At 72.6% G+C, this 55319-nt stretch carries 57 protein-coding genes and 1 pseudogene (2 of these 58 only partly in view); 39 read left to right on the top strand and 19 right to left on the bottom strand.

Going from position 1 to position 55319, the window contains the following annotated elements; translation table 11 throughout:
• A protein-coding gene (gene lysS, locus ACGFSH_RS10540; protein WP_393346878.1) for a lysine--tRNA ligase crosses the window boundary here: on the top strand, positions 1-1151 show its 3' portion. Its footprint begins 592 nt before the window's first position; the window shows 1151 of its 1743 coding nt (coding positions 593-1743); its start codon lies off the left edge, out of view; it ends in the stop codon at positions 1149-1151.
• 122 nt (positions 1152-1273) lie between these two features.
• Here the strand turns inward: lysS and ACGFSH_RS10535 are convergent, their stop codons facing one another.
• The 3 genes from ACGFSH_RS10535 to ACGFSH_RS10525 all read right to left on the bottom strand — a co-directional run bounded on the left by ACGFSH_RS10535 (position 1274) and on the right by ACGFSH_RS10525 (position 4662).
• Positions 1274-2620, bottom strand: a complete 1347-nt coding sequence (locus ACGFSH_RS10535) for a DUF2637 domain-containing protein (RefSeq protein ID WP_393346876.1) — start codon at positions 2618-2620, stop codon at positions 1274-1276.
• 76 nt (positions 2621-2696) lie between these two features.
• Entirely contained in the window at positions 2697-3677 is a 981-nt protein-coding gene (locus ACGFSH_RS10530; protein WP_393346875.1) for a DUF3558 domain-containing protein, read from the bottom strand.
• Positions 3678-3795: 118 nt separating this feature from the next.
• Entirely contained in the window at positions 3796-4662 is an 867-nt protein-coding gene (locus ACGFSH_RS10525; protein ID WP_393346873.1) for a DUF3558 domain-containing protein, read from the bottom strand.
• Between the two features lie 204 nt (positions 4663-4866).
• Here ACGFSH_RS10525 and ACGFSH_RS10520 point away from each other — a divergent pair, with 204 nt between their 5' ends.
• Positions 4867-6060, top strand: a complete 1194-nt coding sequence (locus ACGFSH_RS10520) for an RtcB family protein (RefSeq protein WP_393346872.1) — start codon at positions 4867-4869, stop codon at positions 6058-6060.
• 52 nt (positions 6061-6112) lie between these two features.
• Here ACGFSH_RS10520 and ACGFSH_RS10515 read toward each other — a convergent pair whose 3' ends face one another.
• The gene (locus ACGFSH_RS10515; protein ID WP_393346870.1) at positions 6113-7375 is read right to left on the bottom strand and encodes a tyrosine-protein phosphatase; all 1263 of its coding nucleotides are present in this window, start codon (positions 7373-7375) and stop codon (positions 6113-6115) included.
• Between the two features lie 223 nt (positions 7376-7598).
• On the opposite strand from ACGFSH_RS10515, the gene ACGFSH_RS10510 reads away from it, so the two are divergent.
• Together ACGFSH_RS10510 and ACGFSH_RS10505 are read left to right on the top strand one after the other, a co-directional pair.
• Entirely contained in the window at positions 7599-7895 is a 297-nt protein-coding gene (locus tag ACGFSH_RS10510; protein WP_393346868.1) for a hypothetical protein, read from the top strand.
• Positions 7883-8197, top strand: a complete 315-nt coding sequence (locus tag ACGFSH_RS10505; protein WP_393346866.1) for a hypothetical protein — start codon at positions 7883-7885, stop codon at positions 8195-8197. The genes ACGFSH_RS10510 and ACGFSH_RS10505 overlap by 13 nt, the downstream gene beginning before the upstream one ends.
• Positions 8198-8302: 105 nt before the next feature.
• On the opposite strand, the gene ACGFSH_RS10500 is transcribed toward ACGFSH_RS10505, so the two are convergent.
• Entirely contained in the window at positions 8303-9079 is a 777-nt protein-coding gene (locus ACGFSH_RS10500; RefSeq protein WP_393346864.1) for an SDR family NAD(P)-dependent oxidoreductase, read from the bottom strand.
• A 230-nt stretch (positions 9080-9309) separates the two neighbouring features.
• Between ACGFSH_RS10500 and ACGFSH_RS10495 the strand changes: the two genes are divergently transcribed.
• The 9 genes from ACGFSH_RS10495 to ACGFSH_RS10455 all read left to right on the top strand — a co-directional run bounded on the left by ACGFSH_RS10495 (position 9310) and on the right by ACGFSH_RS10455 (position 18997).
• Positions 9310-9786, top strand: coding sequence for a hypothetical protein (locus ACGFSH_RS10495; RefSeq protein ID WP_393346862.1), 477 nt, complete (start codon positions 9310-9312; stop codon positions 9784-9786).
• Positions 9787-9870: 84 nt separating this feature from the next.
• Positions 9871-10344, top strand: coding sequence for a MarR family winged helix-turn-helix transcriptional regulator (locus tag ACGFSH_RS10490; protein WP_393346860.1), 474 nt, complete (start codon positions 9871-9873; stop codon positions 10342-10344).
• Between the two features lie 6 nt (positions 10345-10350).
• Positions 10351-11409: a permease gene (locus tag ACGFSH_RS10485; protein WP_393346858.1), complete on the top strand. Its 1059-nt coding sequence runs from the start codon at positions 10351-10353 to the stop codon at positions 11407-11409.
• On the top strand, positions 11406-12164 hold the full coding sequence (locus ACGFSH_RS10480) for a TIGR03943 family putative permease subunit (protein ID WP_393346856.1): 759 nt from the start codon (positions 11406-11408) through the stop codon (positions 12162-12164). The genes ACGFSH_RS10485 and ACGFSH_RS10480 overlap by 4 nt, the downstream gene beginning before the upstream one ends.
• A gap of 116 nt (positions 12165-12280) precedes the next feature.
• The gene (locus ACGFSH_RS10475; protein WP_393346854.1) at positions 12281-13414 is read left to right on the top strand and encodes an LLM class flavin-dependent oxidoreductase; all 1134 of its coding nucleotides are present in this window, start codon (positions 12281-12283) and stop codon (positions 13412-13414) included.
• Positions 13411-14094: a CE1759 family FMN reductase gene (locus ACGFSH_RS10470; RefSeq protein ID WP_393346852.1), complete on the top strand. Its 684-nt coding sequence runs from the start codon at positions 13411-13413 to the stop codon at positions 14092-14094. The genes ACGFSH_RS10475 and ACGFSH_RS10470 overlap by 4 nt, the downstream gene beginning before the upstream one ends.
• Positions 14095-14215: 121 nt before the next feature.
• Positions 14216-14932, top strand: a complete 717-nt coding sequence (locus tag ACGFSH_RS10465) for a response regulator transcription factor (protein WP_393346850.1) — start codon at positions 14216-14218, stop codon at positions 14930-14932.
• A 19-nt stretch (positions 14933-14951) separates the two neighbouring features.
• Positions 14952-16439 (top strand): ATP-binding protein, encoded by a 1488-nt coding sequence (locus tag ACGFSH_RS10460; RefSeq protein ID WP_393346998.1) that lies wholly within the window; start codon positions 14952-14954, stop codon positions 16437-16439.
• A 113-nt stretch (positions 16440-16552) separates the two neighbouring features.
• A complete protein-coding gene (locus ACGFSH_RS10455) occupies positions 16553-18997 on the top strand; it encodes a SpoIIE family protein phosphatase (protein ID WP_393346848.1) in 2445 nt (814 codons plus the stop codon).
• A 64-nt stretch (positions 18998-19061) separates the two neighbouring features.
• Here the strand turns inward: ACGFSH_RS10455 and ACGFSH_RS10450 are convergent, their stop codons facing one another.
• Both ACGFSH_RS10450 and ACGFSH_RS10445 read right to left on the bottom strand, forming a co-directional pair.
• Complete coding sequence (locus ACGFSH_RS10450) at positions 19062-19925, bottom strand: SAM-dependent methyltransferase (protein WP_393346846.1); 864 nt, start codon at positions 19923-19925, stop codon at positions 19062-19064.
• A gap of 134 nt (positions 19926-20059) precedes the next feature.
• On the bottom strand, positions 20060-20383 hold the full coding sequence (locus tag ACGFSH_RS10445) for an SHOCT domain-containing protein (protein ID WP_393346844.1): 324 nt from the start codon (positions 20381-20383) through the stop codon (positions 20060-20062).
• A gap of 164 nt (positions 20384-20547) precedes the next feature.
• On the opposite strand from ACGFSH_RS10445, the gene ACGFSH_RS10440 reads away from it, so the two are divergent.
• Entirely contained in the window at positions 20548-20973 is a 426-nt protein-coding gene (locus ACGFSH_RS10440; RefSeq protein WP_393346842.1) for a hypothetical protein, read from the top strand.
• A 398-nt stretch (positions 20974-21371) separates the two neighbouring features.
• Positions 21372-21743: a hypothetical protein gene (locus ACGFSH_RS10435; RefSeq protein WP_393346841.1), complete on the top strand. Its 372-nt coding sequence runs from the start codon at positions 21372-21374 to the stop codon at positions 21741-21743.
• Between the two features lie 58 nt (positions 21744-21801).
• Here ACGFSH_RS10435 and ACGFSH_RS10430 read toward each other — a convergent pair whose 3' ends face one another.
• A complete protein-coding gene (locus ACGFSH_RS10430) occupies positions 21802-22227 on the bottom strand; it encodes a DUF6325 family protein (RefSeq protein WP_393346996.1) in 426 nt (141 codons plus the stop codon).
• A gap of 245 nt (positions 22228-22472) precedes the next feature.
• On the opposite strand from ACGFSH_RS10430, the gene ACGFSH_RS10425 reads away from it, so the two are divergent.
• Complete coding sequence (locus ACGFSH_RS10425; RefSeq protein WP_393346839.1) at positions 22473-23807, top strand: hypothetical protein; 1335 nt, start codon at positions 22473-22475, stop codon at positions 23805-23807.
• Positions 23808-23928: 121 nt separating this feature from the next.
• Here ACGFSH_RS10425 and ACGFSH_RS10420 read toward each other — a convergent pair whose 3' ends face one another.
• Positions 23929-24579 carry a GAP family protein gene (locus ACGFSH_RS10420; RefSeq protein ID WP_393346837.1) on the bottom strand — a complete coding sequence of 217 codons (651 nt, stop codon included), beginning with the start codon at positions 24577-24579 and terminating at the stop codon, positions 23929-23931.
• 200 nt (positions 24580-24779) lie between these two features.
• Here ACGFSH_RS10420 and ACGFSH_RS10415 point away from each other — a divergent pair, with 200 nt between their 5' ends.
• The 3 genes from ACGFSH_RS10415 to ACGFSH_RS10405 all read left to right on the top strand — a co-directional run bounded on the left by ACGFSH_RS10415 (position 24780) and on the right by ACGFSH_RS10405 (position 29288).
• Positions 24780-25757 carry a YhjD/YihY/BrkB family envelope integrity protein gene (locus ACGFSH_RS10415; RefSeq protein ID WP_393346835.1) on the top strand — a complete coding sequence of 326 codons (978 nt, stop codon included), beginning with the start codon at positions 24780-24782 and terminating at the stop codon, positions 25755-25757.
• Between the two features lie 177 nt (positions 25758-25934).
• The gene (locus ACGFSH_RS10410; protein WP_393346833.1) at positions 25935-27353 is read left to right on the top strand and encodes a DUF2252 domain-containing protein; all 1419 of its coding nucleotides are present in this window, start codon (positions 25935-25937) and stop codon (positions 27351-27353) included.
• A 30-nt stretch (positions 27354-27383) separates the two neighbouring features.
• Positions 27384-29288: a glycoside hydrolase family 15 protein gene (locus tag ACGFSH_RS10405; RefSeq protein ID WP_393346831.1), complete on the top strand. Its 1905-nt coding sequence runs from the start codon at positions 27384-27386 to the stop codon at positions 29286-29288.
• Here ACGFSH_RS10405 and ACGFSH_RS10400 read toward each other — a convergent pair.
• The 4 genes from ACGFSH_RS10400 to ACGFSH_RS10385 form a co-directional block, all read right to left on the bottom strand.
• Positions 29236-30573, bottom strand: coding sequence for a chloride channel protein (locus ACGFSH_RS10400; RefSeq protein WP_393346829.1), 1338 nt, complete (start codon positions 30571-30573; stop codon positions 29236-29238). The two genes, ACGFSH_RS10405 and ACGFSH_RS10400, sit on opposite strands and share 53 nt — an antisense overlap.
• A 220-nt stretch (positions 30574-30793) precedes the next feature.
• Complete coding sequence (locus tag ACGFSH_RS10395) at positions 30794-31435, bottom strand: DUF305 domain-containing protein (RefSeq protein ID WP_393346827.1); 642 nt, start codon at positions 31433-31435, stop codon at positions 30794-30796.
• Positions 31436-31519: 84 nt separating this feature from the next.
• The gene (locus ACGFSH_RS10390) at positions 31520-31981 is read right to left on the bottom strand and encodes a DUF6153 family protein (RefSeq protein ID WP_393346994.1); all 462 of its coding nucleotides are present in this window, start codon (positions 31979-31981) and stop codon (positions 31520-31522) included.
• Entirely contained in the window at positions 31978-32415 is a 438-nt protein-coding gene (locus tag ACGFSH_RS10385; protein WP_010353923.1) for a hypothetical protein, read from the bottom strand. Before ACGFSH_RS10385 ends, ACGFSH_RS10390 begins: the two co-directional genes overlap by 4 nt.
• A gap of 590 nt (positions 32416-33005) precedes the next feature.
• Here ACGFSH_RS10385 and hemL point away from each other — a divergent pair.
• The 8 genes from hemL (at position 33006) to ACGFSH_RS10345 (ending at position 41188) form a co-directional block, all read left to right on the top strand.
• Positions 33006-34325 carry a glutamate-1-semialdehyde 2,1-aminomutase gene (gene hemL / locus ACGFSH_RS10380; protein ID WP_393346825.1) on the top strand — a complete coding sequence of 440 codons (1320 nt, stop codon included), beginning with the start codon at positions 33006-33008 and terminating at the stop codon, positions 34323-34325.
• Positions 34322-35035 (top strand): histidine phosphatase family protein, encoded by a 714-nt coding sequence (locus tag ACGFSH_RS10375; RefSeq protein ID WP_393346823.1) that lies wholly within the window; start codon positions 34322-34324, stop codon positions 35033-35035. The genes hemL and ACGFSH_RS10375 overlap by 4 nt, the downstream gene beginning before the upstream one ends.
• A 159-nt stretch (positions 35036-35194) precedes the next feature.
• Complete coding sequence (locus tag ACGFSH_RS10370) at positions 35195-36544, top strand: hypothetical protein (protein ID WP_393346821.1); 1350 nt, start codon at positions 35195-35197, stop codon at positions 36542-36544.
• Between the two features lie 66 nt (positions 36545-36610).
• Positions 36611-37243, top strand: a complete 633-nt coding sequence (locus tag ACGFSH_RS10365; protein ID WP_393346818.1) for a TlpA family protein disulfide reductase — start codon at positions 36611-36613, stop codon at positions 37241-37243.
• Between the two features lies 1 nt (position 37244).
• On the top strand, positions 37245-38015 hold the full coding sequence (locus tag ACGFSH_RS10360; protein ID WP_393346816.1) for a cytochrome c biogenesis CcdA family protein: 771 nt from the start codon (positions 37245-37247) through the stop codon (positions 38013-38015).
• Positions 38016-38018: 3 nt separating this feature from the next.
• Complete coding sequence (locus ACGFSH_RS10355; protein ID WP_393346814.1) at positions 38019-39731, top strand: cytochrome c biogenesis protein ResB; 1713 nt, start codon at positions 38019-38021, stop codon at positions 39729-39731.
• Positions 39728-40831: a c-type cytochrome biogenesis protein CcsB gene (ccsB, locus tag ACGFSH_RS10350; protein ID WP_393346812.1), complete on the top strand. Its 1104-nt coding sequence runs from the start codon at positions 39728-39730 to the stop codon at positions 40829-40831. The genes ACGFSH_RS10355 and ccsB overlap by 4 nt, the downstream gene beginning before the upstream one ends.
• Positions 40832-41065: 234 nt before the next feature.
• Positions 41066-41188, top strand: coding sequence for a hypothetical protein (locus ACGFSH_RS10345; RefSeq protein ID WP_393346810.1), 123 nt, complete (start codon positions 41066-41068; stop codon positions 41186-41188).
• Positions 41189-41275: 87 nt separating this feature from the next.
• On the opposite strand, the gene ACGFSH_RS10340 is transcribed toward ACGFSH_RS10345, so the two are convergent.
• Positions 41276-42061, bottom strand: coding sequence for a CDP-alcohol phosphatidyltransferase family protein (locus ACGFSH_RS10340; RefSeq protein ID WP_393346808.1), 786 nt, complete (start codon positions 42059-42061; stop codon positions 41276-41278).
• 157 nt (positions 42062-42218) lie between these two features.
• Here ACGFSH_RS10340 and ACGFSH_RS10335 point away from each other — a divergent pair, with 157 nt between their 5' ends.
• The gene (locus ACGFSH_RS10335; RefSeq protein ID WP_393346806.1) at positions 42219-42677 is read left to right on the top strand and encodes a nucleoside deaminase; all 459 of its coding nucleotides are present in this window, start codon (positions 42219-42221) and stop codon (positions 42675-42677) included.
• A 104-nt stretch (positions 42678-42781) separates the two neighbouring features.
• On the opposite strand, the gene ACGFSH_RS10330 is transcribed toward ACGFSH_RS10335, so the two are convergent.
• Both ACGFSH_RS10330 and ACGFSH_RS10325 read right to left on the bottom strand, forming a co-directional pair.
• On the bottom strand, positions 42782-43522 hold the full coding sequence (locus ACGFSH_RS10330; RefSeq protein WP_393346805.1) for a dienelactone hydrolase family protein: 741 nt from the start codon (positions 43520-43522) through the stop codon (positions 42782-42784).
• Between the two features lie 208 nt (positions 43523-43730).
• Complete coding sequence (locus ACGFSH_RS10325; RefSeq protein WP_393346803.1) at positions 43731-44321, bottom strand: hypothetical protein; 591 nt, start codon at positions 44319-44321, stop codon at positions 43731-43733.
• A 126-nt stretch (positions 44322-44447) separates the two neighbouring features.
• Between ACGFSH_RS10325 and ACGFSH_RS10320 the strand changes: the two genes are divergently transcribed.
• A complete protein-coding gene (locus ACGFSH_RS10320; protein ID WP_393346801.1) occupies positions 44448-45362 on the top strand; it encodes a Scr1 family TA system antitoxin-like transcriptional regulator in 915 nt (304 codons plus the stop codon).
• Positions 45331-45447, top strand: a pseudogene (locus ACGFSH_RS10315) (DUF397 domain-containing protein); the annotation flags it as partial. The gene ACGFSH_RS10320 and the pseudogene ACGFSH_RS10315, both read left to right, overlap by 32 nt.
• Before the next feature lie 10 nt (positions 45448-45457).
• Here the strand turns inward: ACGFSH_RS10315 and ACGFSH_RS10310 are convergent.
• Complete coding sequence (locus tag ACGFSH_RS10310) at positions 45458-46558, bottom strand: nuclear transport factor 2 family protein (protein ID WP_393346799.1); 1101 nt, start codon at positions 46556-46558, stop codon at positions 45458-45460.
• Between the two features lie 155 nt (positions 46559-46713).
• On the opposite strand from ACGFSH_RS10310, the gene sigJ reads away from it, so the two are divergent.
• Positions 46714-47670 (top strand): RNA polymerase sigma factor SigJ, encoded by a 957-nt coding sequence (gene sigJ / locus ACGFSH_RS10305; protein ID WP_393346797.1) that lies wholly within the window; start codon positions 46714-46716, stop codon positions 47668-47670.
• Here the strand turns inward: sigJ and ACGFSH_RS10300 are convergent.
• Entirely contained in the window at positions 47652-48053 is a 402-nt protein-coding gene (locus tag ACGFSH_RS10300) for a PLD nuclease N-terminal domain-containing protein (protein ID WP_393346795.1), read from the bottom strand. The genes sigJ and ACGFSH_RS10300 overlap by 19 nt on opposite strands.
• A gap of 167 nt (positions 48054-48220) precedes the next feature.
• Here ACGFSH_RS10300 and ACGFSH_RS10295 point away from each other — a divergent pair, with 167 nt between their 5' ends.
• The 8 genes from ACGFSH_RS10295 to ACGFSH_RS10260 all read left to right on the top strand — a co-directional run bounded on the left by ACGFSH_RS10295 (position 48221) and on the right by ACGFSH_RS10260 (position 54858).
• Positions 48221-49678, top strand: a complete 1458-nt coding sequence (locus ACGFSH_RS10295; protein ID WP_393346793.1) for a menaquinone biosynthesis decarboxylase — start codon at positions 48221-48223, stop codon at positions 49676-49678.
• Positions 49675-50580 (top strand): menaquinone biosynthesis prenyltransferase MqnP, encoded by a 906-nt coding sequence (gene mqnP / locus ACGFSH_RS10290; RefSeq protein WP_393346791.1) that lies wholly within the window; start codon positions 49675-49677, stop codon positions 50578-50580. The genes ACGFSH_RS10295 and mqnP overlap by 4 nt, the downstream gene beginning before the upstream one ends.
• Before the next feature lie 179 nt (positions 50581-50759).
• The gene (locus ACGFSH_RS10285) at positions 50760-51422 is read left to right on the top strand and encodes a UbiX family flavin prenyltransferase (protein ID WP_393346789.1); all 663 of its coding nucleotides are present in this window, start codon (positions 50760-50762) and stop codon (positions 51420-51422) included.
• Between the two features lie 68 nt (positions 51423-51490).
• On the top strand, positions 51491-51946 hold the full coding sequence (locus ACGFSH_RS10280) for an Lrp/AsnC family transcriptional regulator (protein WP_256914566.1): 456 nt from the start codon (positions 51491-51493) through the stop codon (positions 51944-51946).
• An 80-nt stretch (positions 51947-52026) separates the two neighbouring features.
• Positions 52027-53190, top strand: a complete 1164-nt coding sequence (mqnE, locus tag ACGFSH_RS10275) for an aminofutalosine synthase MqnE (RefSeq protein ID WP_393346787.1) — start codon at positions 52027-52029, stop codon at positions 53188-53190.
• Between the two features lie 14 nt (positions 53191-53204).
• Positions 53205-53729, top strand: coding sequence for a GNAT family N-acetyltransferase (locus ACGFSH_RS10270; protein ID WP_393346785.1), 525 nt, complete (start codon positions 53205-53207; stop codon positions 53727-53729).
• Positions 53730-53836: 107 nt separating this feature from the next.
• The gene (locus ACGFSH_RS10265; protein WP_393346783.1) at positions 53837-54142 is read left to right on the top strand and encodes a DUF4229 domain-containing protein; all 306 of its coding nucleotides are present in this window, start codon (positions 53837-53839) and stop codon (positions 54140-54142) included.
• Positions 54143-54213: 71 nt separating this feature from the next.
• Complete coding sequence (locus tag ACGFSH_RS10260; protein ID WP_393346781.1) at positions 54214-54858, top strand: TetR/AcrR family transcriptional regulator; 645 nt, start codon at positions 54214-54216, stop codon at positions 54856-54858.
• A gap of 36 nt (positions 54859-54894) precedes the next feature.
• Here the strand turns inward: ACGFSH_RS10260 and ACGFSH_RS10255 are convergent, their stop codons facing one another.
• Positions 54895-55319: the 3' portion of a MaoC family dehydratase gene (locus ACGFSH_RS10255; RefSeq protein ID WP_393346779.1), read on the bottom strand. It continues 523 nt past the right edge of the window; 425 of the gene's 948 nt are visible here — the last part of the coding sequence; its start codon lies beyond the right edge, outside the window; its stop codon occupies positions 54895-54897.

Genomic DNA, 55319 nt, shown 5'->3' with positions numbered 1-55319 from the left:
GCTCGGGCGCGGCCGCCGAGGACGACGGCTCCTCCGGCAGCGCCGGCTACTTCCCGTACAAGCCCTACTGCGGCAACTGCGAGAAGGACCTCACCACGGTCACCGCCTACGTCGACGACACCACCGAGCTGTCCTACACCTGCACCGCGTGCGGCTTCGCCGAGACCGTCCGGCTGAACGAGTTCAACCGCGGCAAGCTGGTCTGGAAGGTCGACTGGCCGATGCGCTGGGCGTACGAGGGCGTCGTCTTCGAGCCGTCCGGCGTGGACCACTCGTCCCCCGGCTCCAGCTTCCAGGTCGGCGGGCAGATCGTCGGCATCTTCGGCGGCAAGCAGCCCATCGGGCCGATGTACGCCTTCGTCGGCATCAGCGGCATGGCGAAGATGTCCTCGTCCAAGGGCGGGGTGCCCACCCCCGGCGACGCGCTGAAGATCATGGAGCCGCAGATCCTGCGCTGGCTCTACGCCCGCCGCCGCCCCAACCAGTCCTTCAAGATCGCCTTCGACCAGGAGATCCAGCGGCTCTACGACGAGTGGGACAAGCTGGACGCCAAGGTCGCCGACGGCAGCGCCCTCCCGGCCGACGTCGCCGCGCACTCCCGCGCCGTGGGCACGGCCGGCGGCGACCTCCCGCGCACCCCGCGGCCGCTGCCGTACCGCACCCTCGCCTCCGTCGCCGACATCACCGCCGGGCAGGCCGAACAGGCGCTGCGCATCCTCGGCGAACTCGACCCCGGCAACCCGATCACCACGCTGGACGAGGCCCGGCCCCGGTACGACAAGGCCGAGGCCTGGATCAACAACCACGTCCCCGCCGACCAGCGCACCGTCGTGCGCGAGGAGCCGGACGCCGAACTGCTGAAGTCCCTCGACGAGGCCTCCCAGCAGTCCCTGCGCCTGCTGCTCGACGGACTCGCCGAACACTGGTCGCTCGACGGGCTGACGCACCTCGTCTACGGCGTGCCCAAGGTGCAGGCGGGATTCTCCGCCGACGCCACGCCCAAGGAGCTGCCGCCGGAGATCAAGACCGCCCAGCGGACGTTCTTCGCCCTGCTCTACCACCTGCTCGTCGGCCGCGACACCGGCCCGCGCCTGCCCACGCTGCTGCTCGCCGTGGGACAGGACCGGGTACGGGTTCTGCTCGGGGAGTAGACGGGACGAACGGAAAGGGGCCCCCACACCGACCCGGTGCGGGGGCCCCTTTCACACGCCTGCTTCACACGCCTGCTTCACACGCCTGCTTCACACGCCTGCTGCACGCGCCTGCGTGCCGGTCAGGCGATGTGGTCGTCCTGGAGTTCCGCCGTGTGGCGGTTGGTGAAGCGGTTGACCATCCGGTCGGCCTCACGCTGCGGGAGGATCACACCCCATGTCGCCTCCACGTCGTTCCTCAGCTGACCCGAGGTGGGGTAACTGCCGTCGATCGACTTCTTGAAGACCAGGTAGTAGTCGTCCTCGGTCGGCTCCGGGCTGCCGCCGCCCTCGCCCAGCTCACGGCTGCGCCCCGGCACCACCGGGATGGGGAACGAACCGGTCTCCTCCGGCGACGGCTCCTGCGCCGGGGGCTCCTCCTGGTACTGGTCCGCGTACTGCTCGGCCTGCTGCTGCTCCTCGTACCACTGGGCGTACTGCTCCGAGGGGTCGTAGGTGGGGTCGTAGCCGCCCTGGTACTGGACCTCGTGCGGCGACTGGAACCACGGGTTCTGGTCGTCCTCCGGGGGCTCGGGCTGCTGCTGGGCCTGCGGGACCTGCTGCGCCGGCCGCATCCCCTGCTGCCCCTGCTGCCCCTGGGTCTGAAGCCCGGGCTGCCGTTCCTGCCCGCGCGCCGGAGCCGCCGCCAGCTCCTGGAGCTCCTGCTGGGGCGCCAGGGCCGGGCCCTGCGACTGCGACTGGACCTGTGCCTGCATCGGCATGGGCGGCAGCAGGGCCGGTTCGATGCCCGCCGCCGCCAGCCCCGCCGGGGCCGTCTCCGCCAGCGGGACCCCGTAACGGGCCAGCCGCAGCGGCATCAGCGACTCCACCGGAGCCTTGCGACGCCACGCCCGGCCGAACCGCGAGCGCAGCCTGGCCTGGTAGACGAGACGTTCCTGCTCCAGCTTGATCACCTGGTCGTACGAGCGCAGCTCCCACAGCTTCATCCGGCGCCACAGCAGGAACGTGGGCACCGGCGAGAGCAGCCAGCGCGTGATGCGCACGCCCTCCATGTGCTTGTCCGCCGTGATGTCGGCGATCCGGCCGATCGCGTGCCGGGCCGCCTCGACGGCCACCACGAACAGGATCGGGATCACCGCGTGCATGCCCGTGCCCAGCGGGTCCGGCCAGGCCGCCGCGCCGTTGAAGGCGATCGTCGCGGCCGTCAGCAGCCACGCCGTCTGCCGCAGCAGCGGGAAGGGGATGCGGATCCACGTCAGCAGCAGGTCCAGGGCCAGCAGGACGCAGATGCCCGCGTCGATGCCGATCGGGAACACGTAGGAGAAGTTCCCGAAGCCCTTCTCGATGGCCAGCTCCCGGACGGCCGCGTACGAACCGGCGAAGCCGATGCCGGCGATGATCACGGCGCCGGTCACGACCACGCCGATGAGAACGCGGTGCGTCCGGGTCAGCTGTATTCGCTCGGCCACCCGTACTCCCCTCCCCTTGCGTGTTCTTGCGCGCAACAGGGTGGCACATGTGTGCGGCTCACGCTGTGCCGGACCGTCAGCTCTTCGCGGACGCGGACGCCTTCGGTGCCGCCGCGGCAGCCTTGGACGCCGACGCCGAAGGGGCCGGCGAGGCGGACGCCGACGCCGCGGCGGACGGCTTCGCCTTGCCCGTCGGCGTGGGGGACTTCGAGGGGGCCGTGCCCGAGCCGGATTCCGAACTGCCGCCGTCGCCCGAGCCGTTGGCGGACCGCACCGCGGCCACCGTCTCCTTGGCGGCCTTCTCCGCGCCCTTCGTCAGAGCGTCCGCGGTGGGCGTTTTGTCGCCCGCCAGGCCGGCGCCGTTGTAGTCCAGCGTGATCACGACGTTCTCCACGCGTGCGACGATCGTCTGCTGCCGGAACGCGCCTTCCGCCTTCTTCAGGTCGTAGCGGACCAGCGTCGCCTCGTCGCCCGTGTCCGCGGCCGGGGTCGCCTTCGTGTTCTTCGCGCCGGTCACCGCCTGCGCGTCCTTGACCTGCTTCGCGTAGTACGTCTTCGCCTGCGACTCGCCGTCGCCCGTGGCCGCGTCCGACTCGAACCGCAGCAACGACACGTTCAGCCAGCGGAACTGCGACCCCTTCACCCCGTTGTTGACCAGGCTCGACCAGGAGCAGCTCGCCCGCTCGTCCGTGTCGCTCGACGTGCCCTTCTTGCCGGATGCCTTCGGCACCAGCTCGGTCAGCGTCTTCTTGGACAGCACCGCGCACGGCTCCGGCAGCGTCTTGTAGGCGGCCGCCTGCACGGTCGGCGTCGCGCTCGCCACCGGGTCGGCGCCCGAGCCGCCGGTGGCGGCCGCGTCCTGCGCCTTGTCACCGGAGCCGGAGTCGGAACCGGAGTCCGAGGAGCAGCCCGCGGCGATCAGCATCACCGGGACGGCGACCGCCGCGGCGAGGAGGCGGTTCAGGCCCCCGGCACGCCTCGCTCGCTCGTCACGCTGCTCACGCTGGTCAAACTGGCCGTCTCGCTGGGCTCGTCGCTGCATGGTTCCTTCACTCATGACGCTCGTGGTTCCTGCGGTCGGATCGGGTCCGAGGGGCCACGGTACGCGGTGAAGAAGCTGTGCGGTTCCGCTTCCGAGCCTTCGCGGACCGGGCACGGAAGGCGCCGAAGTGGCCTCAGGCGGACAGGGAGTCGACCAGTTGCGCGGCCAGTTTCCGGGCCTTGTCCTGCATTTCCTCGCTGTCCGGCGTCACGCCGACGGTCGCCGGCTGCTCCTCGTACTCGATGGTCACGATGACGTTGGACGTGCGGAACGCCACAGTCACCGTCCGCTGTTCGGCCGTCGAACCGGAGCCGCCGAGCGCGTCGTCGACGAACGCCTCGTCGCCCAGATCGTCCAGGAGCCGGGGCTGCAGATCGGCCGGCGTCACGGTCGAGGAGGCCGAGGGAGAGGCTGAGGCGGACGGCTTTCCCGCGGCCGCGCGGGAGGACGAGGCCGCCGCGGAGGGGGCGCCCGACGGTGACGACGGCGCACCCGCGCCCGCCGCGGAGGAGGCGGCGCCGCTCGCGGATCCGCTCGGCGACACGGCCGGCGCCGGCAGGTCGGCCGCCGTCACCTTCCTGGCGAACAGCGCCTCGGCCTGCGAGTCGTCGCTCACCGCGTTGTCGTAGGAGACGACCCGCTCGAAGTCGACGAGGAGATGGTCGGTGGCGTCCGCGGACTCCACCTTCCAGCGGCAGCCGACCTTGCGGTCCGTGTCGTACGTCAGCGTCGCCTCGCCCGCGTAGGCCGCCTCGCGCTGCGGCTCGTCGGGGAGCTGCTTGACGCCGGGCAGGAGCGAGTCGAGCGTGGACCGGCTCACCACGCTGCACGCCTCCGGCAGTGTGGTGTAGCGGCCGGGCTGGGCGGCCGCGGACGTCGTGCCGGCCTCGCCCGGATTGGAGTCGTCCGTCGAAGCGCCGTCGTCCGGACCGCCGGTGCAGCCGGCCACCAGCGCGGCGAGGAGCGCCACGACGCCGGGTACGTACGCCTTCCGCTGCACGGTCGGCTCCTCTCGACGGTCACTTCGGGATCTTCGGGCCGGTGTCCGCGCTGGTTATTCGCTTGCCCGGCGGGGGCGGCCCCCGCAGACAATGTGTATCGCACGCGACACCGAGGACGCCGGTCCGTTGTCCTTTTTGGGCTGCCTTGGCGCCGGTTTTGCGGCTTGACACTTCTGTAGGTTTTCCGGGGGAATGAGGGCGTTATGTCGTACGTGGAGATGCCGGGCGCGAAGGTGCCCATCCGCATGTGGGCCGACCCGGGGTCGGTCGAGGAGGGGGCGCTCCAGCAGCTGCGCAACGTCGCGACCCTGCCGTGGATCAAGGGCCTCGCGGTCATGCCGGACGTCCACTACGGCAAGGGCGCGACGGTCGGCTCGGTCATCGCGATGCGGGGCGCGGTGTGCCCCGCGGCGGTGGGGGTCGACATCGGGTGCGGGATGTCGGCGGTCAAGACGTCGCTGACCGCGAACGACCTGCCCGGCGACCTGTCCCGGCTGCGCTCGAAGATCGAGCAGGCGATCCCGGTGGGCCGGGGCATGCACGACAGCCCGGTCGAACCGGGCCGCGTCCATGGCCTGGCCACCGGTGGGTGGGACGACTTCTGGGGGCGGTTCGACGGGATCGCCGAAGCGGTCAGGTTCCGTGGCGAACGCGCCGCGAAGCAGATGGGAACGCTCGGGGGCGGGAACCACTTCGTCGAGGTCTGCACGGACACGGCCGGTTCCGTGTGGCTGATGCTGCATTCCGGCTCCCGCAACATCGGCAAGGAACTCGCCGAGTTCCACATCGGGGTGGCGCAGAAGCTGCCGCACAACCAGGGTCTGGTCGACCGCGACCTCGCCGTCTTCGTCGCGGACACCCCGCAGATGGCGGCCTACCGCAACGACCTGTTCTGGGCGCAGGAGTACGCGCGGTACAACCGCACGCTGATGATGGCGCTCCTGAAGGACGTGGTCCGCAAGGAGTTCAGGAAGGCGAAGCCGGTCTTCGAGCAGGAGATCAGCGCGCACCACAACTATGTGGCCGAGGAGCGCTACGACGGCATGGACCTGCTCGTCACCCGCAAGGGCGCGATCCGGGCGGGCTCCGGCGAGTACGGCATCATCCCGGGCTCGATGGGCACGGGCTCCTACATCGTCAAGGGCCTCGGCAACGAGAAGGCGTTCAACTCGGCCTCGCACGGCGCGGGCCGGCGCATGAGCCGCACCGCCGCCAAGCGTCGTTTCTCGACGAAGGACCTGGAGGACCAGACGCGGGGTGTCGAGTGCCGCAAGGACTCCGGTGTGGTGGACGAGATCCCCGGCGCCTACAAGAACATCGACCAGGTGATGGACCAGCAGCGGGATCTCGTGCAGGTCGTGGCGAAGCTGAAGCAGGTCGTCTGCGTGAAGGGCTGACGGGCCGACGGGCTGACGCGCCGCCGGCGACCGGGGGCGCGTCCGCGCGTGTTCAGCCGAGGCGTTTCTCCAGCAGCGTCACCGCGTACGGGCTGCCCGAGCCGCCGTCCTTCGCGCGTTGTTCGCCGACGACCGTGTAGCCCGCCGCCTCGTAGTAGGCGCGCAGGCGGGGGTTGGAGGAGAGGCAGTCCAGGCGGGCGTAGGGGCGGCCGGCGGCGGCGATGCGGGACTCGGCGTGTGCCAGCATCCCGCGGCCCGTGCCGGGCGGGGCGGTGTGGGGGACCGTCATCAGGCGGTGGATGTAGCCGGCGTCCGGCGGGCGGGGGCCCCAGGCCGCCGGGTCGTCCCACCACAGTTCGAAGGCGCCGACCGGAGCCGTGCCACTGCCCGTGTGCGTCAGCCAGACCTCTCCCTCGCGCATCCGGTCCACGAAGTGGGCCTCGTCCTTCTCGCCGGGCCGCCACTGGTCGATGCCCCGGGCCAGCTGCCACAGGGCGGCCGTGTCGCGCAGCCGGACCAGGAGCGGGGCGTCCTCGGGGGCGGCCCTGCGGTGGACCGGGTCGGGCCAGGCGGTGGGGAGGGGTTCCAGGAGCCGGTCGCGCAGGGCGGCGGACAGGGCCTGCGCGTCGAGGCCCAGGGCGTGCGTCACGTACGCCTCGACGGAGCCGTGGCGGTCGCGCAGGGCCTGGAGGAACAGGCGCATCACCGCCTCGGGCGCGCGGCCGAAGCCCGGCCAGAGGGGGGTGCGGCCGTCGTTGCGGGCCCGCCAGTCTTCCAGCAGGGCCCGGCTCGCCAGTTCCGTCAGGGTGTAGTCCTCGACGATCGTCTCGTCCGGGACGCCGAGGAGGGCGAGGACCAGGGCGGCGAGCTGGCCGGTGCGGTCCTTGCCGGAGGCGCAGTGGAACACCAGGCCGTCCCGCGCCTCGGCCACCAGACGCAGCGCCGCCGCGATCTCCTCGACGCCGTCCTCGGCCACTTCCAGGTAGCGGGCGCTGAGGAAGGGGCCGGGGTCCACGTCGGGTGCCGCTGCGGCCTGGTCGTAGGGACGGTGCTCGATGCTGAGGTTGTGGTAGGCGAAGGAGTCGTGCCGCGGGACGCGGCCCGCGGCCTCCGCCTCCCAGGGATGACGCAGGTCGACGACCGTGCCGATGCCCAGGGCGAGGAAGCGGTCCCAGTCGGGGGTGCCCGGCCGCAGCCGGCCGAGGGAGTCCGAGCGGAACAGCAGACCCGGCCGGACCCGGAGCCCGGTCCCGGCCGGGTATCCGCCCAGGTCGCGGAAGTTGTGCAGGGTCTCGAACGGTATGTGTCTGTCCACGACCAGGACCTTAGAGGACACGGCCGGGACCTCGGAGGAGGGGAGGGGAGAGGAGGGTAGGGGGAGCGTGCGGGGGAGGAGGCGGGGCGCGGGCGGTGGAACCGTGCGGGCCGTCGCGCTGTCTTCAGCTGAGCGGCCGGCCGCGCTCGAACGGCGGTGCGAGGACCGGACGCGGGGACACGGGCAAGGGGACACGAAGACACGGAAGCAACGGGGGTCTGCGATGGATCGTGGGCGTGTGGGGGTCCGGGCGGCTGTCTGGAGCGCGGGGCTGATGCTGCTGGCCGTCGGCGCGCTGGCCGGCTGTTCCGACGAGTACAACGACGAGCGGGGCAAGGGGGACGCCCCCGTGCAGGGCAAGGCGGGGGACGACACGCCCGCAGAGGTGTTCAACATGCCCGACGGGTTCGGGAACCTGGCCACCAAGTGCGTCGGGCACGGGTTCCGGGCGTATGTGACGACCAATGCGACGGGCCCGTCCAACGTGCAGATCGTCGAGGACAAGTCGTGCGGCGGCTGACGGCGGCCGGGGTCGTGCTCGCCCTGGCCGTCCTGCTCTGCGGGTGTTCGCAGGAGTACTACGACGAGCGGGGGAAGGCCGACGCCCCGGTCGCGGGGCGCGAGGGGGACGACACGCCGGCCGAGGTGTACAACTTCCCCGACGGGTTCGGCAACCTCGCCACGAAGTGCGTCGGGCCGGGGAAGCGGGGCTACGCGACGACCCGGAACGTTCACGTGGAGGGCGACGGCGGGGACGGCGAGGTCGTGATCATCCCGGCGAACGCGGCCGTCGTCGACGATCCGGACTGCAAGGGGCCGTAGCCGGCCGTCTCCCGCGGTCAGCAGTCAGCAGTCAGCAGTCAGCAGTCAGAAGTCAGAAGTCTGCGCCGCCGCCGTCCGCCGCCGTATTCCGGCGCCCGCCGTCCCTCAGCGTTCGCGGTGGACCTTGGTGTTCGACGCCTGGGCGCGGGGGCGCAGGACGAGGAGGTCGACGTTGACGTGGCTGGGGCGGGTGACGGCCCAGACGATGGTCTCGGCGACGTCGGAGGCCGTGAGGGGTTCGGCGACGCCTTCGTAGACCTTGGCCGCCCGCTCCTCGTCGCCGCCGAAGCGGGTGAGGGCGAACTCCTCCGTCCTGACCATGCCGGGGGCGATCTCGACGACCCGGACCGGGCGGCCGACGATCTCCAGGCGGAGCGTCTCGGCCAGGACGTGCGCGCCGTGCTTGGCGGCGACATAGCCCGCGCCGCCCTCGTACGTGCCGTGGCCCGCGGTGGAGGAGACGACGACCACCACGCCGTCGCCGCTCGCGTCGAGCTTGGGCAGGAGGGCCTGGGTGACGTTGAGGGTGCCGAGGACGTTCGTCTCGTACATGGTGCGCCAGTCGGCGGGGTCGCCGGTGGCGACGGGGTCGGCGCCGAGCGCGCCGCCCGCGTTGTTCACCAGCACGCCGATCGTCTTGAAGGCCGTCGCGAACTCGTCGACCGCGGCCCGGTCGGTGACGTCCAGCTGGTAGGCGGCCGCCGAGCCGCCGGCCCGCGTGATCTCCTCGGCGAGGGCCTCGACGCGGTCCTTGCGGCGGGCCGTGAGGACGACCCGGTAACCGGCCGCGGCGAGCTGCCGGGCGGTCGCGGCGCCGATCCCGCTGCTCGCACCGGTGACGACGGCGATGCGGGAGGCGGCGGACGGTGCGGCGGTGGCCATGTGCTGCTCCTCGGACGGGGCGGGTCGGTGCCGTCAGGATAGGCGGGCGGGGTGGCGGTCCGGCCGGCGGTCTCGCCCTGTGGGCGCGGAGCCGGACGAGGGGACGGTGCTCGGTGGCGCCCGCGGTCTCCTCGGCGGCTGTCACCTGATGGAGGGCGCTCGGGAGGCGGTGGCCGTGGGATACATCCCCTGCACGGGGGCCTGGCGGTTACTGACCGAGGAGTGATGGCATGCGGGGATCGCGGGGTTTCGCGGTGTGGGGCGGCGTGCTGCTGGCGGCGGGGGCCGTGGCCTCGCCGGCGCAGGCCGCGGGGGAGCCGACCGAGGCCGACCTGGCCTATCACGGGTCGGCCGTCCTGGCGGGCGGCCGGGTCGACGTGCTGCTGACTCCGCGCAACCACGGGCCCGGGGACGTCCCCGACTCGACCGTGCGGCTGCGGTGGTCGGCGCCGTTGGCGGCGGGGGCGCAGCGGCTCGCGGCGGGATGTGCGCGGACGGGGCGGCAGGAGGTGGTGTGCCGGACGGGAGCGCTGGCAGCCGACAGCCCGGGGGAGCGGATCGCGCTGGGGGTGCGGCTGCGGGGACGGCCGGCCGAGGTGACGATGGACGTGGACACGGTGTGGGGCGGCGGGGCGGTGGACCGCAACCGGTCCAACGACCGGCGGCAGGTGCTGGTGCTGGACACCGGGGACGCCTACGCCTTCTGACCTTCGTCTCGTTCTGGCCTTCGTCCCGCCGGTGCGTCGTACGATGCGCGGGCGGCGTCGGCACAGGCGCCATGAAGGGGTGTGATGTCCGGGAACGCGCGGTCGCGGCTGCTGGACGAGCTGTCCGTGGTCTCCCGCCGGTACATGGCCGCCTACGCCCTGTTCAACCAGGCGCTCGCGGACCGTCTCGGGCTGCATCCCACGGACCTGCAGTGCCTGAACCTGCTGGTTCTGGAGCCCGGACCGGTGACGACGGGCCGGGTCGCCGAGCTGACGGGGCTGACCACCGGGTCGGCGACCCGGCTGGTGGACCGGCTGGAGAAGGCGGGCTATGTGGTCCGGGAGCGGGACGCGGGGGACCGGCGGCGGGTGCTGGTGGCGACGGTGCCGGAGCGGACCGCGGAGTTCACGCGGATGTGGGAGCGGCTGGGCGGCGACTGGATGCCGCTCTTCGAGGATCTCGCGGACGCCGAACTCGCCGTGATCGTCCGGCACATGCGGCGGACGGTGGAGTTCGGCGCGGAGCAGGCAGTGCGGTTGCGGAAGGGCCGGGTCTAGGGGCGGATGCGGGACACGGAGATACCGGCGGCACGCCCGTCCGCGGTGGCGGGCGGGCCGGCGGGCGAGCAGGCGGGCGAGCGGATGCGGGGCGCCGGTGGGCCGGGCGGGCTGCCGCGGCACTGGCCGCTGGTGCTGCTGGGCGCGGCGCTGGTGCCGGGCGCGGTGCTGGTGCTCGTCGGGCGGACGCTGGAGGAGCCCGCGGTCCAGGCGTGGCGGACGGTGTGTCTGGCGGTGACCGTGCAGGCGCTGCCGTTCCTGCTGCTGGGCACGGCGCTGTCGGGGGCGATCAACGCGTTCGTGCCGGCGAGTGTCTTCAGCCGGCTGCTGCCGAGGCGGGCGGCGCTGGCGGTGCCGGTGGCGGGGCTGGCCGGGGTGGTGCTGCCGGGGTGCGAGTGCGCGTCGGTGCCGGTGGCGAGCAGTCTGATCGGGCGCGGGGTGACCCCGGCGGCGGCGTTCGCGTTCCTGCTGTCCGCGCCCGCGGTGAACCCGGTGGTGCTGACGGCGACCGCGGTGGCGTTCCCGGGCAGCCCGGAGATGGTGCTGGCCCGGCTCGCGGCCTCGCTGGTGACGGCGGCGGCGATGGGCTGGCTGTGGCTGTGGCTGGGCCGCCAGGAGTGGCTGCGCCCGGCGGTCCGGCACTCCGGGCACCGTCCGGGGCACAGCCGCTGGACGGAGTTCCGGCGCGGCTTCCAGCACGACTTCCTGCACGCCGGGGGCTTTCTGGTGGTGGGGGCGATGGCGGCGGCGACCTTCAACGTGGCGGTGCCGAGGTCGGTGCTGGACACGTTCTCCGGTTCGCCGTGGCTGTCGGTGCTGTTCCTGGCGGCCCTGGCGATCGTGCTGGCCGTGTGCAGCGAGGCGGACGCGTTCGTGGCGGCGTCGCTCAGCGGGTTCTCGCCGGTGGCGCGGCTGGCGTTCATGGTGGTGGGCCCGATGGTCGACCTGAAGCTGATCGCGTTGCAGGCGGGGACGTTCGGGCGGGCCTTCGCGGTGCGCTTCTCGGCGGCCACGGCGGTGGTCGCGGTGGTGTGCAGCGCGGTGGTCGGAGGGGTGTTGCTGTGAGACGGTTCGCGCAGGTGGGGCTGCTGGCGCTGGCGGGGCTGGGACTGCTGCGCACCTCGCTCCTCACGGACGAGTACCTGCGGTTCGTGAAGGAGGGCATGCGGCCGCTGCTGATCGTCTCGGGGGTGCTGCTGATCGGCCTGGCGGCGGCGGAGGCCCGGCCCGGCCGTCGCCACGACGGCGGACACGCCCACGGTGACGATCACGGCGGCCCCGCCCCCGCGGACGCTCACGAGCACGACCACTCGAGGGTGCCGCGGGTGGCGTGGCTGCTGTTCCTGCCCGTCCTCAGCCTGCTGTTCTACGCGCCGCCCGCCCTCGGCTCGTACACCGCGTCGAGGGAGCCCGCCAAGGCCGTCGCCGTGCAGGAGGACGACTTCGATCCGCTGCCGCGGGCCTCGCCGCTGCCGATCACGCTCACCGGGTTCACCCAACGGGTGCAGCAGGACCGCTCGCGGGCGATCAGGGGGCGCACGCTGCGGATGACCGGGTTCGTGACGTCCGCGGACGGGGGCGGCTGGTACCTCACCCGGATCGTCATCAGCTGCTGTGCGGCGGACTCGACCACGCTGAAGGTGCGGGTGTACGGGGTGGCGGCGCCGAAGACCGACACCTGGGTGACCGTGGACGGCACCTGGCATCCGGGCGGGACGCTGGGGACGCCGTCGGCGGTCGTGGCGGTGGACGCGCGCGCGGTGACGACGGTGGCCAAGCCGTCCAACGCGTACATGGACGCCGTCCCGCTCACCGGCTGAGCGGCGTCCCGGCGCGGGTGCGGGATACCGGAACACCGGAACACCGGAATAGGGGTGGCGGGGTGGCTGTTGGACCGTATAGTTTAACGGTCAACAACTTTGGAGGGTGAGCGACCATGCAGTTCGGGATCTTCACGGTGGGCGACGTCACGCCGGACCCGACGACGGGCCGTACGCCGACCGAGCGCGAGCGGATCAAGGCCATGGTCGCCATCGCGCTGAAGGCCGAGGAGGTCGGCCTCGACGTCTTCGCCACCGGCGAGCACCACAACCCGCCGTTCGTGCCCTCGTCCCCGACGACGATGCTCGGCTACATCGCCGCCCGGACGGAGAAGCTGGTCCTCTCCACCTCCACCACCCTGATCACCACCAACGACCCGGTGAAGATCGCGGAGGACTTCGCGATGCTCCAGCACCTGGCCGACGGACGCGTGGACCTCATGATGGGACGCGGCAACACCGGCCCGGTCTACCCCTGGTTCGGGCAGGACATCCGCGAGGGCATCAACCTCGCCATCGAGAACTACGCCCTGCTGCGCAGGCTGTGGCGCGAGGACGTCGTCGACTGGGAGGGCAAGTTCCGCACGCCCCTCCAGGGCTTCACCTCCACGCCCCGACCGCTGGACGACGTGCCGCCGTTCGTCTGGCACGGCTCCATCCGCTCGCCCGAGATCGCCGAGCAGGCCGCCTTCTACGGCGACGGGTTCTTCCACAACAACATCTTCTGGCCCGCCGACCACACCCGGCGGATGGTCGAGCTGTACCGGGCCCGGTACGCGCACTACGGGCACGGCACGCCCGAGCAGGCGGTCGTGGGACTCGGCGGCCAGGTGTTCATGCGGAAGAACTCGCAGGACGCGGTGCGCGAGTTCCGGCCGTACTTCGACAACGCGCCGGTCTACGGTCACGGGCCGTCATTGGAGGACTTCACCGACCAGACCCCGCTGACCGTCGGCACGCCGGAGCAGGTGATCGAGAAGACGCTGAAGTTCCGCGAGTACGCGGGCGACTACCAGCGCCAGCTCTTCCTGCTCGACCACGCGGGGCTGCCGCTGAAGACCGTGCTGGAGCAGCTCGACCTGCTCGGCGAGGAGGTCGTCCCGGTGCTGCGCAAGGAGTTCGCCGCGGGCCGGCCGGCCGGCGTGCCGGACGCGCCCGCCCACCCGTCGCTGCTCGCGCGCAAGGAAGCCCAGGACGCAGCCGACAAGGCCCAGGACAAGGGCCAGGAGCAGAAGGAGGCCGTGGCATGAAGCTCGTCGTCGTCTCGGCGGGGCTGAGCGTCCCGTCGTCGACCCGGCTGCTGGCCGACCGGCTCACCCAGGCGGTGCGGCGGCGGGAGCCCGTCGACGTCCAGGTCGTGGAACTGCGCGACCTCGCGGTCGAGATCGCGCACCACCTCACCAACGGCTTCCCGGCCGGGAAACTCGCCGCCGCGCTGGACGCCGTCGCGGCGGCGGACGGCCTGATCGTCGTGACGCCGGTGTTCTCCGCCTCCTACAGCGGTCTGTTCAAGTCGTTCTTCGACGTGATGGACCAGGAGGCGCTGGCCGGCAAGCCGGTGCTGATCGCCGCGACCGGCGGCAGCGCACGCCACTCGCTCGTGCTGGAGCACGCGCTGCGGCCGCTCTTCTCCTACCTGCGCGCCGTGGTCGTCCCGACCGCCGTGTACGCGGCCTCGGAGGACTGGGGCGCGCAGGGCCTCCCCGAGCGGATCGAGCGGGCGGCGGGGGAGCTGGTCCCGCTGATGACCGCCCTGTCCGGGGCGCCCGCGGCGCCCGCGGCGACGTCCGTCCCGCAGCAGCCGGGGCCGACGGCGTCCGGACCGCGGGAGGAGCCGGGGCGGGCCGTGGCCGGACCGGAGAAGAACGGCGCCGGCGGGTTCACGGTCGTGCCGTTCGCCGAACAGCTGGCGGCGCTGTCCGGGCGGTGACCAGCGGCCGCCGGGCGGGCGCGGACGACCCGCCGGGCGGACGGGTGAGAGCCGAGTAAGAAGGGGGGGTGGGGGACGTCCCCGCCGCCCCGGCCGCCGGGGGCCAGGGCAGACTGGGCGGGTGCCTCCCACCGTTCTGCTCGCCGAAGACGACCGCGCCATCCGCCACGCCCTGGAACGCGCGCTGGCCCTGGAGGGCTACCGGGTCACCGCGGTCGCCGACGGGGTCGAGGCGCTGGCGCAGGCCCACCGCAACCCGCCGGACATCCTCGTCCTCGACGTCATGATGCCCGGGATCGACGGACTCCAGGTCTGCCGGGTGCTGCGCGCCGAGGGCGACCGCACCCCCATCCTGATGCTGACCGCGCTGGTGGAGACCGCCGACCGGATCGCGGGACTGGACGCGGGCGCCGACGACTACGTCGTCAAACCCTTCGACGTCGAGGAGGTCTTCGCGCGGCTGCGGGCGCTGCTGCGCCGCACCGGCGCCGAGACCGCGCCGCCCGCCCTGCCGGAGCCGCCGAGGCCGTCGCCCGAGCGGTACGTCGAGGCGGCCGGACTGCGGATGGACCCGCAGGCGCGGCGGGCGTGGCGCGGCGGGCGGGAGCTGGAGCTGACCCGGACCGAGTTCGAGCTGCTCGAACTGCTGGTGCGCAACGCCGGGATCGTGCTGGACCACTCAACGATCTACGACCGCATCTGGGGCTACGACTTCGGTCCCGGTTCCAAGAACCTCGCCGTCTACGTCGGCTATCTGCGCCGCAAGCTCGACCAGCCGGGAGCCCCGCAGCTGATCCACACCGTGCGCGGGGTGGGTTACGTGCTGCGGGAGGACTAGGGGCGCGGGCGTGAGCGGTCTGCGCCGGGTGCGCCGGGCGCTGTCCCGGCCGCGGCCGAAGCTGGTGTCGCTGCGCACCACGTTCGCGGTGTCCTTCGCGGCCGTGACCGCCGCCGTCACCGTGCTCGTCGGCGTCCTGTCGTACTCGGCGGCCGCCCGGCTGGTGCGGGTCGACCAGGAGTCGGTGTTCGACGAGGTCGTGCAGGACCTGCGGGACGAGGTGCGCGACCACCGGATGGCGCCGCAGGACTTCTCCTCGGCCGCGCCCGGACACGACATCGTGCGGCCGGCCCGCACGGACGTGCAGGTCCTCGGAGCGGACGGTTCGGTCGTGGACGGCGGCAGCCCCGGACTGCCGGTCGTGGCCGCGGACCGCGCGGCCGCGGCCGCGCCGGCGGCCGGCGCGATGACCGTCCACAAGGACGTGGACGTCGGCAGCGACGTCTACCGCATCGCGACGGTCTCGCTGGGCGGCGGCCGCGGCGCGGTGCAGGTGGCGCAGGAGTTCAGCGACACCGAGGACCTGCTGCGGGCGCTCCAGCAGCGCACCCTGATCCTGATGACGGCCGTCGTGACGGCCGCCGGTCTGTTCGGCTGGTGGCTGGCCCGGCGCATCACCCACCGGCTGGTCATCCTCACCACCGCCGCCGAGGACGTCGCCCGCACCCGCCGTCTGGGCGTGCAGGTGCCGGTCACCGGACACGACGAGGTGGGCCGCCTCGGCCGTGCCTTCGACCGCATGCTGGGCCGCCTCGCCCAGTCGGAGGAGGACCAGCGCCGGCTCGTCCAGGACGCGGGCCACGAACTGCGCACCCCGCTGACCTCGCTGCGGACGAACATCTCCCTGCTGCGCCGGATCGACGAGCTGCCGCCGGACACCCGCGACGAACTGGTCGCCGACCTCACCCAGGAGGCCCGCGAGCTGACCGACCTGGTCAACGAGCTGGTCGATCTCGCGGCCGGCCAGTCGGACGCCGAGCCGCCGCGCAGACTGGACCTCGCCGACGTCGCGGAGGAGGTCGCGGGACTGGCCCGGCGCCGCACCGGGCGGCAGGTCCTGATCCGGGCGAGCGGCGACACCACCGTCCACGGGCGGCCGGCGATGCTCCAGCGGGCCGTGTCCAACCTGGTGGAGAACGCGACCAAGTTCGACCGCGACGGGCGTGCGCCGGTCGAGATCGTCGTCACCGGGCCCGCCCGTCCGGGCGTCGTGCGCGTCGAGGTCCGCGACCGGGGGCCCGGCATCGCCGAAGCCGACCTGACCCGCGTCTTCGACCGCTTCTACCGGGCCGCCGACGCCCGCTCCCTGCCGGGCTCCGGGCTCGGCCTGTCGATCGTCCGCGAGGTGGCCCTGGCGCACGGGGGAGCGCCGTTCGCCTTCCGCCGCGCGGGCGGCGGCACGGTGATCGGCTTCACGGCGGGCGGCGGCCTCCCCGACCGCGCGCCGGACGGCGACCGCGCCCACGACCGCCGCGCCCGCGACCACCGCGACCGCCTCCAACCCTGACGCCCGGCTCCGCCCCAAGGGCCCTCCCGTCGGGCGGAGGTCGGGGGCTTGAGGTCGGAAAAGGGTGGGAATAATACGAGATGCGTGCTTACGCGGGAAAGCGAGATGAGTATGTGAGTGACGCATCGGACGCCGTCGGTGAACCGCTCACCGCCCGCGTCACCGTCGACGGACAGGGCGCCGTGACCGGCTGGAACGACGGGGCCGCACGGCTGCTGGGATACGCCCCGCGGGAGATCCTCGGCCGTCCGGCCGCGACGCTGCTCGCCGACGGGTCCACCGCGGCGGACCTGCGGCCGTCGCCGGGGCTGCCCCGGTGGCAGGGCACGCTCGCCCTGCGCCACCGCGACGGCCGCCGCCTGGAGGCCAGGGTCCTGGCACACCGCCGCACGGGGGACCAGGGGGACCGCGGCTGGTTCCTGGTCGCCGCCCCGGCCGTGCCGCCCCGGCCCGAGGACGACGCGCTGATGCGCTGGGGCTTCCTGCGGTCGCCGTCGTGCGCGACCTCCGTCTACGACACCGACCTGCGGCTGCGCCGCTCGAACCGGACCGCGCTGGACGCCCTGGGCCTGACCGAGGAGGAGCTGCGCGGGCTGCGGATGACGGACGTCCTGCCCACGCCGCTGTCACAGGAGGTCGAGCGGCGGATGCGGCAGACCCTGGAGACCGGCGAGCCGCAGTACGTCGAGAACCATGCGCGGGCCCCCGGCGAGCCCCGCGAGCACGCCTGGTCGGTCCACCTCCACCGGGTCGAGGACCCGGACGGCCGGGTCCTGGGCGTGGCCGCCACCGGGCACGACATGACGGAGCAGCACCGGGCCCGCGAACGCCTCCAGCTGATCGCGGAGGCCAGCTCCCGGATCGGCGGCACCCTCGACGTGACGCGGACGGCGCAGGAGCTGGCGGACGTGGCGGTGCCCGGCCTCGCCGACTTCCTCAGCGTCGACCTGCTGACCTCGTTCGAGCAGGGGCACGAGGAGCAGACCTCGACCGGCGGCCCGCTGCTGCTGCGGCGCGTCGCCCACCAGTCGGTGCTGCCGGGCGCCCCCGAGGCCGTCCTCGCCCTCGGCGACGTGGACGAGTACCCGGAGGGCTCCCCGCCGGCGGAGAGCCTGCGCACCGGGCGGGCCGTGCGGCGCCGGATCGACGCGGCCGCGCTGCCGCAGTGGGTCGTCGGGGACGCGCTGCGCGTCGCCCGCGTCCACGACTACGGCTTCCACTCGCTGATGGCCGTGCCGCTGTCGGCGCGCGGCACCACGCTGGGCGTCGTCGTCCTCGCCCGGCACCGGCGCCCGGACCCCTTCCAGGTGGACGACCTCGTCCTCGCCGAGGAGCTGGCGGCCAGAGCGGCGGTCTGCATCGACAACGCCCGGCGCTACACCCGCGAACGCGCGACGTCGGTCGCCCTCCAGCGCAGCCTGCTGCCGCAGCGGCTGCCCGAGCAGTCCGCGGTGGAGGTGGCCTCCCGCTATCTCCCGGCCGACGTGCGGGCCGGGGTGGGCGGCGACTGGTTCGACGTCATCCCGCTGTCCGGGGCGAGGGTCGCGCTGGTCGTCGGCGACGTGGTGGGGCACGGCATCCACGCCTCGGCGACCATGGGACGGCTGCGCACCGCCGTGCGTACTCTCGCCGACATCGACCTGCCCCCCGACGAACTCCTCACCCACCTCGACGACCTCGTGGGCCTGCTGGCCACCGGCACCGACGCGCTCGGCGACCCGGAGACGGCCGGGGACGTCGGGGCGACCTGTCTGTACGCCGTCTACGACCCGCTCGTGCGGCGCTGCACCCTGGCCAGGGCGGGCCACCCGCTGCCCGCGGTGGTGACCCCGGACGGCGAGGTGGAGCTGCTGGCCCTGCCGGCCGGGCCGCCGCTCGGACTGGGCGGGCTGCCCTTCGAGTCGCTGGAGGTCGACCTGCCCGAGGGCAGCCTGCTGGCCCTCTACACCGACGGCCTGATCGTCTCGCGCTCCCACGGCGGCGACGGCGAGAGCGGCGGCGGTGCCGCCGACGTCGACGACGGGACCTCCCGGCTGTGCCGGGCCCTGGCCGCGCCCGCGGCCTCGCTCGACGCGGTGTGCGACTCGGTCCTCGCCGACCTGATCCCCCGGCTGCCCTCCGACGACGTGGCGCTCCTCGTCGCCCGCACCCGGGCGCTCGACCCCTCCCGCATCGCCACCTGGGACGTGGCGTCGGACCCCGCCGCGGTCGCCGAGGCCCGCAAGCGGGCCGTCGACCAGCTGGAGGCCTGGGGGCTGACCGACGCCGCCTTCGTCACCGAACTGATCGTCAGCGAGCTGGTCACCAACGCCATCCGGCACGGCCGGCCGCCCGTGCAGCTGCGCCTCATCCACGACCGCGCGCTCATCTGCGAGGTCTCCGACGGCGGCGGCACGGCCCCCCACATGCGCCGGGCCCGCACCTACGACGAGGGCGGCCGCGGTCTCCTCCTGGTCGCCCAGCTGAGCCGGCGCTGGGGCACCCGGCCCGGCGCCAAGGGCAAGACGATCTGGGCGGAGCAGACCATCGACGGCCCGCCCGGCGGCCCCTGGCTCTGAGCCCCGGCCCACCGGCCCGCGCCCGTGCGTCCGGCTCTGCCCGCGCGCGTGCTCCGGGGGAAGGTCAGCCGTTCTTGCGGGCCACGCCGCCGTAGATGCCGATCGGCGGGTCGTCCGCCCGCGGGGGCTCGTCGGGGCGCCAGTCCGGGACGGGGACCAGGCCCGGCTCGACCAGGTCGAGGCCGCCGAAGAACCGCAGGACGCGGGCGTGACCGCGCGGGTTCATGGTGGCGGTCGCGTTCCGGTAGACGTTCACCGCGTCCTCGCGGGAGTCGTCGTGGAGGTCGAGCGTCGCGTGGGACAGCACGAGGTGGGAGCCCGCCGGCAGCGCGTCGAGCAGCGTGGCGACGACGGCGTCCGGGTCGTCCTCCTCGGTCAGGAAGTGCAGGACGGCCACCAGCAGCAGGGCCACCGGCTCGTCGAAGTCGACGACCCTGCGCACCTCGGGGTGGTCGAGGACGGCCCGCGGATCGCGCAGGTCGGCCAGGACGACGGAGGTCAGCTCGTCGTCGTCCAGCAGGCTCCGCGCGTGGGCGCTGACGATCGGGTCGTTGTCGACGTAGGCCACCCGGGTACCGGGGGCGACGGCACGCGCCGTCCGGTGCACGTTGGGCTCGGTCGGCAGGCCGGTGCCGATGTCCAGGATCTGCCGCACCCCGCCCTCCCCGACGACGTGCCGCACGGCGCGGTGCATGAAGCGCCGGTTCGCCCGGACGGCGAGCCGGACCTCGGGGGCCGCCCGGATGAACCGCTCGGCGGCTTCCTGGTCGACCTCGTAGTTGTCCTTGCCGCCGAGGAAGTAGTCGTACATGCGGGCGGGATGCGGCTTGCTCGTGTCGATCGCCGGTGACGGGACGGCCGCCCGTGACGTGCCGGGCACCGGTCGCGTGCCGGCGCCGTCGGCGTCGCCGCCGCGAGGAAGGGTCATGCTGCCTGGCTCCGCCCTGGACTGGGTGTCCTGCCGCCGGACGAACCGGGAGGGTGACTGTCGGGACCTCATCCTGACATGCCGTCGGGGAAGCCCAACCCCCGCCTGTGCCAATGCAGTTGACCGGGAGCGGCTCAGCCCAGGAGCCGGCGCTTCTGTTCCGCGAACTCGTCCTCCGTGAGCACCCCCTGCTGCCGCAGCTCGCCGAGCTGCTTGAGCTGCTCGATCCGCTCGCCGAGATCGTCCGGCCGCTGCGGGGCCGCCTGCGGCTGCCCGTAACCCTGCGGCTGCCCGTATCCCTGCTGCTGTTGCTGTCCATAGGGCTCCGGCGGGGCTTCCCGGTAACCCTCCTGGGCCGCCCAGCGCCCCTGCTGACGGCGTGACACACGGTTGGAGACGGCGGTCGCCGTACCCGCGACGACCGCGGTGCGGGCGACTCCGCGAAGAAGACCCGGCATGGCGCTTCCCCTTTCGTCCATAGGTCGTTCCATTGGACCACCGAACCCGGCCCGCCGCGAATTCCGCCCGATCTGCCGATTACGGCATCTGGTGGCACGCTGGAGTTGTGTCCACGACCGGGCGGTCGTCCCGGCGTCGAGGCCCAGTTGAAGGAGCCCGCAAAATGGCCACACAGAGCACCGGAATGCACCGGACCTCCGCCCGCGGAATGGGTGAGGTGTCCGGCTGGACGGTTTTCGCCGCGATCATGATGATGTTCGGCGGCGTTCTGGCGATATTCGAGGGAATATCCGCCATCGCGAAGGACGACGTGTTCGTCTCCACCCGCAATTTCACCTTTCAGTGGAGCCTGACCAGCTGGGGCTGGCTGCACCTCTCGCTCGGCATCGTCGTGGTGCTGGCGGGTATGGCCCTGTTCAGCGGGGCGATGTGGGCCCGCGTCGTCGGTATCACCGTGGCGGGCCTGAATCTGATCGCCAACTTCGTGTGGCTGCCCTGGTATCCGTTCTGGGCCATCACGCTGATGGTCATCGACGGATTCGTGATCTGGGCCCTGTGCGTCGGCCCTCGAAAGGAACGCGCCATGTGACCGCCGGTCCTGCGGGAATCGCGCCGTCCTGCTCCGGCCGCACCTCCGGGTGCGGCCGGAGGTGCGGGTCGGTGAATTCCGCGCGAAGGCGGCGGACCGGTGAGGGCGAGGAAACAAAATGGTGACCCGCATTCATCACAGGCGGCCTCGGCCCGGTCGGTCTTCGTCGCCGTCGGGCCCGCCTGCTTTTCCCCGCCGTGCCCGCCCTCTCGCGGCCTTCGGCTTCTCCCTCTCCGCCCTCTTCCGTCGCCCCGGCACTTCGCGTTCCGCGGCTCGTCCTGCGGTGACGGTCAGCCGGGCGGTCCCGCTCGGGATGCCGACGGCCGCGGGTCCCGGCAGCCTGGGGCCAAGAGGCCGCGGTTCCGCGCCGGCCTCCCCGACAGACGAGGACCGTCGCCATGATCCGTCGCAGTCGAGCCCGCCGACGCGCGGGAGCCGTCCTCCTGCTGCTGGCCGTCGCCGGTTGCAGCAACGGTTCCGCCCTCGGCACGATCGAGTACACGGGCCCCGGCGGACGGATCGTGAAGATCCAGAGCCCGTCCCACGAGGGATGCCACCGCCTGCCGGGCGGCGCCCGCAGCGTGCGCAACCACACCCTCGACGACATCCGGCTGTACGCGAACGAGTCGTGCGTGCTGACGGAGGCCGGTGACGACCAGCGCGGCCGCACCGGCGGAGAGAGCTTCTATCTCGGGACGCAGTCGTCCGTAGCGTTCACCCCGGGTCAGTCCCTGTGGCGCAGCTACTCCGTCGTCGGCGGAGGCGCCTGAGCCCGCCCGGCCCGGGGTCCGCGAAGGATCGCTTCCCGCGAAGAACCGCTCGGACGGTTCAGCCCGAGGCGGCCTCGGTCGCCTCCAGTGCGGCGAGGAGCGCCTGGACGGGCAGCCGCCCCGACGCGACCAGCTGGGCTCCTCCCCGGCGCAGGGCGGCGGCGAAAGGCGCGGCCCACAGGTTCTCGTACACCAGCAGCGCGGCGGAGTTGCCGGGTTCGACGGCCGCCGCGGCCGCCTCCAGGTCGTCGCGGCCCAGCAGGCCGGACCGCGCGCCCTCGAAGACGGCGAGGTCGAGCCGGCCGTCGCCGGTGAGGTCCGCGATCTCCAGGGCGGTCACCGAGCCGTCGGCGTCCTTCCTGACGAACGTCAGGTCGAGGATCCGGATGATGCCGCGGTCCACGAGGTCCACCAGCAGCGGGAAGCCCTCACCCGTCATCCGGTTGCCGGGAAACTCCACCACCACGTAGTCGACGGGCCCCATCTCGTCGATGGGCTCGCCCTGCTCGTCCGGCCCGGCCGGCGGTGTCTGCTGCGTCAGGTCGCTCTGCTCGCTCACGGCTTCACCTCTGGTGCTGGTGCTGTGCTGGTGTCGTTGCTGTCGCGCGGGCCCCCGGACTGCCATTGCACCACCGGGCAGGGGCCGCCGCACCCGGTGTCCGCGGTCTTCGTTCACCCGGCCGGACCGCCCGGCTCGCCGGGCCGTCCCCCCGGCGTTCTCCTCGAGGCATGACTGGCAGCGATGCGCCCCCGCCCCGCCCCGAGGACCCCTACGGCGGCTCCGCCGAGAAGGTCCGGATCGCGGAACAAGCCGGTGAGCTGGAAGAACTGCGTCGGCGGCTGGGCGAGTTGGAGAGCGGACGCCATCCGCACCGGCACTGGTGGCGCGGGCTGGGGGCGACCCTGCTGATCGTGGTGGCGTCCCTGCTGTCCCTGCTGGCCGTGGTCGCGGTCTGGGCGAACAGCATCGTCCGCGACACCGACCGCTACGTGGCGACGGTGGCGCCGCTGGCCTCCGACCCCGACGTCCAGCGGGCCGTCACCACCCGCGTCACCGACGTCGTGCTCCGGCAGATCGACGTCGACGCACTGGTCGACCAGCTGAGCCGGGCCGCGTCGCAGCAGGGCGTGCCGCCGAAGGCCGCGGACCTGATCAAGAACCTGAGCGGCCCGATCGACAGCGGACTCAAGGAGCTGGTGAGCGGCACCGTGATGCGGGTCGTTTCCGGGCCCGCGTTCGAGAAGATCTGGACGGACGCCAACCGGCGCGCCCACAGCGCCGTCGACAAGGCGCTGACCGGCTCGGGCGGCGGCGCCGTGCAGGTGCGCGACGGCCAGGTCGCCATCGACGTGGCGCCCGTCGTCGCCGAGGTGAAGGAACGGCTCGTCGACTCCGGCCTCGCGGTGGCGGCGAAGGTACCCGACGTGCACACGGACTTCGTCGTGGTGCAGAGCAAGGACATCGGCAAGATCAAGTCGTATCTGAGGGTGCTCCAGATCCTCGGCAACTGGCTGCCGGTCGTGGCGGTGCTGATCGCCGCCGCGGGCGTGTTCCTGGCCGTCCACCGGCGGCGGGCGCTCATCGGGGCCGCGATCGGGGTGTTCCTCGCCATGGTGCTGCTGGGCGTGGTCCTCGCCGTGTTCCGCGCGGTGTACCTCGACCACCTGCCGCCCGCCGCGAACTCGGACGCGGCGGGCGCCGTCTACGACGCGCTGGTGCGGTTCCTGCGGTCCAGTATCCGGGCGGTGGGTGCGCTGGCCCTGGTCACGGCCCTGGGCGCGTTCCTGGTGGGCCCCTCGCGGCCGGCCGTGTTCGTCCGGCACTTCTGCGGCAAGGGGATCGGCGCCGGACGGGACGTGGCGACTTCGGCGGGGCTTCGGCTGGGTCCGGTGGGCGGGTTCGTGCACCGCTTCAAGGGATGGATCGGGGCGGCGATCCTGCTGGTGGCCGCGGTGGTCCTGTTCACCTGGAGCTATCCGACCATGGCGGTCGTGGTGTGGACGGCGGTGATCGTGCTGGCCGCCTTCGCCCTCCGCGAGTTCCTGGACACCGGCGAGGCGTAGGTTCGGCGGTTCCACGCCGCGCGTACGCGTGCCGTGCGCCCTCTGCCCGCGCCGACGCGCGCCGCGCGTACGGGACCGCTGCCGTGTGGGCCGCGCGTACGCGATCGCTGCATGTGTGTGCTCACTCGCCGGACGTCAGTTGGTAGATGCTCCGGGCCACCAGGAACAGCCCCACGCCCAGCAGCAGCACGACGAGCGCCTGGTCCTGGTGGGTTTGCAGCCAGACCCGCAGCCGGCCGAGGCGCAGCCGGGAGGCGTCGGGGGCGAAGGCCGTGTAGACCTCCATCGCCAGGAGGCTGCTGGTGGCGAGCAGGCAGTAGCCGAACAGGGCCGCGAACGAGGACGCGTGGGACAGGTCGGCGTCCACCACGGTCGCCGCGCCCGCCGCCACGAGCCCCCACGGCTGGAGCAGCGGTCCCAGCGCCGCCGCCTCCCACAGCGAGATCCGGTCGAGCCGCGCCATCATCCCGCCGGCCGGCCGCGGCCGGGGCCCCCGGCGATGCCGGCGCACCCCGTACCAGACCAGCGCCATGCCGACGGCGAGCTTGACGGCCGTCGAGGCGGTGGAGGGCGCGGACCGGGGGGCCGGGGGTTTCCCGCCGGTCGTCAGCAGCACCGCGGCGATGACGGCCACGAAGCAGGCGAGCCAGGCGAGGACGAACGCCAGTCCCTTCCACAGGCCCCGGCGTGCCGCCAGCACGAGGACGAACGCGGTCACCGACAGCGGGAAGACGGCGATCGCGAGGGCGATGACCACCAGGTCAAGAACCATGGCCGCCCCTGCGGCCGCCTGCATTCACCTCCTCATCGTCGGCGGCGGAGCCGGGCCGCACAACTTCACGCGGCGGGCGGGCCCCGGGCCGCCCGCGCTGCCGTGCCCCGGCCTCCGCCCGCCCCGCGCGCCTCACCCGTTCGGCCCTCGCCGGGGTTCCGCCACGGGCCGTGGGGGCCCGCTGCGGGCACGCTGGCAGCATGCAGCCTGGCGCGCGCCCCCGACGGGACCGTCCGGCGTCCGCGTCGCGCCGCGGGCGGTGGCGGGCGCGGGGCGCGGCGGTCGCGGCCCGGGCGCGTGCGCTGCGGGCCCGGGCCGAGCGCCGTTTCCCGGTGATCACGCATCTGATGACGCATCTGATCTCGGTCAACGTGCTGGACTCCGCGACCCGCCTGGCCGCGCAGACGTTCCTCACCGCCGTGCCGCTGCTGTTCGTGGCCGCGGCGATCGCCCCGCAGGCGCTGCGGGAGCAGTTCGTCGACTCCGTCAGCGACGTCTTCGGACTGACCGGGGACGCCAAGCAGCAGCTGGAGCAGGTCTTCGAGGGGGACACGACCGAACTGCGCCAGACCACCGGGGTCGTCAGCGGGCTGATGGTGCTGATCTCGGCCACCGCGTGCAGCCGGGCCATGCAACGGCTCTGCCAGCGGGCCTGGGGGCTCCCCAAGGCCGGCGCGCGGTCCGTCGCCTGGCGCTGGGTCGTGTGGCTTCCCGCCTGGCTGGTCATGATCGCGGTGCAGGGCACCCTGCGGGACGGCTTCGGCCTCGGGCTGTGGCTGGGCCTGCCGCTGCTGCTGATCGCCGAGACCGGCCTGTGGTGGTGGACGCAGCACCTTCTGCTCACCTCGCGCGTGCCGTGGCTGCCGCTGCTGCCGGGCGCGCTCCTCGCCGGCACCGCCCTGAGCGTCCTCACCTCGGCCGCGCACCTGTACGTGCCCAGAGCGCTGGAACACAGCCTCCAGCGGTACGGCTCGCTGGGCGCCGTCTTCACGCTGCTGTCGTGGCTCATCGCGCTGTGCGTGACGATGACGCTGTGCATCACGGCCGGAGCGGTCTTCGCCCAAGAGCCCGCCGTGGCGCGCCGCCTGGGCGGACCCGGGTCGCCGCCCCCCGCCACCGGCGATACGTTGGAAGACGGACAGCGGCCGACCGGTCCTCGGCCGCCCCGGGACGCGTGAAACCGTCGGCCGCGCTTCAGCCCACCGGCCACCCGTGAACCCGCCGGCCGCGCTCGTGCCCGCCGGCCACTCCTCCATCCGCCGGCCGGGCGCGCGTTCGCCGGCCGCCGCCGCACGGCGTCCGCGGCGACGGCCGCTCCCCGCGCCCCCCGGCGACCACATCGTGGAGCGTCTGCCATGAGCGAGAACCACCCCACCGGCCACGAACTGCGCCATCGCACCCCGAAGGAGCGCGCCCATCGCGGCAAGTCCGCCCGGTCCGAGGTGCCGAGGTCCGCGCACGCCGAGTTCGCGCCGGCGCCCGGACGCGCCGACCCGGTGGACGTCATCGAGGCGCAATCGGCGAAGAGGCTCCCCGACCTCGTGCCGATCCGCTACGGGCGGATGAGCGAGTCGCCCTTCCGCTTCTACCGGGGAGCCGCCGCCATCATGGCCGCGGACCTCGCCGGAACGCCCCGCACCGGGATCCGGGTCCAGTGCTGCGGCGACGCGCACCTGCTGAACTTCCGGCTGCTGGCCTCCCCGGAGCGGCGGCTGATGTTCGACATCAACGACTTCGACGAGACCCTGCCGGGCCCGTGGGAGTGGGACGTCAAGCGGCTCGCGGCGAGCCTGGTCATCGCGGGCCGCGCCAATGGCTTCAGCGCCAAGGAACGGGCCTCGGTGGTGCGCACGGGGGTGCGCTCGTACCGCGAGCGGATGCGGGAGTTCGCCGGCATGGGCAATCTGGCGGTCTGGTACACCCGCTTCGAGGCGGACGGACTGCAGGAGGCGTTCGCACCCCGCCTGGACGCCGACACCCGCCGGCGCTGGGACGCCACCCGCGAGAAGGCCCGCTCGCGCGACACGCTCCAGGTCTTCGAAAAGCTCACCCACGTCGTCGGCGGACAGCGCAGGATCGCCGACGACCCGCCCCTCCTGGTCCGACTGGAGAGCCTGCTGCCGAAGGCGGAGAGCGGCGCGCTGGAGACCGAGATCAGCCGTCTCGTCGAGCGGTACAGCCGGTCGCTTCAGTCGGACCGCCGCTTCCTGCTGGAGACCTACCGCGTCGCCGACGTCGCCCGCAAGGTCGTCGGCGTGGGCAGCGTCGGCACCCGCTGCTGGATCGTGCTGCTGCTCGGCAAGGACGGCGAGGACCCGCTGTTCCTCCAGGCGAAGGAGGCCGACGAGTCCGTGCTGGCCCCCTACGCGGGCGCCTGCCGGTTCCGCACCCAGGGCGAGCGGGTCGTCGCCGGGCAGCGGCTGATGCAGGCGACCAGCGACATCTTCCTGGGCTGGGAGCGCACCACGGGCATCGACGGCCGGCGCCGCGACTTCTACGTCCGCCAGCTCAGGGACATGAAAGGCATCGCCGTGACCGAGAACATGTCGCCGAAACGGATGTCCCTGTTCGCCTGGCTGTGCGGGGCGACCCTGGCCCGTGCCCACGCCCGTTCCGGCGACCGCATCGCGATCGCCGCCTACCTCGGCGGCGGCGACGTCTTCGACCGGGCCCTCGCGGCCTTCGCCGAGCTGTACGCGGACCAGAACGAGAAGGACCACCGGGCCCTCCTCGACGCGGTCGGGGCGGGCCGCGTCCCCGCCCGGTCGGCGTGAGACGACGTCGGCGACCAGAGGGAGACCATGATGGACCGTTACCCGCCCATCGCCGAGCACGGGCTGATCGGGGACCTCCAGACGGCCGCGCTGGTGACGTCGGAGGGGGTGATCGACTGGTTCGCGGCCCCGCGCTTCGACTCGCCCAGCGTCTTCGCGTCCCTGCTGGACCACGACGGCGGCGGCCACTTCCTGTTCGCGCCCCTCCACGGCGAGATGACGCGCCGTCAGATCTACTACCCGGACAGCGCCGTGGTGGTGACGCGTTTCCTCTCCCCGGACGGGGTCGGCGAGGTCATCGACCACATGCCCGTCATCCGCGCCCGGACGCCGTCGGACCGGCACACGGTGGTGCGGATCGTGCGGACCGTGCGCGGCACCGTGCGCTTCGCCCTGGAGTGCCGTCCGCGCTTCGACTACGCCCGCAGCGATCACACCCTCGACCTGACCGGCGCGAACGGCCGGCCCGGAGGAAGCGGCGGGGACGGTGGAAGCGGCGGGGACGGCGGCGGAGGCGGGGGCGGCGGGACGGTGGCGAGCGCGGTCTTCCGCGCCCCGGCCGCGACCGCGTATCTCCAGGCCACGTTCCCGCTGGAGCGGGACGGGCGCGACGTGCGGGGCACGGTCACCCTGGAAGCCGGCCGGTCGGCGGCCGCCGTCTTCACCGTCTGCGACCCCGACGGTGAGGCCCCGCCCCCGCCGACCGCGGACTCGCTCACCGCGCAGATGTGGGACGACATCGACTTCTGGCAGCGCTGGGTGCGCACGTCCCGCTACCGCGGCCGCTGGCCGGACATGGTGAACCGCTCGGCCATCACCCTCAAGCTGCTCACCTACGCCCCGACCGGCGCCCCGGTCGCCGCCGCGACCATGGGGCTGCCCGAGCAGGTGGGCGGCGAACGCAACTGGGACTACCGCTACACGTGGGTGCGCGACGGCTCGCTGTCGGTGCGGGCCCTGCTGGACCTGGGCTTCGTGGAGGAGGCCGACCAGTTCGTGCACTGGCTGGGGGAGCGGCTCGCGGCCCGGGAGGGCGCGACCGGGGAGCCGTTGCAGATCATGTACCGGGTCGACGGGGACCCCTGCCTGACGGAGGAGACCCTCGACCACTTCGAGGGCTACCGCGGCTCACGTCCGGTGCGCGCCGGCAACGCGGCCACCGAGCAACTCCAGCTCGACATCTACGGCGAGGCCCTCTACGCCATGTCCGAGGGCATCGAGCAGATCGGCCGGCAGGTGGGCTACCACGGCTGGCGGGGCCTGGCCCGCCTGATGGACTGGCTCTCGGACCACTGGGACCGCCCCGACGAGGGCATCTGGGAGACCCGCGGCGGCCGCAAGGACTTCACCTACAGCCGGGTGATGTGCTGGGCCGCCTTCGACAACTGCGTCAAGCTCGTGGAGGAGTTCCGGCGGCCGGGCGACACCCAGCGCTGGATCCGGGCCCGCGACGCGATCCTCGAACAGGTCATGGAGCGCGGCTGGAGCGAGGAGAAGCAGGCGCTGGTCCAGCACTACGGCGGCGACGTCCTGGACGCCTCGCTGCTGCTCGCGCCCCGCGTGGGCTTCATCGCGCCGCGCAGCCCCGGCTGGCTGTCGACGCTGGACGCCATCGACCGCCGGCTCGTCTCGGACAGCCTCGTCTACCGCTACGACCCGGCCGCCTCACCCGACGGACTGCGCGGCTCGGAGGGCACCTTCAGCCTGTGCACCTTCCTGTACGTCGACGCCCTGGCACGGGCCGACCGTCTCCCGCAGGCCCGCTACACCTTCGAGAAGATGCATACCTACGCCAACCACGTCGGGCTGTTCGCGGAGGAGATCGGCCCCAGCGGCGAGCAACTGGGCAATTTCCCGCAGGCGTTCACCCATCTGTCGCTCATCATGGCCGCGACGACCCTGGACGAGGCCCTCGACCGGCTGGCGGCCCGCTGACCGCCGGCCCGCTCGCCGCGGGGCCGCCGAACGCCGGGATGTCCGGCCCCTGCGGAAGCAGCTGCGTCACCGCGAAGGACACCACCGTCGCGAGCACCACGAGCGCCACCGTGTCCACGTTGCCCAGCAGCAGCACGACCAGCACCGCGCCGCTGACGGGCAGCCGCAGGGCCGCCGTGACGGACGCCGCCATCCCGGCCGCCATCGCCGGCACCAGGCCGAGACCGGGCAGCGGCGCGAGGAGGGCGCCGGCCGCCCCGCCGAGGAACAGCGCGGGAAACACGGGGCCGCCGCGCAGGCTGCCGAGACAGAGCGCGTAGGCGAGCCCCTTGAACACCAGCACCGCCACGAGCGCGCCAACCGACCAGGCGGCCGCGTCCCGCGCCAGAGCGGCCAGGGCGTTCTCGCCGGACAGGGCGGCCTCGGCGGGGGAGCGGCCGGTGGAGACGGAGTAGAGGGCGGTGCAGCCGGCCGCGCCGAGCGCGCACAGCGTGGTGGTGCGCACCGTCCACGACGTCACGAAACCGGCGGTGAGCCGTCCGGCCACGAAGATCCAGTGGATCAGGAACGCGAGGGCCGGGGCGATCAGCAGCGTCCAGAGGATGTCCGCCCAGTCCAGCGGCGGCGGCGTGGGCAAGCCGATGTCGAGGCTGCCGGTGTGCAGGCCCGTCCAGCGGACGAACCCGGTGAAGACCAGGTCGCCGACCCCGCTGGCGAGCAGCACCGGCAGCATCACCGCGAACAGCTGCGGTCCGCCGACCCCGGCCACCTCCATCAGCAGGACCGCGCCCACCAGCGGATTGCCGAAGAGCGCGGAGACCGCCGCGGCGGCGCCGGCCGCCCCGAGCAGGGCGGTGCCCGCCTCCGTCCGCGGGGCCCGCGCGAACCGCGCGAAGAGCAGGGCGAGGCCGCCGCCCAGGGCGATCAGCGGCGCCTCCGGGCCGAGCACCGCGCCGAGCGGCAGCCCGACGAGCGCGGCGACGAGCACCCCGGGCAGCGCCCTGTCATCGGCCCCGCCGGAGTGCAGTCCGCCCGCGGGGATGTGCCCGCCCCGCCCGGGCAGCCGTGAGACCACCAGCCCCACGACCGCGCCTGCCACCGCCAGCAGGGGGAAGCCCCACCACCACGGGGCCCGTGTCCAGCCCAGGTCCTCGGGCCAGTCCGTCCAGATCAGCCGCTCCAGCTGGTCGAGCACCACGAGGAACCAGAAGGCGATCAGGGCCACGGGAACGCCGATCAGGCCGCAGAACACGAGCGCCTTGAGGTATTCGGGCCGGCGCAGCATCGTCCGCAGCAGATCGGCCTCCGGCGGCTGACTCGCGGCGGGCGCGGCGGGCGCCTCCGGTCGCGTCCCGGCGATGGGGGCCTCCTCGGCTCGTCGATCCGGCGGGATACCCCACCGAACCCGGACATTTCGCAACGAGGCTATCCGCCCGCTCCCGTCCGGGGAGGGACCGGCGCGGGCCACAAGGGCCGCACGCCGCTCCCTCCCCGGCCTGCGCGGGTCAGCGCTTGCCGAGGATCCGGTTCATCTCCGCGATCTCGGCGGTCTGCGCGGTGACGACGGAGCCGGCCATGGTCCTGGCCGGACCGTAGGCGCCCTTGCTCTTCTCGACGGCTGCCATGTCGACGGCGCCCTGGTGGTGGCGGACCATCATGGTCAGGAACAGGGTGTCGAACTCCTTGCCGGACGCCTTCGTGAGGCGGTCCATGTCGGCGGCGCCCATCATGCCGGGCATCGCCGTCCCGCCCGAGTGGTCCATGCCGGGCATCGACCCGGCCATGGAGCCGGACTTCGCCGGGACCTTCTCGCCCCACGCGGTCAGCCAGCCGCTCATGGCCGTGATCTCCGGGTTCTGCGCCTTCTCGATGCGCGAGGCGAGGTCCTCGACCTGGGCGGAAGCGGTGCGGCCGGCGGCCAGCTCCGCCATCTCCAGGGCCTGCCGGTGGTGCGGGATCATGCCCTGCGCGAAGGACACGTCCTGCCGGTTGTGCGCGTCGGCGGCGGCGGACGAGGACGACGGGGCGGCCGGGGCGGACGACGCCTCGCCGTCGCCGCCCGTCCCGCAGGCGGCGAGGGTGAGCGCGGCGGCGGCGCAGACGGCCGCCAGGGTCGCGCGGCGGGTCAGGGAACGGGTGGTGCGCATGCTGAAGCTCCTGTTGTGCCGGGGAAACGGATCCGGACGTGCCGAGGGGCACCGCGTCGTCGTACGGGCGACGCGGTGCGGTGTCTAGATCCGCAGGAGCTGGAGTTCCGCCTGCGTGGGCGGCGCGCGGGCGCCGTCGGGGGCGCCGTCCGCGCGGGGGCGCAGCGGCGCGGCCGGTGCGCGGCCGGCCACGGGGTCGGGGACGAGGGCGGGCAGCGCGGGCGCTCCGCTCACCGCGGCCGCCGCGCAGGTCGCGTCGGCGTGATGGAGATGTCCGCCGCCGCAGTCCCCGCCGTCCCCGGCGCAGTCGTCGTGCACGCCGACCGTGCCGGCCGCGTTCACCGCGAGGGCCGCGGTCTGTTCGACGGCCGCGTTCTGTGCGACGGCATGACCGGCGGCGGTGCGGCTGCCCGGGTGCCCGTGCCCGACCCCGCCGGGCGCCAGGGCGTGCATGGCCAGCAGTCCGGCCAGCACCGCGAAGGCGAGCAGGCCCCACCGCCACCGTCGCCCGGCCGCGGGGGGAGCCGCCGGACCGGTCCGCGTCAGGGCCACACCAGGCAGTACGGCTGGTGTCCCGCCTCGTGCAGCCGGTGCGAGAAGTCCTGCCATTCGTGCAGGAGCTGGTAGACGTTGAAGGCGTCGCGGGGGCCGCCGCGGTCGGGGACCGTGGACCAGATGAAGGCCGCCGCGCCGACCGCTTCCTCGCCGATGTCGCGCAGGGGGTCGACGACCGTCATGGGGAGCTTGACGACGGCGTAGTCGGGGTGGAGGACGACCAGCTCCAGCGGGGGCACCTTGTGGAGGGGGACGCCTTCGATGCCGGTCAGCACCATCGCGGCCATCGTCTCCGGCTTGATCTTGGTGAACATGCCGTTCATGCCCAGCTCGTCGCCGCCGAGCTCCTCGGGGCGCATCGAGATCGGGACGCGGGCCGCCGTGGCGCCGTCGGGCGCGCCGAAGTACTTGTACGTCACCCCCACCCGACCACCGTTCCCGCTCCCCGCCCCAAGGCGGTCGACCCGCTGGTCGACTCGCCGGTCGACCCGCTCGGGTTCACTCGGTACACCCTGTGCCTGCGTCTGCCGGGCTTCGTTGACTTCCTCCGCGTCGCGCCGGTGCCTTCCCCGCCGGGCACGTCGAGGACCCAGGTCGTCAGTCCCCTCGCCCAGTCCGCCACCGCGATGCATATCTCCACCCGACTGCTTTTCTAGGACGCGTGGCCCCCGCCGCGCAACCCGATCATCGTGTCAGTGACCTCCCCCACGGCCGCTCGCCGAAACGTGCGGTGAAACACCTGTCCGCAGGATCTTCGCAGCCCCTCGACACACGGTCGCAGAGAGCTACGTCTGTCAGGCCCGTTCCGACTCAGTTTCGCAGATGGCGGAGGGGCCGGCCGCGCGGGCGGCGGAGCGGGCGCGCGGCGGGCGGCAGGAAGGGACTGGCCGTGCGGTCAGTAGGGGCGGGACGCCCCGCACGGCCCCCGTGGGTCGCGAGGGGCGCTGGCCTACCCTGGGAGGGCACTGGCAACCGGAGTCCAGCAAGTCGGAAAAGGTCGGAGAAGCCGCAGGTCATGAGCGAACTGCCCTATTCATACGATGCGCCCCTCTCGCAGGCGTTGTTCGACCGTGCGTCCGCCGTCACGCCGGGCGGGGTGAACTCGCCGGTGCGCGCGTTCCGCGCCGTGGGCGGAACGCCCCGGTTCATGGTGTCCGGCGCCGGCCCGTATCTGACGGACGCCGACGGGCGCGAGTACGTCGACCTCGTCTGCTCCTGGGGGCCCATGATCCTTGGGCACTCGCACCCCGAGGTCATCGCGGCCGTGCAGGAAGCCGTCTCGCGCGGCACGTCCTTCGGCACGCCCGGCGAGGGCGAGGTCGCGCTCGCCGAGGAGATCGTGGCCCGGGTGGAGCCGGTGGAGCAGGTGCGGCTGGTCTCCAGTGGCACCGAGGCCACCATGTCCGCGATCCGGCTCGCCCGCGGCTTCACCCGGCGCTCCAAGGTGATCAAGTTCGCCGGCTGCTACCACGGGCACGTCGACTCGCTGCTCGCCGCCGCGGGGTCCGGCGTCGCCACCTTCGCGCTGCCCGACACCCCCGGTGTCACGGGCGCCCAGGCCGGCGACACCATCGTCCTGCCGTACAACGACCTGGAGGCCGTGCACGAGGCCTTCCACCGGCATCCGGGCGAGATCGCCTGTGTGATCACCGAGGCGTCGCCGGGCAACATGGGCGTCGTGCCGCCGATGCCCGGCTTCAACCAGGGCCTCAAGGACGCGTGCGCCACCAACGGCGCGCTGTTCATCTCGGACGAGGTCATGACCGGGTTCCGGACCTCGCGCGCGGGCTGGTTCGGGATCGACGGGGTGCGGCCGGACCTCATGACCTTCGGGAAGGTGATGGGCGGCGGCTTCCCCGCGGCCGCGTTCGGCGGGCGCGCCGACGTGATGGCGCACCTCGCGCCCGCCGGGCCGGTCTACCAGGCCGGCACGCTCTCGGGGAACCCGGTCGCCACGGCCGCCGGTCTCGCGCAGCTCCGGCTCCTCGACGACGCCGCGTACGCCAGGGTGGACGCCGTGTCCGAGCAGATCCAGGCGCTGGTGTCCGGCGCGCTGGCCAAGGAGGGCGTGGCGCACACGCTCCAGAGCGCCTCCAACATGTTCTCCGTCTTCTTCACGGACCGGCCGGTGCGCGACTACGACGACGCCAGGACGCAGGAGTCGTTCCGCTACACCGCCTTCTTCCACTCGCTGCTGGCGGACGGCGTCTATCTGCCGCCGTCGTCCTTCGAGTCCTGGTTCGTGTCCACGGCCCACGACGACGCGGCCGTCCAGAGAATCGCCGACGCCCTTCCGGCGGCGGCCCGAGCGGCTGCGGAGGCCACCGCGGAATGAGCACCTTCGACAAGAACGACGCCGGCCAGGACATCACCGTCGTCCACCTCATGCGGCACGGCGAGGTGCACAACCCCGACGGGGTCCTCTACGGCCGTCTCGACGGCTACCACCTGTCCGACCTGGGCCGGCGGATGGCCGACCGGGTGGCCGAGCACCTCGCCTCCCGTGACGTCACGCACGTCGTCGCCTCGCCGCTGGAGCGGGCGCAGGAGACGGCCACCCCGATCGCCAAGGCGCACGGCCTGGACCTGGGCACGGACGCCCGGCTGATCGAGGCGGAGAACGTCTTCCAGGGCAAGACGTTCGGCGTGGGGGACGGGGCGCTGCGCAGGCCGGAGAACTGGAAGCACCTCGTCAACCCGCTGCGGCCGTCCTGGGGCGAGCCGTACATCGACCAGGTCGTGCGGATGATGGGCGCGCTGGACGCGGCCAGGGACGCGGCCCGCGGTCACGAGGCGGTCCTCGTCAGCCACCAGCTGCCGATCTGGACCGTGCGGTCCTATGTCGAGCGGCGGCGGCTGTGGCACGACCCGCGCAAGCGGCAGTGCACGCTCGCGTCGCTGACGACGTTCACGTACCGGGGCGACCGGATCGTGTCCGTGGGGTACACCGAGCCCGCCATCGACCTGGTGCCCGCTCACCTCCGCGCGGGCGCCAAGCCGGTGAAGGGACGGGCCCCCGGCGGCGGCAAGGCGTTCGGGGCGTAGGCTCCGCTCGCCCAGTCACGACCGAAACCGGATGACCGATCAGCGGCCTGAATCGACCGCTCTGTTACGGAATCCGGACGTATTGGCGGAACCTCCTCGTTCGTCATGTCCTCTGAATGGGTGACGTGCCCACCAGAGAACGTGACGAACGGGGTTGCCATGCGCGCCATCACCCGAAGGGGAGCACTCGGACTCGGCGCCGGTGCCGCCGCTGCCGCAGGACTCGTGGGCTGCGGCGGCCTCACGGGTTCGGACGAGCCGTCCGGCAAGGGCGGTTCCGGCCACGGCAAGGACTCCTCCGGCGGCCCGAAGCCGAAGGCGTCCGCCCGTCCGATAGGCGACGGCTCGACGTCGTTCACCGGCAAGCAGCCCCACCAGCCCGCCAAGCCCGTGCCGCTGGAGGCCGGTCAGGAGCCGCCCCAGTTCGTCGTCTTCTCCTGGGACGGCGCGGGCGAGGTCGGCAACGGGCTCTTCCCGCGCTTCCTCGACCTCGCCAAGGAGCACGGCGCGAGCATGACGTTCTTCCTCTCGGGGCTGTACCTGCTGCCCGAGTCGAAGAAGCGGCTCTACGACCCGCCGAACAACCCGCGCGGCGCCTCCGACATCGGCTACCTCTCCGACGACCACGTGAAGGCCACGCTCGCGAACGTGCGCCGCGCCTGGCTCGAAGGGCACGAGATAGGCACCCACTTCAACGGCCACTTCTGCGGCGAGGGGCACGGCTCGGTCGGCAAGTGGACGCCCGCGCAGTGGCGCAGCGAGATAGACCAGGCGAAGAAGTTCGTGAAGGAGTGGCGGACCAACACCGGCTGGACCGACCTGCCCTCGCTGCCCTTCGACTACGACAAGGAACTCGTCGGCGGCCGCACGCCCTGTCTGCTGGGCCAGGACAACCTGCTGACCACCGCCCGCACGCTCGGCTGGCGCTACGACGCCTCCTCGCCCGGCGGCAACCAGGTCTGGCCCAAGAAGAAGCAGGGCATATGGGACCTGCCGCTCCAGGCCATACCGTTCCCCGGGCACAGCTTCCAGGTGCTGTCCATGGACTACAACATCCTCGCCAACCAGTCGATCAACTCGACCAAGGCGCCCGCCCACAACTACCCGGGCTGGCGGAAGCAGGCCTCCCAGGCGTACATACAGGGATTCAAGCGGGCATACGAGTCGAACCGGGCGCCGTTCTTCATAGGAAACCACTTCGAGCAGTGGAACGGCGGCATCTACATGGACGCCGTCGAGGAGGCCTTCAAGCACATCGCGCGCGAGAAGGAGAAGGGCGCCGACGTGCGGCTGGTCTCCTTCCGGCAGTTCGTGGACTGGATCGACGTCCAGAAGCCGGAGATCCTCGACAAGCTGCGCACCCTGGAGGTCGGACAGCAGCCCGCCGGCGGCTGGAAGACGTTCCTCGCCGCGGGCTCCGCCACCGCCGGCACGTCCGCGGGCGCCACCGCCGGCAGCACCGGCGGCACGGGCGGCGCCGGCGCGAGCACATCCCCGAGCGCCGCCTGAAATGCGGTTCTCCCCCCGAAAGGGGGGCGGGCAAGATCCCCAGAACGGGCATGCGAAACTTTTCACATGAGTGCCGCCAGCCGCGCCCTTACGCGCTCGTCCGCCCGGGTCCGCCCGCGCCGTGCCGCCCTTACCACGGCGGCCGGCGGGGCCGTCGCCGCACTGCTGCTCTCCGCCTGCACCTCCGGGGGCGCCTCCGGAGGCGGCGGTGACACCAACTTCGTGATGGGCAAGGACGGCATCTCCACCGTCGAGCCGGGCAAGCGGGACGAGGCCCCCGACCTGTCCGGCAAGACCGTCGCCGGCGGACAGCTCGACATCAAGAGCTACCGGGGCAAGGTCGTCGTCCTCAACGTGTGGGGGTCCTGGTGCTCCCCGTGCCGGGCCGAGGCGCCGGGCTTCCAGAAGGTCTCCGCCGACCTCAAGGGTCGGGGCGTGCAGTTCGTCGGCATCAACACCCTCGACACCAGCAACAAGAACGCCCTGGCCTTCGAGAAGCAGCAGGGCATCACCTACCCCAGCCTGTCCGACCCCAAGGGCAAGCTGCTGCTGCGGTTCAAGAAGGGCACCCTCAGCCTCCAGGCCATCCCGTCCACGCTGGTCATAGACCGCAAGGGCAAGATCGCCGCCCGCTCGCTGGCCGCGCTCAGCGAGGAGAAGCTGCGCTCGATGATCTCCCCCGTCCTCGCGGAGAAGTGACGTGAGCGCTCTCACCACGCTCGCCGCCACCGGCTACAACGACACCGTCCTCAACGGCGCGTTGCTGGTCGCGCTCCCCATCGCCCTCCTCGGCGGTCTCGTCTCCTTCTTCTCGCCCTGCGTCCTGCCGCTCGTCCCCGGCTACCTCTCGTACGTCACCGGCGTCGCCGGAACCGACCTGGCCGACGCCCGCCGCGGGCGGATGGTCGCCGGAGCCTCGCTCTTCGTCCTCGGCTTCACCTTGGTGTTCGTCTCCAGCGGGGCCCTGTTCGGCTACTTCGGCGACACCCTGCGGGCCAACCAGGACGTGCTGTCCAAGGTGCTCGGCGTCCTCATGATCGTCATGGGCGCCTTCTTCATGGGCCTGATGCCCTGGATGACCCAGCGCGAGTTCCGCATCCACAAGCGGCCCGTGACCGGCCTCGTCGGCGCCCCGGTGCTGGGCGCCCTGTTCGGCATCGGCTGGGTGCCGTGCATCGGCCCCACCCTCGCCTCCGTGCTGGCCCTCTCCTCCCAGCAGGGCAGCGCCGGCCGCGGCGCCCTGCTGACCGTCGCCTACTGCGTCGGCCTCGGCGTGCCGTTCGTCCTCGCCGCCGTCGCCTTCCGCAAGGCGCTCGGCGCCTTCGGCTGGGTCAAGCGGCACTATGTCTGGGTGCTGCGGATCGGCGGCACCATGATGATCCTGACCGGCGTCATGCTGCTGACCGGTGCGTGGGATCGTCTCGTGCAGGACGTGCAGTCCTGGTCCGCCGGTTTCGATGTGGGGATCTGATCCATGAGCAAGACCACGCCCAGCGGGCCGGCCGAGGCCCCCGCCTCCGACGAGCAGGAACTCGGCGCGGCCGGCTCCCAGCTGTCCACGGCCCCCGTCGACACCCTCGCGAGCGCCCCCGGCCTCGGGGTGATCGGCTGGGCCCGCTGGTTCTGGCGGCAGCTGACCTCCATGCGGGTCGCGCTGCTGCTCCTGCTGCTGCTGGCGCTCGGCGCGATCCCCGGCTCGCTCATCCCGCAGACCGGCACCGACGAGACCAAGGTCGCCGACTTCCGCGCGGCCCACGGGACCCTCGCGCCGGTCTACGACAAGCTCGGCCTCTTCCACGTGTACAGCTCGGTGTGGTTCTCCGCGGTCTACATCCTGCTGTTCGTCTCCCTCATCGGCTGCATCGTGCCCCGCACCTGGCAGTTCGTCGGCCAGCTGCGCAGCCGCCCGCCCCGCGCGCCGGGGCGCCTGACCCGGCTGCCCGCCTACACCACCTGGCGCACCGGGGCCGAGCCCGAGCAGGTCCGCGAGGCCGCGCTCGCCCTGCTGAAGAAGCGCCGCTTCCGCTCCCACCTCGCCGGGGACTCCGTCGCCGCCGAGAAGGGCTACACCCGCGAGGTCGGCAACCTCGCCTTCCACATCGCGCTGATCGTGATGCTGGTCGCCTTCGCCTGGGGCCAGCTCTTCAAGGCCGAGGGCAACAAGCTGGTCGTCGAGGGCGACGGGTTCTCCAACACCCTCACCCAGTACAACGACTTCAAGTCCGGCAGCCTCTTCGACACCGACGACCTGAACCCGTTCAGCTTCACCCTGGACAAGTTCACCGGCACCTACGAGACGTCCGGCCCCAACACCGGCACCCCGCGCACCTACCAGGCCGCCCTCACCTACAGCGTGGGCGCCTACGGCAAGGACCGGAAGGCCGTCGTCAAGGTCAACCACCCGCTGGAGATCGCCGACTCGAAGGTCTACCTCACCGCCCACGGCTACGCGCCCGTCATCACCGTCCGCGACGGCAAGGGCGAGGTCGTGTACAGCGACGCCGTGCCGCTGCTGCCGCTCGACTCCAACGTCACCTCCACCGGCGTCGTCCGGGTCCTCGACGGCTACCGCAACGCCAAGGGCGTCACCGAGCAGCTCGGCATCTCGGCGTTCTTCCTGCCGACCTACACCAAGGGCATGGAGACGGCCTCGACGTTCCCGGCGCTCGGCAACCCGGTGCTGAACCTGACGCCGTACCACGGCGACCTCGGCGTCGACGCGGGCATCCCGAAGAGCGTGTACCAGATCGACAAGACCCACATGAAGGCGTTCAAGGACGCCAAGGGCGCGCAGCTGAGGGACAACCTCAGGCCCGGCGAGACCATGACCCTGCCCGGCGGGGCCGGCACGGTCACCTACGAGGGCACCAGGCAGTGGGCGAACTTCCAGGTCACCCAGCAGCCCGCGAGCGGCTGGGCGCTCACCGGCGCCCTCGTCGCGATCTTCGGTCTGGCCGGCTCCCTGTTCATCCAGCGCCGCCGCGTGTGGGTGCGCGCGGTGAAGGGCCCCGACGGGGTGACCGTCGTCGAGATGGCCGGCCTCGGCCGCAGCGAGTCCGCCAAGGTGCCCGAGGAACTCGGCGACCTCGCCGGGATCCTGTACGACCAGGCTCCCGGGGCCCCCGACCCCGGTCCCACGGATTCCCCCGACTCCCAAGCCGTACCTGCCGAAGGGGCTGAGAAATGACTCTCGCCGCCGCAACAGAGCTGGCCACCGCCACCAACGAGCATCTCGCGAGCATCAGCAACACGCTGATCTACTCCGCGATGGCCGTCTACACCCTGGCCTTCTTCGCGTACATCGCCGAATGGCTCTTCGGCAGCCGCAGCAAGGTCGGCCGCACCGCGGCCGCGCTCACCGCCGGGGCGAAGGCGGGCGCCGGCGCGGGTCCGGCCGTCACCGTCAGGCAGAACGGCGGGACGGCCGTCCTGGAGCGGCCGCAGATCGTCGTGCGTTCCACGGCGGGCGCGCGGGACGTGCCGGACGGGCCCGGCGCGCACGGCGGCGACGAGCAGGGCGACATGTACGGCCGGATCGCGATCTCGCTCACGGTCCTCGCGTTCCTCGTCGAACTCGTCGGCGTGGTCGCCCGCGCGGCCTCGGTGCAGCGCGCGCCGTGGGGCAACATGTACGAGTTCAACATCACGTTCTCCACGGTGGCCGTCGGCGTCTACCTCGCCCTGCTGGCGCTGCGCAAGAACGTGCGCTGGCTCGGCCTGTTCCTGATCACCACGGTCCTGCTGGACCTCGGCCTCGCGGTGACGGTCCTGTACACGGCGAGCGACCAGCTCGTCCCCGCCCTGCACTCGTACTGGCTCTACATCCACGTCTCCACCGCGATCTTCTGCGGCGCGGTGTTCTACGTCGGCGCGGTCGCCACGATCCTGTACCTGTTCAAGGACGCCTACGAGAACAAGCTCGCGAGCGGCGGCAAGCCGGGCGCGTTCGCCCACTCGGTCCTGGACCGTCTGCCCGCCTCCGCCTCCCTCGACAAGTTCGCCTACCGCGTCAACGCGGCCGTCTTCCCGCTGTGGACGTTCACGATCATCGCGGGCGCGATCTGGGCGGGCGACGCGTGGGGCCGCTACTGGGGCTGGGACCCCAAGGAGACCTGGTCCTTCATCACCTGGGTCGCCTACGCCGGCTACCTGCACGCCCGCGCCACGGCCGGCTGGAAGGGCCGCAAGGCCGCCTACCTGGCCCTGGTCGCCTTCGGCTGCTGGCTGTTCAACTACTACGGCGTCAACATCTTCGTGACGGGCAAGCACTCGTACGCGGGAGTCTGACAGCACAGGACGTCCCCACCACGGCCCGACGGCGAAGGCCGGTTCCCGCGACCAGCGACCTGGATCACGGGAACCGGCCTTCGCCGTACGGACGGTGCTCGCCCTCGTCGACGAGCCCATGCCGGGCTGCACGGGGAACGGGCCGCCCTGCAAGCCACCGGCCGGGCCTCCGGGGCCGGCGGGACGGGAGCGGAGGACAGGCTGCGGATCGGGCAGGCGGCCCGGCTGCTCGGCGTGCGGACGTCGGCGCTGCGGGTGTGGGTGACGGCCGGGCTGGTCGTACCGCCGCGCGAGCGCGGGACGCGGTACCGGCTCCACGGGCCGTCCCGCCGTGCGGAAGGCGCGGGCGGACGCTGACGGCCCGCACCCGCGCGATGCTCGCGGGAGCGGGCCGTCTGCACGCCTGCCTGGACCGCCTGGACGGCATGGAGGACCAGGACGCCGTCAGCGCAGCCGGGACGACGACAGGATCGACAGCAGGTGCGCCGGGACCATCAGCCACGTGACGACGGCGATCGCGGCCAGCGCCCAGCGGGTCGGGCCGACGGAACCGGTGGCCGCGTCGGCGAACGCCACGGCGAGGAGGACCAGGGACGCCTCGATGCCGTTGGTCACCCGGTGGATCTTGAACGCGGCGGCCAGCCGGCGCACCGACGCGACACCCTGCGAGCGCGGCGCGGCCGCCTCGTCGTCGGCGACCGCGAGCCCCCGCCGGGCGCGTGCCACGTCCACCAGGTCGGTCGACGCCTTCAGCAGCACGACGCCCAGCGCGGTCGCCAGGCCCAGGGACACCCAGCCGTTGAACCCCGCCCAGCCGCCGAGCCCGGACTCGGCCGCACGGAAGCCGAAGCCGGTCATCAGCGCCGCGTCGGCGAGATACGCGCCGAGCCGGTCCACGTAGATGCCGGACGCGCTGTTCTGGCCCTTCCAGCGGGCGACCTCGCCGTCCACGCAGTCGAAGAGCAGGAAGAGCTGCATGAGGAGGGCGGCCAGGAGGGCCCCGGCCAGGCCCGGGATCAGCAGCGCCGCCCCGGACAGCACCCCGCACACCACCATCGTCCAGGTCAGCTGGTCCGGGGTGACCCGGGTGCGCACCAGCTGGCGGGTGAACCGCAGGGAGACCCGGCGCATGTACAGCCGGCCCGCCCAGTGTTCGCCGTTGCGGCTCGCCAGCTTGGCCTGCGGCTGGCAGACCTCCCGCAGCTCCGCCAGTACCGGAGCAGCAACCATGAACGTTCCTCCCACGAGCCCGAGATGACCGGCTCAGGCTACCGACCGCCCAAGTGGCCGCCTCGGCGGGGCCGTTAGGGCCCGCGCCGGGGGCGGCGGCGGCCCCGGCCGGGTGGGTCGCCTTGCCTCGCGCCGCCCGTGGCACCAGCATGAGGACGTGGAACTCCTGGATCGGGCGACGGCACGGACCTGGCTCGCCACCGCCGTCGCCGAGGCGCGGGCCGGTCTCGCCGAGGGCGGCATCCCGGTCGGCGCGGCCCTGTTCGGCGCGGACGGCACGCTCCTGGGCCGCGGCCGCAACCGGCGCGTGCAGGACGACGATCCCTCCGTGCACGCGGAGACGGCCGCGTTCCGCGCGGCGGGCCGGCAGCGCTCGTACCGCGGCACGACGATGGTCACGACGCTCTCCCCGTGCTGGTACTGCTCGGGCCTGGTGCGCCAGTTCGGGATCTCGCGGGTGGTCGTCGGGGAGGCGGCCACCTTCCACGGTGGCCACGACTGGCTGGCCGGGCACGGTGTGCAGATCGTGCTCCTGGACGACGCCGAATGCGTCGCGATGATGCGCGGGTTCATCGAGCGGAACCCCGCGCTCTGGAACGAGGACATCGGCGTCTGACCGGCCGCCGCCTCGTCGGGGAACGCCCCGCTCGCCTCCCCATGGCCTGTCGGCCGGGGCCGTCCGGCGTCCGTCGTGCCGCCGCCGGACGGCCCCGCCCCCCGTCAGCCCTTCAGATGGCGGGTCAAGAACCGGGCCGCCGCCTCGCCCGCGTGCTGCGGGACGCCGGTGTGCCCGCCCATGTTGGCGTTCAGCGTCTTTTCCTTGGAGCCGAAGGCGTCGAACAGGTCCAGGGCGGCCTGCCGGTCGTTGCCCTCGTCGTCCCACTGCAAGAGGACGTGCAGCGGGACGGTGACCTGCCGGGCCTCCTCGAACATGATCCGGGGCACGTAGCTCCCGGCGAAGAGGACCGCGGCCGAGACCCGTGGCTCGATCAGGGCCAGCCGGACGCCGATGGAGATGATTCCGCCCGAGTAGCCGACCGGGCCGTCGAGCCCGGGCAGCGCGAGCACGGCGTCCAGGAGGGCCCGCCATTCGGGGACCGCCCTGTCGACCAGCGGGAGGACGAGCCGGTCGACGATGTCGTCGGAGACCGGCTCGCCGGCCTCCAGCGCGCGCCGCAGGTCGGCGCGGGCCTGCTCGACGTCGGCGGAGCGGGGCCGCTCACCGCTGCCGGGGAGTTCGACGGTGGCCGAGGCGAAGCCCTCCGCCGCGGAGTGCCGGGCCCGGGCAGCCAGCCGGGGACGCATCCGGTCCAGTCCGCCCGGGTGGCCGAGCAGGATCAGCGGCACCGGTGCGGACGGGGAGGCGGACGCGGGCGTCCAGAGGACGCCGGGGATGTCGCCGAGGGTGAAGTCGCGTTCGAGGACGCCGTCGTCGAGACGCTGTTCAGAGGTGAAACGCATGGTCGTGCCTTTCGGGAGAGCTGAGGAACGGCGCTCCCGGACGACCTATCGCCCGACCGTGACCCCGGAGGAGAGCACCCATGTAGTCGCTGTGTTCACGGGTACCACCTCCTCTTTCTCTCGCACGGCCACCGGAAAGGTAGCAGCGGCAGCCGGACCCCGCCACCGAATTGCCCGCGGGCTCCGCCGCGCGGCCCCGCGGCCGCGGTCACCGGCAGCCGAGCACCGCGTAGTCGGTGACCGTACGGCGGTACCGGGCATGCCCGGTGTCACGCGTGTGCCCGTGCTGCCACTCCTCCACCTCGGCCGCGCGAGGCCGCGCGCCGGACCCTGCCCCGCACTCGGTGCAGGACGTCTCGTACTCCGCCCCGGCCGAGACGTCGGGTTCGAGCGGATACCCCCGAAGCCCCAACAGGGCTGCGTGGTAACGGCGTTGGTGACGGCGCAGCAGGACGTCCGCGTCGGTCTCGGCGCTGCCGTCGTGCCGGGCGCGGGCATCGTCCCGGAGGGCGGCCAGATCGGCGCAGGCCGCGCAGTCCCGGACGGGTGGAGCGGGGGAGAGGGGCTCCCACACGCCCTGGAACGAACGGGAGTTGGCGGCGCGGACGGCCGCGCTGAGGCGTTCGCCGGGGGTGGCCGCACGAAGCGACTGCGGGAGGGCCTCCCACTCGCGGCCCCCGCCGAGCGGACGCAGCAGCGCGTACGGGCCGGCCTGGCCCTGGTACTCGCCGACGGTGTCCGAGGCGGGGTCGTAGACGACCGTTCCCGTTTCGAACTGGTTCTCGGTGCTTTCGGTCATGCCCGTCCGTGCCCTCTCCGTACCGACTTCGTGACTCTGGGTGTGTCGAGCGTCGCGTGCGGGCACGGTGCGTATCAATGTCCGGCGCGTGCCAGTGAACGCCTGTCACAGAGGGGGACGACCACCGTGACGACCAACGCCGCCCTGTTCGGCGAACTGGTGCGCCACTTCCGCGAGGGTGCCCTGCTGACACAGGACGCGCTGGCGAAGGCGATCCCGTGCGACCGGTCGCTGGTGGCGAGGGTGGAGGCAGGGACGCGCGTCCCACAGGAGCCGTTCGCCAAGAAGTGTGACGAAGTGCTGTGCACGGGCGGGGCGTTGGGGCGGTTGTGGGGCCGGGTGGACTGGTACCCGCAGGTGGAGCACCCGGACTGGTTCAGGCGTCGAGCAGAGATGGACGCGGAGGCGGTGTCGCTCTGGGAGTACCAAGAACGCGTGATGCCAGGCATGTTGCAAACCCCGGAGTATGCGCACGCTCTGTTCTCACGTGTGACGAGCGGCCGCGAAGTAGAGGAGCGCGTACGGGCTCGGCTGAGTCGTCAGCAGCGGTTCCTGACCGATGGCGGCCCGTTGTACGTCGTCGTACTGGACGAAAGCTGCCTGCGCCACGTCGTGGGGGGCTCGGCGATCATGCGGGACCAGTGCGCGCATCTTTTGGAGGCCGGTCGACGCGCCAATATCCGCATTCAGGTGGCCCCGGCGGACTTCCCGGAGCTTTTGCGGCCCAATGTGTCGATGTCGCTGATCGAGCTGCCCAACGGCCATCGATGGGTGTACTCGGAGTCGGTGGATCGCGGGCATTTCAATGACGATCCGGCCGTCTTCGCCAGCCATAGCCGCACCTATGATGTGCTCAGGGCGGACGTTCTGTCGGCCCGCGAGTCCGTCGTTCTGATCAGCGACGCGATGGAGGGGTACGGCCATCATGAACAGGTTCGAACTCAGCGCGGCGACCTGGATCAAGAGCAGCTACAGCGGCGAGAACGGCGGCAACTGCCTAGAAGTCGCCCCCGGGTTCATGTCCGCCGTCCCCGTCCGTGACAGCAAGGTGACCGACGGTCCGGTCATCGTCGTCGCGCGGAGCGCCTGGGCCGCGTTCGTGGACGCCGTCGGCCGTCCCAGCTGACCGCCTCCCGTCAGTATCCGATGGCCTCCCGCAGAAGCAGCACGGTGGCGCGCCCCGGCTGGGGCTCCGCGTTGAGAACGAGCAGGCGGTTCACCGCGCTGGGCCTGCCGTACACCGCCTGGGCGCGGACGTTCTCCAGCGGGAGGACGTGTTCCTGGACACGGCGCAGCGCCGTGTCCAGATCGGGCACCACCTTCTGCGCGCCGACGACCCAGACCGCGTGGGCCGCGCCGCCCGCGTTGGCGGGGAGTTGGCTGCCGCTGCCGGAGGCGAGGACGAGCGACCCGGTCTCGGTGACCGCGGCGACGCTGTTGACGACGTATTCGGGGGCGGCGAGCAGCCTGCGGATCTCGTCGGCCCCGGTGGCGCGGTCGACGGCCAGGACGCGCGGCCTGACGGCGTCGTACCGGCCGCCGGTGTTGACGTCGTCGTCGATGCCGGACAGCCGGAGCGTCTCGCTGGCGCCGGTGAGCACGACGGCGCCCTCGGGGAGCAGGTCCCCGACGCGGGCGCGCGCGGCCGCGGCGTCGTCGAGGATCTCGGCGGCGAAGCCGCCCGCCCGCAGCGCGGCCGCTGCCCGCTCCAGTCGTTCGGCCGGCGCGGGGTCCGCGAAGGACGCTGCCGGAGCCGGGGCGGCAGTGGCCTTCGCCGGGCCGGTCCCGGAGCCTCGGGCCGATCGGGGGGCCGTGCCCGCCAGGGGGGACGTGTCGAGGTACCTGACCTCGTACACCCGCTCGGCGAACTTCCAGCCCTCCGCGGTGCGCTGGTAACGGTCGTGGTAGACGGCGTAGTTCAGGCCCTGCCGCCCGTCGAGAGCGCGCGCCAGTTCCTGGATGTAGGCGCGGCCGGTCGCGGTGTCGCCGTCGAGCACGATGGTGCCGGGGTGCGTGGTCTGCACGAAGAAGTCCCACTGGCTCTGGAGCCGCTCGCCCCCGGCGAGGATCTCCTCGCGGCCGACCTGCTCGACGGGGATGTTCGGCATGCGCAGGGCGCCGTCCGGTGTGAACAGCGACGCCAGGCGGGGCCGGTCGCGCATCATCGCCGCGTCGGTGAACTCGCCGCGCAGCGCCTCGATCTCGACGCGGTCCGCGATGGCCTGGAAGTCGTTCATCGAGCCTCTCCTCCGTCTTGTCGTCGTCCTCACCGTTACGACAGCGCAGCCCTCCTGAATGTGAGGCGGGCGCCGACCTCACATTCCGGAGGGCTGTCCTGTCGTAACGGGTGGAGGCGCGCAGGCGCGAGGACGAGCGAGGGAGACGGCCGGACATGACCACCGCAGGCGGGCCCGGCGACGACCGGAGCGACCCGGGCCTGGGCGCGAACATGAGCGAGCGGCGCCGGCTGATGAATCTCGCCTATCGGCTCCTCGGGTCCCTCGCCGACGCCGAGGACGTCGTCCAGGAGACCTACGCCCGCTGGTACGCCATGTCCGCGACGGAACAGCGGGCCGTCGAGTCGCCCGGGGCCTGGCTGACGACGGTCGCCGGCCGCATCTGCCTGAACCTGCTCGGTTCGGCGCGGGTCAGGCGGGAGACGTACGTGGGTGACTGGATCCCGGAACCGCTGCCCGAGCCCACGGAGTGGATCACCGGGCACTCCGGCGCCGGAGGGACCGACCCGGTCGACCGGATCACCCTCGACGAGTCGGTGACGATGGCCTTCCTGGTCGTCCTCGACGCGATGACCCCGGCCGAGCGCGTCGCGTTCGTCCTGCACGACGTCTTCCGCTACCCCTTCGGCGAGGTCGCCGAGATCGTCGGCCGCACCCCGGCGGCGTGCCGCCAGCTGGCCTCGTCCGCCCGTCGCCGCGTCCGCAGCGCGGCGGCCCCCGAGGGGCCGGACGCCGAACAGGCCCGCATCGTCAGGCAGTTCAGGGCGGCGTGGGAGGCCAAGGACATCGACGCCCTGATCGGCCTGCTCGACCCCGAAGCCACCGCGACCGCCGACGGCGGCGGGCTGGCCGTCACCCACCTGCAACCGATCGTGGGCGCTGAGCGGATCGCGCGGGCCTACGCCAGGATCGCCCGCGTGGCGGGCGACGGCAGGACGTTCCTGGAGTGCACCGTCAACGGGGTGCCCGGCCTGGTGGCGCGACAGGACGGCGAGATCGCGACCGTGTTCGCGTTCGGGATCGCGGGCGGCCGCATCAGACACATCTGGGCGGTGCGGAACCCGGAGAAACTGCGGACCTGGCAGATCGGGTCTCAGCCCTGCGGAGGCTGAGGCTCCTCGCCCGACTCGCGGCGCTTGAGCTCGTCCTCGCGGCGGCGCAGGTCGGCCTCCCAGTCCTTGAGGAGTCTCTCGTCCTTCTTGTTCTCGTCCCTGAGGGACTTGAGGAACTCGGGATTGTCGTCCGGCGCGACGAACTCGGTGCGGTGGCTGCGGTGCCACTGCGACGGCGTGGAGCCGCCCGCCGGCGCGTGCCGCTGCCTTCCGGCGACCAGCCAGGCGACGGGGCCGACCAGCACCTCGCCGAAGAGCAGGATGATGATCACCCAGACCACCTTCGGCAGCCCGCGCACCTCCTCCTCGGGGGTGTTCAGGCAGTCGATGAAGGCGTAGATCCACAGCGCCAGGACCAGCAGGAACGGCAGATACCTGAGCATGGTGGCGGGTTCTCCCAGAACGCGGTGAGGGGGCGGGGACGGCCCCGGTGACGGGGTCAGGGTAGCGGGTGGCCGCCGTGCCGCTCCGGGGGACGGCCACCGGACCCCCGGCAGGAAGACAGGGGCGGGCGTCGGGAGAGAGGGGGCCCTCGGCGATACTGGGACACATGGCTTACGACGATCTTCGTTCCCTGCTCAGGGCACTGGAACGCGAAGGCGACCTCAAGCGCGTCAAGGCCGAGGTCGATCCGTATCTGGAGGTCGGGGAGATCGTCGACCGGGTCCAGAAGTCCGGCGGCCCCGCGTTGCTCTTCGAGAACGTGAAGGGGTCCAGCATGCCCCTCGCGATGAACGTGTTCGGCACCGACCGGCGGCTGCTGAAGGCCCTCGGGCTGAAGTCGTACGCGGAGATCAGCGACAAGATCGGCGGTCTGCTGCGGCCCGAGCTGCCGCAGGGCTTCGTCGGAGTGCGCGAGGCGTTCGGCAAGCTGGGCGCGATGACGCACGTGCCGCCGAAGAAGGTGAAGGCCCAGGACGCGCCCGTCCAGGAGGTCGTGCTGCACGGCGACGACGTCGACCTGGACGCCCTGCCCGCCCTCTTCACCTGGCCGCAGGACGGCGGCTCCTTCTTCAACCTGGGCCTGACGCACACCAAGGACCCGGAGAGCGGAATCCGCAACCTCGGGCTCTACCGGCTCCAGCGCCACGACAAGCGCACGATCGGCATGCACTGGCAGATCCACAAGGACAGCCGCAACCACTACCAGGTCGCCGCCCGCAAGGGCGAGAAACTGCCCGTGGCGATCGCCTTCGGCTGCCCGCCCGCGGTGACGTACGCCTCCACCGCGCCGCTGCCCGGCGACATCGACGAGTACCTGTTCGCCGGGTTCCTCGCCGGCAAGCGCATCGAGATGGTCGACTGCAAGACCGTCCCGCTTCAGGTGCCGGCGCAGGCGGAGGTCGTCATCGAGGGCTGGCTGGAGCCCGGCGAGATGCTCCCGGAAGGGCCCTTCGGGGACCACACCGGCTTCTACACCCCGCAGGAGCCGTTCCCCGCCCTGACCATCGACTGCGTGACGATGCGTAAGCGGCCGCTGCTCCAGTCGATCGTGGTCGGCCGGCCGCCGACCGAGGACGGTCCGCTGGGGCGGGCCACGGAGCGGTTCTTCCTGCCCCTGCTCAAGATCATCGTCCCGGACATCGTGGACTACCACCTGCCCGAGGCGGGCGGCTTCCACAACTGCGCGATCGTCTCGATCGACAAGAAGTACCCCAAGCACGCGCAGAAGGTCATGCACGCGGTCTGGGGCGCGCACATGATGTCGCTGACCAAGCTGATCGTGGTCGTCGACGCCGACTGCGACGTCCACGACCTGCACGAGGTCGCCTGGCGGGCGCTGGGCAACACCGACTACGCCCGCGACCTGTCGATCGTCGAAGGGCCCGTCGACCACCTGGACCACGCCTCCTACCAGCAGTTCTGGGGCGGCAAGGCGGGCATCGACGCGACGCGCAAATGGCCCGAGGAGGGGTACACGCGCGACGGCGGCTGGCCCGAGATGGTCCTGTCCGACCCGGAGACGGCGGCCAGGGTGGACCGCCGCTGGAAGGAGTACGGGCTGTGAGCTCCGCATCCGCAGCGCTCCCGCAGCAGCCGGGACGCACGAAGGCGTTCCTGCGCCTGGTGATGATCGAGCACTCGGTCTTCGCGCTGCCCTTCGCCTACATCGCCGCCCTCACGGCGATGTTCGAGCTGGACGGCAACATCCACTGGGGCCGGCTGCTGCTGGTCACCGTCTGCATGGTGGGCCTGCGCACGTTCGCCATGGCGGTCAACCGGATCATCGACCGCGAGATCGACGCCCGCAATCCGCGCACCGCGCAGCGCGAGCTGGTCACGGGCGCGATGTCGGTGAAGCACGCCTGGACCGGCGCGCTCATCGCCGTCGCCGTCTTCCTCGGCTCGGCGGCCCTGCTCAACCCGCTCTGTCTGGCGCTCGCCCCCATCGCCGTCGTCCCGATGGTCGTCTACCCCTACGGCAAGCGGTTCACGAACTTCCCGCAGGCCATCCTGGGTCTGGCCCAGGCGATGGGCCCGATCGGCGGCTGGCTGGCGATCACCGGCGAGTGGTCCTGGGACGCGGTGATCCTCGGTCTCGCCGTCGGCGTCTGGATCGGCGGCTTCGACCTGATCTACGCCTGCCAGGACGTCGACACCGACCGGGAGACCGGCGTCATGTCGGTCCCGGCCCGGTTCGGCATCCCGGCGGCGATCCGGGGCGCGCGCGTCTGCCACGCCGTGACGACCGCGCTGCTCGTCTGGTACGCGCTGGCGACCGGCGCGGGCGCGTTCTTCTGGCTGGGGCTGCTGATCGTCGCGGGCGCGTTCGTGTACGAGCACACGATCGTCCGCCCGCACGACCTGTCCCGCCTGAACAGGGCGTTCTTCTCCGTCAACGGGTTCATCGGGATCGCCCTGTTCGTGTGCGCGCTGCTCGATCTCCTGGTTCGAGGTCTGACCGTCTGACCTTCCGAGCGTGCGGACGGCCGGTGGCGCTCGGCCGACCCGCGAGGGCCGCCGACCGTTCCGCCCGCCCCTCCCGCCGTCGATCCGGACGCGGCCGCGCCGGCCCGCACCCGGCCAGTCCTGAAGACCTTTCCGCCCACCGGTACGCTCAAGGTGTGAACGCAGGAGAAACGCAGCGCGTGCCTTGGATCGTGGGGGTGTCCGGGGCGTCCGGTACGCCCTATGCCGCCGCCGTGCTGCGGGCGCTGCTCGCCGGGGGCGAAAGCGTCGACCTGGTGGTCAGCCGGGCCTCGCGGCTCACGCTGCTCGACGAGACGGGGATCTCCTTCCGGGACGCGCACTGGCGTGACGACCTGCGGGAATGGCTCGGGCGCGGGGCGGACGGCAAGCCGGACGCGTTCGACGTCGACGTCAGCGGCGACCGGCTGCGGTACTGGGCGGCGGGGGACCTCGCCGCCGGTCCGTCCTCGGGCTCGTACCCCGTGCGGGGGATGCTGATCGTGCCCGCCTCGACCGCCTGCGTCGCCGGAGTCGCCCTCGGGCTGTCGAAGGACCTGCTCCAGCGGGCCGCGAGCGTCACGCTCAAGGAACGGCGGCCGCTGGTCGTGGCCGTCCGGGAGACCCCGCTGAACGGGCAGACCCTGCGCCATCTCGTCGCGCTGGACGACGCCGGCGCGCACGTCGTGCCCGCGTCCCCCGCCTTCTACGCGGGCGCCACGCACATCCAGGACCTGGTCGACTTCGTCGCCGGGCGCGTTCTCGACGCGGCGGGGGCCGCGCACGGGCTCTACCGCCGGTGGGACGGCGAACTGGGCGGCGCGGCCGGAACCCGGGCCCCGTGAACACCGTCTGAGCACGTCGCAGTACCTCTCATCTCTTCAGGAATCTTGATCGGAAGGCTTCGATTCGCATGGACGCGGTGGACAGGCAGCTCATCCAGGCCCTGAGGGAGAACGGCCGGGCCTCCTACGCGGAGCTGGGGCGCCTCGTCGGTCTGTCGGGACCCAGCGTCACCGACCGCATCAACCGGCTGGAGGCGGCCGGCGTCATCACCGGCTACCGCGCCACGGTGAACGCCGCGCAGCTCGGCCTCGGCGTCATCGCCCTCATCGGCATCTCCCTCTCCGACGCCGCCGACCACGAGGACGTGGCGGCCCGGCTGAAAGACCTCAGCGAGATCGAGGACTGCTGGTTCATCGCCGGCGACGACTCGTTCATGCTCAAGGTGCGGGCCACGGACGTCGACGGTCTGGAGCGGATCATCCGCCGCCTCAGCGGCACCAAGGGCGTCTCCCGGACCCGTACCACCATCGTGCTCTCCACCAAGTGGGAGAACCGCGTCGGGGAGCTGCCGGAAGAGGTGTAGCCGCGGGGACGTACGGTTGGTCGGGTGGTCAGCAGTGCCGTCGGGAAGCCGGCGGCAGGTCGTCGGTGAAAGGTGAGGGCATGGACGTCGGGCTCAAGCGCGAGCTGGAGGAGAAGGTCAGGGCCGGTGAGCGGCTGACCCGTGAGGACGGCGTCGCGCTGTACGAGTCGGACGACCTGGCGTGGCTGGGCGGGCTCGCGCACGAGGTGCGCACCCGCAAGAACGGCGAGGTCGTGCACTTCAACGTCAACCGTCACCTCAACATGACGAACGTGTGCACCGCGTCGTGCGCCTACTGCTCGTTCCAGCGCAAGCCGGGCGAGAAGGACGCGTACACGATGCGCATCGAGGAGGCGGTGAAGCTCGCCAAGGCGATGGAGGGCGAGAACCTCACCGAGCTGCACATCGTCAACGGCCTGCACCCGAACCTGCCGTGGCGCTACTACCCGCGCTCGCTGCGGGAGTTGAAGGCCGCCCTGCCGAACGTCTCCCTCAAGGCGTTCACGGCGACGGAGATCCACCACTTCGAGACGATCAGCGGGCTCACGGCCTCCGAGATCCTGGACGAGCTGATCGACGCGGGCCTGGAGTCGCTCACCGGCGGCGGCGCGGAGATCTTCGACTGGGAGGTCCGGCAGCACATCGTGGACCACCGCACGCACTGGGAGGACTGGTCCCGCATCCACCGCCTGGCGCACGAGAAGGGTCTCAAGACCCCGGCGACCATGCTGTACGGCCACATCGAGGAGCCCCGCCACCGCGTCGACCACGTCCTGCGGCTGCGCGAGCTCCAGGACGAGACGGGCGGCTTCCAGGTCTTCATCCCGCTGCGCTACCAGCACGACTTCGTGGACATGAAGGACGGCAAGGTCCGCAACCGGCTCCAGGCGCGCACCCAGATGGCGACCGGCGCGGAGGCGCTGAAGACGTTCGCCGTCTCGCGGCTGCTCTTCGACAACGTCCCGCACGTGAAGGTCTTCTGGGTGATGCACGGCGTCCAGACCGCGCAGCTGGCGCTCCAGCACGGCGCGGACGACATGGACGGCTCGGTCGTCGAGTACAAGATCACGCACGACGCCGACAACTACGGCACGCCGAACAAGCTCACCCGCGAGGACCTGCTGGACCTCATCCGGGACGCCGGGTTCCGTCCCGTGGAGCGCAACACCCGCTACGAGATCATCCGCGAGTACGACGGCCCGGACCCGGCCCGCCGGGAGTCGCCGCAGCCCATGCGGGTCTGAGGGCGGTGGCACAGGTGTCCCTTGCCTTCACGCTCGATCCCGCCGTCGGCCCGGCCCTGCGCGACGGCGTCCTCGACCTGTGGACGGACGTCTCCAACGCGGGCGGAGCCGTCGGCTTCGTCCCGCCCGTCGACCGCGAGACGGTCCGCCCGGAACTGCTCACGCACCTCGCGGCGATGGCCGACGGCCGCCACCGGCTGCTCGTCGGACGGGACGCGGCCGGCGAGGTGGCCGCGACGGCCTTCTTCGCCTTCAACACCCACCGGCTCCAGAAGCACTGGGTCTGGCTCTACACGGTGATGGTGCACCCCCGCCACCAGGGCCAGGGCCACGGCCGCGACCTGCTGGCCGCCGCCGCCGACGCGGCCCGGGGCTTCGACGGCATCGACGCGATCCGCCTCACCTGCCGCGGCGGACTCGGCCTGGAGGACTTCTACGCCTCCTGCGGCTACAAGGAGGTCGGCCGCATCCCGGGAGCCATCCGGGTCGCCCCGGGCGACGACCGCGACGACGTCGTCATGCTGCTCCCGCTGCGCTGACGGCGGCGGGACGCCCGCGGGGGCGGCTGCCGGAACGGCGGTCCGGCGTGCTTCACTGGATGACGGCCCCTTGGAATCGCCTGTTTTGATCGGAAGAGTGGATTGACATGCTCCGCTACACACTGATGCGCCTCGGTGTCTTCGCCGGCTGCTTCGTGGTCGTCTGGGGCCTCGTCTACTCGGGCGTCGTCCCGCGCGGCCTCGGCGACTCCAACCTCATGTGGATCCTGCTGCTGTCGCTGGTGATCTCCGCGCCGATCAGCTTCGTGGTGCTGCGCAAGGAGCGCGACCGCGCCTCGGTGACCGTCGTGCGGCGGGTGGACCGCATGAAGGCCAACCTGGAGGCCAACCGCTCCCAGGAGGACGCCACGGCCGACGAGGCCGCCTCCCGGGGCCGCACGCAGACCTCCTGACGCCCTCCGCGGCTCCGGTCTGCTCCGTCGCCGCGGGGCCGGGCGCGCCCCGCCCTGGCTACGCTGTGCCCATGGGTGCCGTGAAGACCAAGCGGATGCCGCGTGCGGTCCGTGAGCAGCAGATGCTGGACGCCGCCGTGGAGACCTTCGGGCGCCGGGGGTACATGGCCGCGTCGATGGACGAGATCGCCGAACTCGCGGGCGTGTCCAAGCCGTTGGTGTACCTGTACCTGAACTCCAAGGAAGACCTCTTCACCGCCTGCATCCGGCGCGAGGCCAGGGCGCTCGTCGAGGCCGTCCGGGCCGGGGTCCGCACGGACCTGCCCGCCGACCGCCAACTCTGGGAAGGACTGCGGGCGTTCTTCGCGCACACCGCGCAGCACCCGCACGCCTGGTCCGTCCTGCACCTCCAGGCCCGCACCCACGGCGAGCCCTTCGCCGCCGAGGTCGCGGCGATGCGCGAGGAGATCGTCGCGTTCGTCACCCAGCTCATCGCGGTCGCGGCCCGCGAGGCCCACCGCAACCCCGACCTGCCCGAACGCGAGGTCGCCGGCCTCGCCGAGGCCCTGGTCGGCGCGGCCGAGTCCCTCGCCGCCTGGGCCAACGCCACCCCGGGCGTCACCTCCCACCAGGCGGCCACCACCTTGATGAACTTCGCCTGGTCAGGCCTGGGCAACCTGATGAACGACCGCCCCTGGACCGCTCCGGCGGACTGAGCGGGACCGCCGGGCCGGGGCTCGGCCGAGGAATCCTCAGGCGTCGCGGGCCGTCGCCGTGAACGGGGTCGCAGCGTCGCCGAGCGCGTCCACCCGGCCGCTCACGTGGAGGCGGCCCGTGTCTCCCGGGCCGCGTAGTTCGAAGCGGCTGCCGTCCGCCGCGAAGACGACCGTGCCCGGCAGCAGCACCGGGGCCCGTAAGTCCGCGCGCACGCGTACCGCCGGGGGCGCGCCGTGGGCGGCGAGGCAGCGGGCCACGGTCCACATGCCGTGGGCGATGGCCCGGGGGAAGCCGAAGAGGCGGGCGGTGAGCGGGTGCAGGTGGATCGGGTTGCGGTCGCCGGACGCCGAGCCGTAACGCCGTCCGACGTCGGCGGCGAGCCGCCACTCGTCGAGCACGGGGAGCGGGCCGGTCCCGTCCTGGCGGGCGGCGGGGGGCCCGGCGTCGGTGCGGTGGCGGG

It is taken from the genome of Streptomyces sp. NPDC048481 (assembly GCF_043200075.1).
In the GTDB taxonomy this organism is placed as follows: domain Bacteria; phylum Actinomycetota; class Actinomycetes; order Streptomycetales; family Streptomycetaceae; genus Streptomyces.
This window is presented reverse-complemented; position numbering and strand designations above follow the sequence as displayed.

Bases quoted from the DNA above. Each gene is read 5' to 3' on its own strand.
- ACGFSH_RS10430 (WP_393346996.1), bottom strand. From the start codon at position 22,227: ATGGGGCCCGTCGACTACGTGGTGGTGGAGTTTCCCGGCAACCGGATG.
- ACGFSH_RS10425 (WP_393346839.1), top strand. From the start codon at position 22,473: ATGACTGGCAGCGATGCGCCCCCGCCCCGCCCCGAGGACCCCTACGGC.
- ACGFSH_RS10475 (WP_393346854.1), top strand. From the start codon at position 12,281: ATGCAGTTCGGGATCTTCACGGTGGGCGACGTCACGCCGGACCCGACG.
- ACGFSH_RS10370 (WP_393346821.1), top strand. From the start codon at position 35,195: ATGCGCGCCATCACCCGAAGGGGAGCACTCGGACTCGGCGCCGGTGCC.
- ACGFSH_RS10395 (WP_393346827.1), bottom strand. From the start codon at position 31,435: ATGCGCACCACCCGTTCCCTGACCCGCCGCGCGACCCTGGCGGCCGTC.
- ACGFSH_RS10445 (WP_393346844.1), bottom strand. From the start codon at position 20,383: ATGCCGGGTCTTCTTCGCGGAGTCGCCCGCACCGCGGTCGTCGCGGGT.
- ACGFSH_RS10295 (WP_393346793.1), top strand. From the start codon at position 48,221: ATGGCTTACGACGATCTTCGTTCCCTGCTCAGGGCACTGGAACGCGAA.
- ACGFSH_RS10435 (WP_393346841.1), top strand. From the start codon at position 21,372: ATGATCCGTCGCAGTCGAGCCCGCCGACGCGCGGGAGCCGTCCTCCTG.
- ACGFSH_RS10420 (WP_393346837.1), bottom strand. From the start codon at position 24,579: ATGGTTCTTGACCTGGTGGTCATCGCCCTCGCGATCGCCGTCTTCCCG.
- ACGFSH_RS10375 (WP_393346823.1), top strand. From the start codon at position 34,322: ATGAGCACCTTCGACAAGAACGACGCCGGCCAGGACATCACCGTCGTC.
- ACGFSH_RS10325 (WP_393346803.1), bottom strand. From the start codon at position 44,321: ATGACCGAAAGCACCGAGAACCAGTTCGAAACGGGAACGGTCGTCTAC.
- ACGFSH_RS10355 (WP_393346814.1), top strand. From the start codon at position 38,019: ATGAGCAAGACCACGCCCAGCGGGCCGGCCGAGGCCCCCGCCTCCGAC.
- ACGFSH_RS10490 (WP_393346860.1), top strand. From the start codon at position 9,871: ATGTCCGGGAACGCGCGGTCGCGGCTGCTGGACGAGCTGTCCGTGGTC.
- ACGFSH_RS10340 (WP_393346808.1), bottom strand. From the start codon at position 42,061: ATGGTTGCTGCTCCGGTACTGGCGGAGCTGCGGGAGGTCTGCCAGCCG.
- ACGFSH_RS10450 (WP_393346846.1), bottom strand. From the start codon at position 19,925: ATGACCCTTCCTCGCGGCGGCGACGCCGACGGCGCCGGCACGCGACCG.
- ACGFSH_RS10365 (WP_393346818.1), top strand. From the start codon at position 36,611: ATGAGTGCCGCCAGCCGCGCCCTTACGCGCTCGTCCGCCCGGGTCCGC.
- ACGFSH_RS10405 (WP_393346831.1), top strand. From the start codon at position 27,384: ATGGACCGTTACCCGCCCATCGCCGAGCACGGGCTGATCGGGGACCTC.
- ACGFSH_RS10265 (WP_393346783.1), top strand. From the start codon at position 53,837: ATGCTCCGCTACACACTGATGCGCCTCGGTGTCTTCGCCGGCTGCTTC.
- ACGFSH_RS10485 (WP_393346858.1), top strand. From the start codon at position 10,351: ATGCGGGACACGGAGATACCGGCGGCACGCCCGTCCGCGGTGGCGGGC.
- ACGFSH_RS10440 (WP_393346842.1), top strand. From the start codon at position 20,548: ATGGCCACACAGAGCACCGGAATGCACCGGACCTCCGCCCGCGGAATG.
- ccsB (WP_393346812.1), top strand. From the start codon at position 39,728: ATGACTCTCGCCGCCGCAACAGAGCTGGCCACCGCCACCAACGAGCAT.
- ACGFSH_RS10260 (WP_393346781.1), top strand. From the start codon at position 54,214: ATGGGTGCCGTGAAGACCAAGCGGATGCCGCGTGCGGTCCGTGAGCAG.
- ACGFSH_RS10530 (WP_393346875.1), bottom strand. From the start codon at position 3,677: ATGAGTGAAGGAACCATGCAGCGACGAGCCCAGCGAGACGGCCAGTTT.
- ACGFSH_RS10310 (WP_393346799.1), bottom strand. From the start codon at position 46,558: ATGAACGACTTCCAGGCCATCGCGGACCGCGTCGAGATCGAGGCGCTG.
- ACGFSH_RS10470 (WP_393346852.1), top strand. From the start codon at position 13,411: ATGAAGCTCGTCGTCGTCTCGGCGGGGCTGAGCGTCCCGTCGTCGACC.
- ACGFSH_RS10280 (WP_256914566.1), top strand. From the start codon at position 51,491: ATGGACGCGGTGGACAGGCAGCTCATCCAGGCCCTGAGGGAGAACGGC.
- ACGFSH_RS10500 (WP_393346864.1), bottom strand. From the start codon at position 9,079: ATGGCCACCGCCGCACCGTCCGCCGCCTCCCGCATCGCCGTCGTCACC.
- ACGFSH_RS10400 (WP_393346829.1), bottom strand. From the start codon at position 30,573: ATGCTGCGCCGGCCCGAATACCTCAAGGCGCTCGTGTTCTGCGGCCTG.
- ACGFSH_RS10520 (WP_393346872.1), top strand. From the start codon at position 4,867: ATGTCGTACGTGGAGATGCCGGGCGCGAAGGTGCCCATCCGCATGTGG.
- hemL (WP_393346825.1), top strand. From the start codon at position 33,006: ATGAGCGAACTGCCCTATTCATACGATGCGCCCCTCTCGCAGGCGTTG.
- ACGFSH_RS10510 (WP_393346868.1), top strand. From the start codon at position 7,599: ATGGATCGTGGGCGTGTGGGGGTCCGGGCGGCTGTCTGGAGCGCGGGG.
- ACGFSH_RS10415 (WP_393346835.1), top strand. From the start codon at position 24,780: ATGCAGCCTGGCGCGCGCCCCCGACGGGACCGTCCGGCGTCCGCGTCG.
- mqnE (WP_393346787.1), top strand. From the start codon at position 52,027: ATGGACGTCGGGCTCAAGCGCGAGCTGGAGGAGAAGGTCAGGGCCGGT.
- ACGFSH_RS10495 (WP_393346862.1), top strand. From the start codon at position 9,310: ATGCGGGGATCGCGGGGTTTCGCGGTGTGGGGCGGCGTGCTGCTGGCG.
- ACGFSH_RS10330 (WP_393346805.1), bottom strand. From the start codon at position 43,522: ATGCGTTTCACCTCTGAACAGCGTCTCGACGACGGCGTCCTCGAACGC.
- ACGFSH_RS10410 (WP_393346833.1), top strand. From the start codon at position 25,935: ATGAGCGAGAACCACCCCACCGGCCACGAACTGCGCCATCGCACCCCG.
- ACGFSH_RS10300 (WP_393346795.1), bottom strand. From the start codon at position 48,053: ATGCTCAGGTATCTGCCGTTCCTGCTGGTCCTGGCGCTGTGGATCTAC.
- sigJ (WP_393346797.1), top strand. From the start codon at position 46,714: ATGACCACCGCAGGCGGGCCCGGCGACGACCGGAGCGACCCGGGCCTG.